Source organism: Cryobacterium sp. Hz9, assembly GCF_004402825.1.
GTDB lineage: Bacteria > Actinomycetota > Actinomycetes > Actinomycetales > Microbacteriaceae > Cryobacterium > Cryobacterium gelidum.
Genome location: NZ_SOFC01000022.1, coordinates 115,344 through 169,394, shown reverse-complemented (window position 1 = coordinate 169,394; position 54,051 = coordinate 115,344). Strand labels below are relative to the sequence as shown.

Sequence of the window (54,051 nt, the reverse complement as noted above, 5' to 3'; positions counted from 1 at the left end):
TACAGGCCGTTGTCGGCGTACGTGGTGAACGCGTCCGAGGTGTTGGCCGGGGAGAACTGCACGACGCCGGCACCGGTGATCTGGTCGATCACGGTTTTGGAGACACCCGATGAGGCCGCACCGACGATCGCGGTGACGTCCTGCGACAGCAGGTCGGTCACGGAGACAGTGGCGGTGTCGGTCGTGGTATCGCCCGAGTCGCGGAAGATTGCTTCCACGTTGATGCCGAGGCCGGCCTTGTTGATGTCGTTGACCGCGAGCTGAACGCCGGCTTCTTCGGGCGGGCCGAGGAAGGCCAGTCCACCACTCTGCGGGAGGATGGTGCCGATCTTCAGGGACAGATCACGATCACCAGCCTCGACCGTCTTGAAGTCTGCAGCAGTACCCGCAGCGGGGGCTGCCGATTCTGAAGGCGCCGTAGCAGCGCCGTTGCTGCAGCCGGTGAGCAAAAGGGCGCTTACGCCGATGAGGGCGACGCCGGTAACGAGGGTACGAACTGAGCGGGAGGCCGAGGCCTTCGCGAAAACGCTCATGTTGCTCCTTGATAGTAAAAAGGGGGTAAGCCTGGTCAGCCGGTTGACTGCCGTGGTGTCAGAGTAGGCAATCAACGGCCCAGAAACCTCCCTCTTCGTCTGAGAACACCGCAAAGCGACCAAATCGTTACGAACGACGGCCAGTAATGCCTTGATAATCGATGTTTCCCCTCTCCGCCAGGGCAAGCACACACTCCCCCCACGAGGTGCAGACGGCGCTTCCAGCAGTGACCTGGGGCCAGCCCGCTTCGATCGAGGCGCCACCGTCGTCCCCGGTGATGGCCGCTGCGAGGGCAGCCGTCACCACCCCGTCGTAGGCTTCAGCACCGCCGGCTGTTGCGGCGATTCCCGGGTCAGCGGTCGTCAGGCGGGCTGTGAACGCTTCGTCGGCGGCGAGCGGTGTACCGCCGTTGGCGAAATCACTCAGGGCCACGATGGCGGCGTTGCCAACGGAACCTTCAGCATCCGTTGGCAGCGCTGTCGTTGCGTCCCACAGCACCAGGTCGACGCCGCGCGCCACGAGATCGGCGTAGGCAGCGGCAAGATCGGCGACCGAGTTGCGGTGAATGAGCTGCACGGGCTGGAATGGCGCGGCCTGGCCGGCCAGGATGTCGCGTAGCGCGACTTCCGCGCCCGCCACTTGGGCGGCACCGCTTGCGGCGTTGACCCCCGTCATCGGAAACAGCGTGCCGATGCTCAGGGTTCCGTCGCCGGTCGGAGCCGGACCAGCGACCGGGACAGCGACCGGGGCAGCGAGCGGCGCGGCGACCGGCGCAGCCGTACATCCGGCGAGGGTCACTGCGCCGAGCAGTACGACGGCGAGGAGCGTGCGACGGAGCATCTGAGTCCTTTGGAGCTGTATCGCCGCGAGTGCGAGCTGTCGAACCAGCGTATCGGCTGGTCAGGCCGGTTCGAGGGACCCTCGACGCGGAGCACTACCCGAAACGACCATGTCGACCGTCAAGAGGATCAGCGCAACCCAGACCAGACCAAACCCCGCAAAGCGTTCCACCGGCATCGCCTCATTCAGAATAAACACACCCACGAGAAACTGCATGACGGGGGCAACGAACTGAATGAGTCCGAGCACCGTGAGCGGTAACCGTCGTGCGGCGGCCGCAAAGAGCAGCAACGGAACCGCTGTGATGACACCGGCCGCGAGCAGGCCCGCGGTGTGCCAAGGCGAAACGGTGCCGAAGGTGAGGCCGGACATTCCCGACACGACGACGAGTTGCACGACGGCGACGGGGGCCAGCCAGGCTGTTTCGAGGGTGAGGCCGGTGACTGCGTCGACGCTGTGCCCGACCCGTTTTTTGATCAGTCCGTAGAATCCGAAGGAGAACGCGAGGATGAGGGAGATCCACGGGAGCGACCCGTAACCCACGGCGAGTACCACCACGGCCAGAAAGCTGATGCCGATGGCCACCCATTGCAGCCGGCGCAGACGTTCATGCAGCACGAAGACGCCCAGCAACACCGTGACGATCGGGTTGATGAAGTAGCCGAGGGACGCTTCGACAACGTGACCCGTGGTCGCGGCGATCACGTAGGTCTGCCAGTTGATGAAGATGAAGACCCCGGCCAGTCCCATGATCCAGACCAGGCGCGGCTGGCGAAGCGCCCGCCCCAGTACGGCCCAGGTGCGGGTGAGGGTGATGATCAGGGCGCAGAAGACGAGGGAGAACAGCACCCGCCAGGCCACGATCTCAAAAGCGCCCGACGGGGCAAGAAGCAGAAAGTACAGGGGCAGCACACCCCAGAGGCCGTAGGCGAAGCCGCCGAAGATGAGGCCGGTACGGTGGGTGGACCGGGCCGCCATTTCGGCTGGTACGGCGGCATCAGTCATAGTGTTTTCTCCTGCGGAACAGAACATGCGCAAACAAAAACTCCCGGATGGCGGTGCCATCCGGGAGTTTCAGTCTAAAGACTAGGTAGTGAAGAACCTACTTAGCGAACGACCACGGCGAGCACGTCGCGCGCGGAGAGAACCAGCAGGTCATCGCCACCGAACTTGACCTCGGTTCCGCCGTACTTGGAGTAGATGACCTTGTCGCCGACGGCGATGTCGAGAGGGACGCGGTTGCCGTTGTCGTCAATACGGCCGGGGCCGACAGCAACAACTTCGCCCTCCTGGGGCTTTTCCTTCGCGGTGTCAGGAATGACCAGACCTGATGCGGTGGTCTGCTCGGCATCGACCTGCTTGATGACGATGCGATCCTCGAGCGGCTTGATGGAGACCGACACGGTTGACCTCTTTCTAAGATTTGGGTTAGCAGACTCACAGCGAGAGTGCCAAGTGAAGTTTAGGGGGCTTCTGGCACTCACGCAACGTGAGTGCCAGAAGGGGGGCCATTTTGGTAGCGTTGCAGCATGGATCGAACCGAACTCGTAGAGCTGCTTTCTCCCGCGAGTTTGCGGCTGCTGGACTCCCTGCCGCCCTACGACAGCAGCGGAGATGTGCTCAAGCTCGTGAGCGAGCTGCGCAAGGCCGGGCACGCTCCTGGCCTGGTGTCGGCCGTACTGAGCCAGTCACGGTTGCGGGCGAAGGCCTCGGCCAAGTTCGGCGAATTTGCAGAGCGGATGCTGTTCACCGACGCCGGCCTGGAACAGGCAACCCGGTTGCGCGTCGCCGCGCTGCACGCCGGCCGGTTCGCGGGTCTTGGGGCCGCCCTCGGCCGACCACCGCGGGTCGCCGACCTCGGCTGCGGGATCGGCGGCGATGCCATGGCCTTCGCTGCGATGGACCTGCCGGTTGTCGCCGTCGACGCCGACGAGGTGACGGCGACCGTGGCGAGCTTCAATCTGGCTCCGTTTTCCAACGCGTCGGCGTTGCAGGCCGACGCCGAAACGGTCGACCTGAGCGATTTTGACGCGGTCTGGCTCGACCCGGCCCGCCGCACAAGCGGGCACAGCAATACGACCCGACTGACTCGCTCCGAGGACTACTCCCCCTCGCTCGACTTCGCCTACCTGCTTGCGACGACGCTGCCGCTCGGCATGAAGCTCGGCCCCGGACACGATCGCGACCAGATTCCCGTCGATGCCGAGGCCCAGTGGGTGTCGGTCGATGGGCAGCTGGTGGAGATGGGGCTGTGGTTTGGCGCTCTCGCGCGGTCCGGCATCCGTCGTTCGGCACTGCTGCTGACAGCGGGGGGCGTTCAGGAAATGACAGCACCCGCCGACAGCGAAGACGCCCCGGGGGGCGAACTCGGCAATTACGTGTACGAACCAGACGGCGCGGTGATTCGAGCGCGCCTGATCGGCGATCTGGCCCGCTCGCTAGATGCTCGCATGCTGAGCGAGGGCATCGCCTATCTGACCAACGACACGCTCACGCCGACGCCGTTCGCGAGCGCGTTCCGCGTACTCGAGACGCTCCCGTTTGACGAGAAGAAGCTGCGACTCGCGCTGCTGGAGCGCCGCATCGGCACGCTCGAAATCAAGAAGCGCGGCGTTGATGTCGACCCGGCGACGCTGCGCACCCGGTTGAAGCTCAAGGGGCCGGAGTCGGCGACGCTGATTTTGACGCGGGTGGCCGGACACCGCGTGGCGCTGCTGGTGGAGCGCGTGCGCTCGCTGGAGGGCTAGAGCAGTGGCAGCACGGTCTGGCTGATGTAGACCACCCAGCCGGCCGCGAGGAGAACGCCAGCGATTCCGCTCACGAGTCCGCTGCGCCAGAGGGTGCGTGCCCGGTTCTCGGTGGTGCGCGCGATCAGCGCGAGGGTGATCGCAACGAGCGCGAGCGGCAGGCCGAACACACCGATCACGCCGAGGATGAGGCCGATCAGACCGCAGATCACGGAGGCGACCGCGAGGTGGCGACGGCCGGTGATGCGCTGCACCTCCGCCTCGGTGTAGGCGTATGGCACGAACTCGGTGGGAGCGGTGATCGTCGACGCCCAGTCCAGCTGGCTGCCGGGAGGCGCGGGCGCGCGGGTATAGTCCAGATGCGCCGTGGTGTCAGCGTCCTGGTGTGGTGTAGTCATGGCTATCCTCTGGCCGCGAGCTGGACGGTCCGGCATCGGTCACAATCCGTCGGCCGGTCCCATTCGGGCGGCCGCGCACGGGCCGCCCGGTGCGTGGCTAGTTGTAGTAGTTCGATCCGGTGGTGGCGGCGCCGATGAACACGGCGATGAAAATGATGGCGGCGATGAGACCGAGGGCCAGGCCGAGGTAGCCGACGACCAGCCCCCCAAGAGCGAGGCCGCGGCCCTTTTCGCCGGTCTTCTTGATCTGGCTCATGCCGATGTGTCCGGTAATCACGCCGACGAGCGAAATGCCGAGAATCGAGGTCACGAGCGAGATGATCGACAGGACGTTGAACTTGTCCTGTGGGTTCTGCTGCCCATAGGGGTTCTGACCGTACGCGGGCGGCTGGCCGTAAGCCGGAGCCTGGCCATAGGCCTGGTCATAGGCGGGAGCGGCCGGGGTGGCCGACGCCGGGTAGTCCGGGTAGGCGGGGCCGGCCGGGGTGGCCGGCGGCGCGCCGGAGTCGGCAGGCTTCGAGTTTGTCGGGTCGACGGGGGGCTGGGTGGGGTCAGACATCTGCGATCTCCTTAATATTTTCGTTCCGTGGTCGCAGGCCAGAATATCGCCTGAGCCTGCGCTACGCAGACTTTAACGGCAGATCAGACCTGAATCTGACCGACCGGCAGGGTGGAATCGGCGCCGAATTCTAGCGTCGAGGGCTCGTGCCCGGCCATGATGAGCTGCGCGCCGAGCGCGGCGATCATGGCACCGTTGTCGGTGCAGAGCGAGAGGGGCGGAATGCGCAGGACGACGCCGGCAGCATCCGTTCGGGCGGTGGCCACTGCGCGCAGCCGGGCGTTGGCGATGACGCCGCCGCCGAGCAGCAGGCGCGGCACGCCGTAATCGGCGCACGCCGCGAGGGCTTTGCGGAGCAGAATGTCGACGACCGCCTCCCGAAAACTCGCCGCGACATCGCTGATCGGCACCGGTTCACCGGCATCCTGCCGCTGTTCGACGAAGCGCGCGACCGACGTCTTCAGGCCTGAGAACGAGAAGTCGTAGCGGTGCGCGGCCATGTCCTTGGGTTGGCTGAGTCCGCGCGGAAAGCGGATGGCCCTCGGGTTGCCGTCGGCGGCCACCCGGTCGATCTGCGGCCCGCCCGGGTAGGGCAGCGACAGCAGGCGGGCGACCTTGTCGAAGGCCTCGCCGGCGGCGTCGTCGATCGTCTCGCCCAGCAGCTCGACGTCGCTGACCAGGTCGCGCACGAGCAGCAGCGAGGTGTGGCCGCCGGAGACGAGCAGGGCGATCGTCGGGTACTCCAGCGGTTCGGTGTCACTCGTGTCGGTGTCGCTGCGCAGCAGGTCGGCACCGACGTGGCCGACGAGGTGGTTGACCGCGTAGATCGGCTTGTCGAGGGCGACGGCGAGCGCCTTGGCGGCGCCGACACCGACCATGAGGGCGCCGGAGAGGCCCGGCCCGCAGGTGACGGCGATGGCGTCCAGGTCGGCCAAGCGGATGCCCGCCTCTGCAACGGCCGCGTTGATGGCCGGCACGAGCTCGTCGAGGTGTGCCCGCGCCGCGATCTCCGGCACGACGCCGCCGTAGCGGGCGTGCTCGTCCATCGAACTCGCGATGGTATTGGAGAGCAGAACGGTTCCGCGCACGATGCCGATGCCGGTTTCGTCGCACGAGGTCTCGATGCCGAGCACGAGTGGATCGGTACGGTTCATGAGTGCACGGTTACTGCCGGTGTGGTGAGCATAGATTCCAGTTCGGGAATATTGAGGCGCATGACGATGGCATCGACGTTGTCGGGCTGGTAGTAACCGCGCCGCACCCCGACCTCGATGAATCCGAGGCGTTCGTACAGGCGTTGGGCGCCAGGGTTGTCAGCCCGCACCTCGAGAAAGATCAGCCGGGCGCCGCGCTTGCGGGCCTCGCTGATGAGCGCCTGCATGAGCGTTCGGCCGAGGCCGCGTGCGCGCGCCGCGTCGACGACGGCGATGGTCTGGATGTCGCCCTCGGTGGCTCCCCGCGGCGCGAGCAGCCCGGCGTAGCCCTCGACCCGGGTGGGATCGTCGGGTGGGAACGCCACGAGGTAATAGCAGGCCGGGTCGCCGAGGTCGCGTGCCATCATGGTCGCCGACCAGGCATCGTTCTCGAAGATGTTGGTTTCGAGCTGCATGATTGCCGCCAGGTCGACCTCGTGCGCGCGGCGCAGCTGCCAGGTCATCGGCTGACCCGCTTGGGACCGGCGGAGAGTGTGACGTCGGGCGAACGCAGGTAGAGCGGCTCATTGGCCGCGAACGGGCGTTGGTGGGCATGGGTCAGTTCGGCGACCATGCCGAGTTCTCCCGCCGACACCGTGGCGGCGTCCAGGCGCAGCCAGCCCGCGTGCAGCCAGTTCGGGTCGTCGAGGTCGGCCGGTTTGGCCAGGCCGGGCGAGCCGACGCGCACGGGCAGACCCGCGGCATCCGCGTGCGAGTAGGCACTCCAGTAGATTTCGCGGCGCCGGGCGTCGGTGACGACGACGAGCGGGCCGGTGTGGCCACGGCGGTAGTGCCCGTAGGCGATGGCGTCGTGGCTGATCACCGGTACGAGCGGCTTGCCGGCGCCGAGGGCGAAGACGCGGGCCGACGCGATGCCGACGCGCAGGCCGGTAAACGGGCCGGGGCCCATGCCGCCGACCACGCCGGACAGTGCCGCGGGCGCGATGTTCGCCTCCCGGAGGCACTCCAGAATGAAGGGGCCGACGATTTCGGCGTGACGCATGGTGTCGGCTTCGCCGCGTTCGGCGAGCACCCCGCGGTTCAGGTCGACGACGGCCACGCTCGTGCCGGCGGAGGTATCGATGGCAAGTAGCACCCGTTCAGCCTAGGCGCTGTGGCACGCGGCGGGCGCGGGCGACATCAGGTCACAAAGAGTACGACGGCGGCCGTCAGCGCGACGATCACGAGGATCGCTCGCAACACGGGGGCCGAGAGGCGGCGTCCGATCCGAACGCCGAACCACCCTCCAGAAGCAGACCCGACACCGATCAGTAAGACAATCATCCAGTCGACGGTGCCGCTCGAGATGAAGATGATCGATGACACGAGGTTGGCCATACCGGCCAACACGTTCTTGGCACCGTTGGCCCGGTGCATGTCGGTGGACCAGAGAATGCCCAGCAGCGCCAGCAACACCACACCCTGAGCCGCTCCGAAATATCCGCCGTAGACCCCCGTGCCGAGGATACCGAGCACGAGACCGAATGTGATCGGCCGGGTGTCGGTGGAGACGCCTTCCGGAGCCTTCCGCCGAACGTACCGCGCAACTCGAGGCTGAACTGCCGAGAGCAGGGCGGCGAGCACCAAGAGAAACGGCACGACCTGGGAGAAGGCTTCCTCGGGCAGCACGAGCAGAAGCAACCCGCCGGCGACCCCACCGACGGCCGAGAACACGGCCATCCAGGCCACCGGCCGCCATTCGGACTTGAGCTCGCGGCGGTAACCGTAGACCCCCGCGATCGATCCGGGAACCAGACCGACGGTGTTCGACACGTTCGCCGTGATCGGGGGGATCCCCAAGGCCAGCAGCGTGGGAAAGGTGATGAGCGTTCCGGCGCCGGCCACCACGTTGATGATGCCCGCGGCAATGCCGGCGACCAGGATGATGGCACCTTCAAGAAGAGTCATTTAGTCAGAGTTCCCTGCGTTCGAGTGTTCAACGGCTACGTCGCCGACAACGGGCACTAGTGAACACGCTAGACCAACGCCAGGCGGGCCCAGCGGGGGCCGTGACCGGCCAGGGTCACGGTGCGCGGCTCGTCCAGGTCGTGATCCAGATCGAGAACGGATGCTGCGGCATCCGTTTCCGACGTCACGAGCGCCCGGCCATGCGGCCGCTCGATCTCGATTTCGAGCCAGGACTCGGTGATGCCGTCGAGCAGCCCGCGGCCCCACTCGACCACGACGATGGAGTGGGCGAAATCGATGTCGAGGTCGTCGAGTTCCATGGCACTGTTCAGGCGGTAGGCGTCGACGTGCACGAACGGTGGCCCGCCGACGAGGCTTGGATGTGTGCGTGCAAGCACGAAGGTCGGACTGGTCACCGCCCCACGCACCTGCAGTCCCTCGCCGAGGCCCCGCGTGAGGGTGGTCTTGCCAGCACCGAGCGGCCCGGTGAGTACGATCAGGTCACCGGGTTGGAGGGTGCCAGCGAGGTCGATGCCGAATTGGTGCATCGCCGCGGCATCGGGAACGGTGCGGTGAAGCTCAGCCATTGAGGTGCCGCCGAGTCACCCGGTGCCCGATGCGGGTCACGATCTCGTAGTTGATCGTGCCGGCGGCGTCGGCCCAGTCGGTCGCGCTCGGCGCTCCGGTGACCGGGTCGCCGAACACCACGACCTCATCGCCGACGGCCACGCCGGGGTTGTCGGCACCGAGGTTGACCACGAACTGGTCCATCGCCACCCGCCCGACAACCGGGTAGTTCGCGCCGTGAATGTGCACGAGTGCCGTGCCCGATGCCTGCCGCGGAATACCGTCGGCATAGCCGAGCGGCACGAGCACGAGCGTGGAATCGTGCGGTGCCCGCCATAGATAGTCGTAGGAGACACCGGCGCCGGCGCTCACCCGGCGCACGTGGGCCACCCGGCCGCGCAGGGTCATGGCCGGAACCAACCCGAGGTCGGCCGAGGTCGCATCAGCGAACGGCGACAGTCCGTAGAGGGTGATGCCGAACCGCACCATGGAGAAGCGGGCAGCCGGCAGGCGCAGCGCCGCCGCCGACGAGGCCACATGCACCAGCGTCGGCGTCAGGCCGGCCGCGCGGGCGGCCTCAACCCCGCGTTCGAAACACTCCAGCGCCTGCTGGTCGTCGAACGCGGAAGCGTTGGCGAGGTGGCTCATCACACCCTCGACGCGCAGCAGTCCGACCCGCTCGAGTGCGGCAGCGAGCGCGAACACCGCGGCCCAGTCGTTTTCGTGCACACCGTTGCGGCTGAGGCCGGTTTCCAGTTTCAGATGAACGGATGCGGCCCGGCCGAGTTCTGTCGCGGCATCCGCGACCTGTTGCACCTGTCGCAAAGACGACAGCCCGAGGGTGACGTCATCGCCGATAGCGGCACTGAAATCGGCGTCGGGGTCATGCAGCCACGCCAATATCGGTGCGTCGATGCCAGCGTCACGCAGGGCCAGGGCCTCGTCGATATCGGCGACGCCGAGCCAGTCGGCGCCACCGGCGAGGGCGGCGCGCGCTACCGGAACGGCACCGTGGCCGTAGGCATCGGCCTTGACCACCGCCATCGCGTGCGGGGTGCCGACGAGTTGGCGCAGGTACGCCATGTTGCTGCGGATCGCGGCGAGGTCGATCACGGCCTCGCGAAACCCGGTCACTTCTCCCCCTCGGCGACGACGAAGGCGCAGGCCACGCCGGCGTCGTGGGTCATGGTGACGTGCACGCGGCTGATGCCACGATCGGTCAGAGCGGCCAGGGCCGCCCCGCTGAGCCTGAATTCAGGGTTGCCGTGCGGGTCGTTCACGATTTCCATCTCTTGCCAGGTAGCCCCTGCGCTGTCGCCGAGGGCCTTGATCAGGGCCTCCTTGGCGGCGAAGCGCGCCGCGAGGGAGTGCGTCGGCAGACCGCGTTCGCTCGGGGCGAACAGCCGGGGTACGAGGCGCGGGGTGCGCTCGACCTGGCGGGTGAACCGCGCCAGGTCGACCACGTCGACGCCAATACCCATGATCACCGTGCCGCCTCGACCAGCATTACTCGACCGTGACGGACTTCGCCAGGTTGCGCGGCTGGTCGACATCGAGCCCCTTGGCGATGGCGAGCTCCATGGCGAACATCTGCAACGGCAGCACGGCCAGCAGTGGCTCGAACAGGGGCGCGGCCAACGGAATGTGAATCACGGTGTCGGCAAACGGCAGCACGGCGGCGTCGCCGACCTCGGCGATGGCGATGATGCGGGCACCGCGGGCACGGATCTCCTGAATGTTGGAGACGACCTTCGGGTGCAGGTGGGCGGAACCGCGCGGGCTCGGTACGACGACGAACACCGGCTGGCCGGGCTCGATCAGTGCGATCGGACCGTGCTTGAGTTCACCGGCGGCGAAGCCTTCGGCGTGAATGTAGGCGAGTTCTTTGAGCTTGAGCGCCCCCTCGAGCGCGATCGGAAACCCGACGTGGCGGCCGAGGAACAGCACCGCGCGGGTGTCGCTCATCCAGCGGGCGAGCTGGCGCACCTCATCTTCGACGCCGAGGACGGCCTGGATCTTCTCCGGCATGGCCTGCAGTTCGGCGACCTGCACGGCCTGGTCGGCCTCGGTGAGGCTGCCGCGCACGCGGGCGAGGTGCAGCGCGAACAGGTAGAGCGCGGTGATCTGGGCCACGAAGGCCTTGGTCGACGCCACGGCCACTTCGGGGCCGGCGTGCGTGTAGATCACGGCGTCGGATTCGCGCGGGATGGTCGCGCCCTGCGTGTTGCAGATCGAGATCGCCTTGGCGCCGAGCGACATGGCGTACTTGACGGCCATGAGCGTGTCCATGGTTTCGCCGGACTGGCTGATCGAGATCACCAGGGTGTGGTCGTCGAGCACCGGGTCACGGTATCGGAACTCGTGGCTGAGTTCCACGTCCACCGGCACCCGCGTCCACTTTTCGATGGCGTACTTAGCGGTCTGCGCGGCGTAGGCGGCCGTTCCACACGCGACGATGACGATGCGACGGATGCCCGCGAGCACATCATCGCCGAATTCGGTCAGTTCCGGCACGACCACGTGGCCGTCGATGATGCGCCCGCGCAGGGTGTTGGCGACGGCATCCGGCTGCTCGGAGACTTCCTTGGCCATGAAGCTGGACCAGCCGCCCTTTTCACTGGCGGAGGCGTCCCAGGCGATGTCGAACTCTTCGGTCTCGACGGGGTGACCGTCGAAGTCGGTGACGGTGACGGCATCCGCCGTGATGGTGACGATCTGGTCCTGGCCGATGGCGACGGCGCGGCGGGTGTACTCGACGAACGCGGCAACGTCGGAGCCGAGAAAATTCTCGCCGTCGCCGAGGCCGATGACCAGCGGCGAGTTGCGGCGGGCGCCCACGACGACGCCGGGCTGGTCCTGGTGCACGGCGAGCAGCGTGAACGCGCCGTCGAGGCGGGCCACGATGGCGCGGAAAGCCTCGCCCAGGTCGCCGACACGCTGGTACTCGCGGCCGAGCAGCACCGCGGCGACCTCGGTGTCGGTTTCGCTTAGAAAGGTGAAGCCCTCGGCGAGCAGCTCGTCGCGCAGCACGGCGAAGTTCTCGATGATGCCGTTGTGGATGAGGGCGAGCTTGTTGTTGTCACCGAGGTGCGGGTGGGCATTGCCATCGGTGGGGCCGCCGTGGGTGGCCCAGCGGGTGTGACCGATGCCGGTCGTGCCGTTATTGATGGGGTGGGCCTTCAGCTCATTGGTCAAGGCCGCGAGCTTGCCGGCCTTCTTGGCGGTGTTGAGCACACCGAAATCGTCGATAACGGCGATCCCGGCGGAGTCATACCCCCGATATTCGAGCCGTCCGAGCCCGCCCATGAGAACATCAATGGTCTTGTTGCTTCCGACATAACCCACGATTCCGCACATGGAAGTCAATTTTAGTCGGACTAAGCTTGGGACAATGTCCGATCCGGTGCTGACCCCTGTAGTGAACGGTCACGGTACCCCCTTCGTGGAGCTCGACCGAGCGGACTGGGCGGCCCTCGCGCCGACCACCCTGCTCCCGCTCAAAGAAACCGAGATCGTGCAGTTGCGTGGCATCGGTGAGCCGCTCGATATCAACGAGGTGAAGGATGTCTACCTTCCGTTGAGCCGCTTGCTCAACCTCTACGCGGCGAATGCGCGCACGCTGCACCGTGCGACAAGTGGGTTTCTGGGAGAACGTGCCCGCCCCACGCCGTTCGTGATCGGTGTGGCCGGTTCGGTCGCCGTCGGCAAATCGACCGCTGCACGGCTGCTGCGCAAGATGCTCTCCCGCTGGGAGGACACCCCCCGGGTTGAGCTCGTCACGACCGATGGCTTCCTGTTTCCCAATGCGGAGCTGAACCGCCGGGGTCTGATGGAGCGCAAGGGATTTCCGGAGTCCTACGATCGACGCGCCCTGCTGCGCTTCGTGAGCGCGGTCAAGAGCGGTGCCCCCGAGGTGCGCTCACCGTTCTACTCGCACCTGAGTTACGACATCGTGCCGGACGCCCAGATCGTCGTGCGCCAGCCCGACATCCTCATCGTCGAGGGACTCAACGTGCTCCAGCCTCCCGGGCCCGGCCACGGCCTCTCGGTGAGTGACCTGTTCGACTTCACCATCTATGTGGATGCCCGCACCCAGGACATCGCCCGCTGGTACGAGGAACGTTTTCTCAAGCTGCAGCGCGGGGCGTTCGCCAATCCCAACTCGTTCTTTCACCGCTACGCCGAACTCACCGAAGAGGAGGCCCGCGCTAGGGCGCGCAGCATCTGGACCAGCATCAACGAGCCCAACCTGCTGCAGAACATCCGTCCCACCCGCTCCCGTGCGACTTTGGTGCTGCGCAAGGACCCGACGCATGCCGTCGCGAAGGTGCTCCTGCGCAAGGTCTGACCCGCTCCGGGCGCGGTGCACGCGTGGCCTGGGCGCCAGCCGATGACGGGGCGCACCGACGAACAGGCGCCCAGCCATCCGGCCTGCGCCCGGAAGTGCTAAAGGGCCAGGCGCTCGCGCACGACGTCGGCCAGGGCGTGCGCCAGGCGGTCGGCGGTGGGCTGGTCGGCGGCTTCCACCATGACGCGCACCATGGGCTCGGTGCCGGAGGGGCGCAGCAGCACCCGGCCGGTGTCGCCCAGTTCGGTTTCCGCGGCGAGCACGGCCTGGGCGATGACCTCGTCAGCGCCGAGCGCCTTGTGGTCCACTCCGCGCACGTTCACCAGAATCTGCGGGTACACCGTCATGACGGATGCCAGTTCGGCGAGCGTCTTACCGGTGCGCGCCATTTCGGCTACGAGGTGCAGCCCGGTGAGGATACCGTCGCCGGTCGTGGCGAATTTGGTCATGATGACGTGACCGGATTGTTCGCCGCCGAGCGAGTACCCGTGGGCGTTCAGTTCTTCGAGCACGTACCGGTCGCCGACCTTGGTCTGCACCACGGTGATGTCGTTGGCCGCCATGGCCTTGCGCAGGCCGAGGTTGCTCATGACGGTCGCCACGAGCGTGCGATCCTTCAGCACCCCCCGCTCAGCCATCGACACGGCCAGGATCGCCATGATCTGGTCACCGTCGACGACGTTGCCGTCGCGGTCCACGGCGAGGCACCGGTCGGCGTCGCCGTCGTGCGCGATACCGATGTCGGCACCGTGTTCGAGCACGGCCCGGGCGAGGTTGTCGAGGTGGGTCGAGCCCACGCCGTCGTTGATGTTGAGGCCGTCGGGGTCGGCACCGATCACGGTGAGGCGAGCACCGGCATCCGTGAACACCTGCGGCGAGACGCCGGCGGCGGCGCCGTGGGCGCAGTCGAGCACAACGTGGATGCCGTCGAGGCGGTGCGGCAGCGTGGTGAGCAGGTGCACGACGTAGCGGTCTTCGGCGTCGGCGAAGCGACGGATGCGTCCCACGTCGCCGGCGATCGGCATGAGCGTGTCACGTCCGATGTAGGCCTCGATGCGGTCCTCGACGTCGTCGGGAAGTTTGGTTCCGCCAAAGGCGAAGATCTTGATGCCGTTATCGGGCGCCGCGTTGTGTGAGGCAGAAATCATCACACCGAAGTCGGCACCGATGTCGTTGACCAAGAAGGCCGCGGCGGGAGTGGGAATGACCCCGGCGTCGAGCACGTCGACACCGCTCGAGGCCAGGCCGGCCGACACGGCAGCGGTGAGAAACTCACCGGAAATACGCGGATCACGGGCGACCACGGCAACGGGCCGCTGATCGGCGGCGAGCCGCGCCTGAGCGCGACGCCCCGTGGTGAGCACGGCGGCGCTGGCTTGGGCAAGGCTCAGGGCCAGGCCAGCCGTGAGATCACGGTTGGCCAGGCCCCGAACGCCGTCCGTGCCGAACAGACGAGTCATATCGTCGTCGGCTATCCGGTTAGCGCTTGCTGAACTGAGGTGCCTTACGGGCCTTCTTGAGTCCGGCCTTCTTACGCTCCTTGACGCGAGCGTCGCGGCTGAGGAAGCCGTTCTTCTTGAGGATGGCGCGGTTGTTCTCTTCGTCGATCAGGTTGAGCGAGCGTGCAATGCCGAGGCGAAGCGCGCCGGCCTGGCCGGACGGGCCACCGCCGGTGATGCGAGCGATGACGTCGTACGAGCCGAGCAGGTCGAGAACCTTGAACGGGTCGTTGATCAGCTGCTGGTGCAGCTTGTTCGGGAAGTAGTCGGCGAACTCGCGGCCGTTGACAACGATCGTGCCGGAGCCGGGGACGATGCGCACGCGGGCGATGGCCTGCTTGCGACGGCCGACGGCTGCGCCGGGAACGTTGAGGACGGCGCGGGGCGCCTTGGTTACGGTTTCGGCCGGAGTCTCGGTGGAGTAGCTCTCCGGAGCTTGGTCAATCTGGTCTGCGATCTTCGCCACGATGATGGGAATCCTTTTTATCTAAGAGTCGAGAAGTCTGGTTGCCGGCGCTACTGCGCGACCTGGCTGAGGGTGTACGGCGTGGGCTGCTGAGCGGAGTGCGGGTGCTCAGGGCCGGCGTAAACCTTCAGCTTGGTGAGCTGGGCGCGACCGAGCGAGTTCTTCGGCAGCATGCCGCGAATCGCTTTTTCGACCGCACGGGTCGGGTGCTTCTCGAGCATCTCGGAGTAGTTGGTCGCCGTGAGGCCGCCCGGGTAACCCGAGTGGCGGTAAGCGATCTTCAGGTCGAGCTTCTTGCCTGTGAGGGCAACCTTCTCGGCATTGACGATGATGACGAAGTCGCCACCGTCCATGTGCGGGGAGAAGGTGGCCTTGTGCTTGCCGCGCAGCAGGATTGCCGCGTGGCTGGCCAGACGTCCGAGAACGATATCGGTGGCATCGATGACAACCCAGTCGTGCTGGAGTTCGCTTGCCTTGGGGGTGTAAGTGCGCGTCACTGTTGTGCTGCTTTCTTCTTTTTCGAACGGAGGTGTTCGTGAATCCCGCTCCGGGCGTGTTCTCGTGAGGAGAACACTGTCGATGGAGGGCTCACGTTCGGGTGCCGCGCTGCAACGCACAGACACCAAGGGCCAACGATAGTCGGCCCCGACCGCGGACGCAACCTGGGTCAGAGTTCACTCCGCGACAACGACCGGCAGTGAGCGCCGGTTGCGGGTATCAATGGCGCGCTGCGCCAGTGCGGCGTCGTCGGGGTAGCCCACGTCGATCAGCGTGAGGCCGTGCGCCTGCATCACCTTGAACTCGCTGATGCGGTGATTGTCAAAGTGCAGGGTAGCGAGGGTGCTGCCGTCGAGGCGCCCCTCCCCCACAGCCACGCAGGCGCCGACCATGGCGCGCACCATGCTGTGGCAGAAGGCATCCGCCTGGATGGTGGCGATAATGAGGCCGTCGTCGTCGCGGTGCCAGCGAAAGTCCTGCACGGTGCGAATGGTCGTCGCGCCCGGGCGTGGCTTGCAGTAGGCCGCAAAGTCGTGCAGGCCGACCAGGGTCGCCGCAGCCGCCTGCATCGCGGGAAGATCGAGTTTGAACGGATGCCATGTGGTGCGCAGGCGCTGCTGCGGGTCGCGCAGAGCGAGCGGATCGGCGATGCGGTACTCATAGCGGCGCCACATGGCCGAGAACCGGGCGTCGAAACCGCCGGGTACGACCGTGGCCCGGCGCAGCACGATGTCGGGCTTGGTCACGAGGATCCCGCCGAGGCGACGCAGGATGGCGGTGCCGAGATCGACCGGGGGGCGATTTCCGGTGCCGCGCTGGATGCGCACCAGGGAGTGGGCCTGTTCGGCGGTGAGGTCGAAATGGGCGACCTGCCCGCGGGCGTGCACCCCGGCATCCGTTCGGCCGGCGACGATCAGGGTGGGGTGCGGGGGAAAGCTTTGCAGGATGCCGGCGAGCCCGTTTTCGATGTCGGCCTGCACGGAGCGAAAGCCCGGCTGGCGGGCCCAGCCGGTGAAATCGGTGCCGTCGTAGGCGAGGTCGAGCCGGATGCGCGTGGAGCCGAGCGCTGCATGAGCGGCGCGGGGCACAAAAAGAGTCACGAGGGTAAGCCTAGGTGGCACGCGCGGGTTATCGTTGATGGCGGCCTTTGGTCCACCCCCAAGATGAGTGCCAAAGAAATCTCGTTCCCCATGCCTCGTTTCCCCCTGTCGTTCCCGTTCACCGGGAGGACACGGTCGACGACCGCCGCGATCGGGCCCGAAAATGCCCCCGTGCTCGGGCCCCGCGACGCCCCCGCTATTGCGCCCAGTGGCGGTCGTCTGGCCGGTCTCGATGGCTTGCGTGCTCTCGCCGTCATTGCCGTTGTGCTCTACCATTTCTTCCCGGCGATACTGCCCGGTGGTTTCATCGGCGTCGATGTTTTCTTTGTGATCAGTGGTTTTCTGATCACCGGGCTGCTTGTCTCCGAGCACACGCGCACCGGGCGCATCTCGCTCGGCCGGTTCTGGCAGCGGCGGGCCCGACGCCTCGTTCCCCCGCTGATCCCGGTGATTCTGATCAGCTGCACCCTCGCATTTCTGATTGACGGCGATGTTCTGGTCGGTCTCGGCGCGCAACTGCTCGGGGCCACCACCTTCGGCTACAACTGGGTGTCGATCGCCAACGATGCGAGCTATTTCAGCGTCAACGAGCCCGAGCTGCTGCGCAACCTGTGGTCGCTCGCGGTGGAGGAGCAGTTCTACCTGGTCTGGCCGCTGCTCCTGCTGGCCGTGTTGTTGATTCGCCGCCCGCGGGTGCGGCTTGCCCTGGTCATCGCGCTGTTTCTCGCCTCGGCCCTGTGGATGGGCGTGCTGTACCAGCCCGGCGCCGACCCGACCCGGGTCTACTACGGCTCCGACACGCATAGTTTCGGTCTGTTCGCCGGTGCCGCCCTGGCCCTGCTGCTGCGTCGCCCGAGCGACAAGCGCGACGAGCTGCCCCGGGTGCGCCCGTGGCTGGGCGCAGCGGCAGTGCTCGCGATCATCGCCTTCGCGCTGTGGCTACCCGAAGACGGTGCCGCGACCTACCGCGGCGGCCTCGTCGCGGTGAGCCTGGCCACCGCCGTGGCCATCTGGGCCGGCGTGCGCGGTGGCCGGTTCGGACGTTTACTCGACGCGACGCCGCTGCGCTACCTCGGTGAGCGCTCCTACGGCATCTACCTGTGGCACTGGCCGGTGCTCGTGCTGGTGCAACTGGTCTGGCCCACGTCCGCCCCCTTCGGCAGCCTGCTGCCGATCGGGCTGCTGGCCGCGGTCATCACCCTGACCCTGGCCGGCGCTTCGTACCGCTGGCTGGAAATGCCGATCCGTCGGGTGGGCGTGCGCGGCACCATCCGTCGGGTCGGGGCGCTCTGGACCGGCCCGACCCGTCGCCGCCGCCTGGTCGCCGCGACGGCCGTGCTGTCGGTGTTGCTGGTCGGGGGCACCACGGCCGCCGTCGTCGCTGCACCGGCACAGACCTCGGCGCAGTCACGCATCGAACGCGGCCAGCGGGCAATGGATGCTGCGGCGCGAGCTACGCGGGTCGCGGCCGCCGAGGCGGCCCGCCAGGCCACGGCAGCCCCCGCCCTGACCGACGGCCCGATCACGGCCATCGGCGACTCGGTCATGCTCGCCTCGGCTCCGGAATTGCAGGCCACCTTTGCGGGAATGACCATTGACGCCTTGGTCTCCCGCGGGATGTATTCCGCCGATGAGATCGTGCTGGCGCTGAAGGCGGCGGGTCAATTGCAACCGGTCGTCGTGATCGGGCTCGGCACCAACGGTCCCATCACCGTCAACGAACTCACGAAGATTCTGAGCGTTCTCGGGCCTCACCGGCAGCTCGTGCTGGTCAACGCCTATGCCGAGCGGGACTGGACCGACGGCGTCAACACCACGCTGGCCGAGTTCGCGGCGGGTAATCGCCGGGTCGAACTCGCCAACTGGCACGACACGATCGCGGGGCGCCTCGACCTGCTGGCCGGCGATCATGTGCACCCGGGTCCGACCGGGGGCCAGCTCTACGCCGACGAAGTGCGGGCGGCGCTGGTCCGTCTCGCGGCGGTCCCACCGCTGCCGGACACCAGCTGGCTATTGCGTAACCCCGACGCACCGCGCCCGCCGCCCTACCGCTGAGGATCAGAACTCGAGCACGTAGGCGAGCTCCCGGTTGGTGGCGAAGAATCCCATGCCCGTGTAGAGGTCGAGCGCACCGGTCGGGCTCGCCGCGTCCACATCGAGGGTGGCGCGCTCGTGCCCGGCGGCGCGGCTGGCGGCCAGCTGCGCTGCCAGCAGGGCCTGCGCGATGTGCCGGCCGCGCCATCCGCTCAGCACGCCGACCAGGCCGATGTAGCTGCTGCGGTACCCGGCCGCGGCCCAGTCCTCTTCGTTGACGCTGGACATGATGAAGCCGACGACGTGCTCACTGCCGTCAGGTGCGGTGCCGAAAGCGACGAAGGAGAGTTCGTCGACGAACGAGCGGCCCGTGACGTAGGCGTTCCAGCTTTCGTCGGGCAACGGCTGGCTCGACCAGTGGTCCATGAAGGCGGCATCACGCGCAGCGTGCACGGCATTCGACAGCTCTGCCGTATAGCCAGCCAGACGGATGTCGTCGCCCACCACAACCTCGCGAATGGGGTCGGCGAGCATGCGGTCGAGCGACAGAAAGTATCGCGCGCAGACCAAGCCGACGGCTTCGTAGAGACGGCCGTTCTGCGGGGCACGCTCGTCACACGAGGTGCAGATCCAGCCGGGCAGCGCTTTGTGCGAGGTCGCCAGTTGCTGACGGCCGCGGGCAACCTGCCAGTTCAGCAGCGCGCGACCGATTCCTCGCCCGCGCATCGTGGGAAGTACCCCGCCGGTCAGGTTGGATTTCACGAGCGTCTCCTGCCCCACCTGGAGCAATACCAAGCCGTGGGCCACCATGCCACCACCAGCGTCGAGGGCGACGAGCGTATCGGTGGCGACATCGACGAACGAGAAGGCGAACACCTCGCCGACTTCCTCCCGCTCGAGCACGTAGTTGGGGTGATCGGCGCGGCCGATCGCTTTCTCGAGCTCCCAGATGGCGTCGATATCGGCGGGCGTCGCCGGGCGCCACAGTGCGATGTCGGCGTGCGTGGGAAGGGGCAGCTGCGCGGGCACGGTCACGCGCGCAGAGAGGGGACTCGTGTGATCGGTCATGCTTCACCCTAGCCACGCGGCCCCGAATATTGCCGCCGCATCCGCAACGGGCGCCCGGATCGTCGTGATGGGCAACCTCTACCCGTAAAAATCACCGACCGAACACTCACCCGAGATGACCACCGAAGCCAAAGGACTGATTCGCTAGGCCGGATGGGTGAAGATGCGCGCCGCACAGGACGCCGGCCACATCCACGCCGTCGACGTGCGCGCCAGCGACTACTTCGGGCCGGAAGTCCCTGGCCCTGCACACCTTGGCAAGTCATTCTTCACAGCAGTCCTGCGCTCAAAAACTGCACACGTGGTGGGTAAACCGCAGCTCGCGCACAGCTGGAGTTACTTGCCCGACATCGTGACCACGCTCATCGCCACCACTCCCGTGGACGTTTGGGACTTCTGCCCTGGAGGCGTACTCGTCTTTGCGCGCACACGTTCGATCAGCGCCAAACTCTCAACAACGTCGATTTACCAATGGATCAAGAGATTTGCAGCCCGCCGTTGATGTCGTAGGTGGCCGCCGTGATGTACCCCGCGTCCTCCCCCACGAGAAACGCCATCAGAGCAGCAATATCGTGCACAGTGCCTACGCGTCCCACCAGGATGTCGGCAGACATCTCGTCCTTACGCTTGTCCGTCAAAGTGCCACCCATGATGTCCGTGTCCACGGGCCCCGGAGCGACGCAGTTCACGGTGATGCCGTGCTGTCCCATTTCTCGGGCCAAACCGCGCGTAAAACCGATTATGCCGGCCTTTGACGCGCTATAGGCAACCTTGGAGAAGGTTCCACCGCCACGTTGGGCCGAGACCGACGACACGCTTACGATGCGACCGAGTTTGCGCTCAATCATTCCCCGGAGTACGCGCTGCGTGACGACAAAGGTGCCGGTCATGTTGACGGAGAAGACGCGCTCCCAGCCTTCGATCGTTTCGTCCATGAACTCCGTGGGCGAACTGATCCCGGCCAAGTTCGCCAAGGCCACGATGGGTGGCAGCGACGCTTCAACTTCATCGATCGCAGCGTCGACCGACGCTTGATTGGAGACATCCGCCCCCAATCCGATCGCCCGTACCGAGCGCTGCGAGGAGATTTCGGCGGCCGCCGCCTGCGCTGCTGCACCGTCGATATCGAGTATGGCGATCGACCAGCCGAGGCTGGCGAGTTTGTCGGCGGTGGCCCGGCCGATGCCACGCGCTGAGCCAGCGCCGGTGACGACGACGGTTCGTTCGATCGGAAAAGATGTGGTGATCGTCATGATGTATCTACTTACTGTTGATTTTGGACGTACTGGAGGATTCCTCTGCCTAAACATGAGCCTTGGGCAGTGAAGCGGACCTGTTCGAGGAGGCTCCCTCCGGGCGTTTGCGCGCATAGAGGTAGGTCGCCACGCTGGTTATCGCCAGGCAGGCGGAGAGAAAAATGAGGCCGCTTTGGTCGCTGCCGGTAGCGTCCTTGAGGATGCCAACGGCGTACGGCGCAACGAAGCCGCCAAGATTTCCCAGCGAGTTGACCATGGCAAGCCCCGCGGCTGCAGCTGCACCGGTGAGGGCTGCCGAGGGCATGGCCAGGAACGGGGCGATTGCCGAGTAGATACCCATGGCGGCAAGGGTGAGAAAAATCATCGACAACACGGGATTGACCGGCAGCAGGAAGCCCGCACCGAGAAGACCGATGGCAGCCAGGACCATGCTCGTGCTTGCGTGCCATACCCGGTTGCCGGTGCGGTCCGATCGACGTGACCAGTAGAACACGAAGACGGCGGCAAAGGAGTACGGAATCGCAACGATGAAGCCAACCTGAGTCGTGTTGAAATCGCCCAGGGCCGCGACAATTGACGGCAACCAGAGCCCGAGGCCATAAATGCCACAGACGAGACCGAAGTACAGCGCCGAGTAGGCCAGCGTTCGGCGGTCCTTCAGACCGTCGAGAAACTTGTGCTTGCCGGAAGCCTGCTTGGCGGCAAGTTCCAAATCCATTGTGGTCGTGAGCCACTCGCGTTCCTCGGCCTTGAGCCAGGTCGCGTCGCGAGGCCGGTCGGTGAGCATGCGTGGGGCCAGAATTCCGAGCACAATGGCTGGGATGCCCTCAATGATGTAGAGCCACTGCCACCCGTGCAGGCCCATGATTCCATCCATGTTGAGCAGCAATGCGGAGACGGGGGCGCCCAGGGCATTGGATACAGGCTGGGCCAGGATGAAGATACCGATCACGGCAACTCGCTGGGCTGCGGGGAACCAGAGCGTCAGGTAGAAAAGGATGGCCGGAAAGAAACCGGCTTCGGCGGCACCGAGCAGAAACCGCACGATGTAGAAGGTGGTCTCTCCCGTGACCAAGGACATGGCCGAAGCGAGAATTCCCCAAGAGATCAAGATGCGGGCAATCCATTTGCGGGCGCCGTACCGGTACATGCCTCCGTTGCTGGGAATTTCCAACAGGGCATAACCCAGAAAGAAGATTCCCGCGCCAAGCCCGTATGCCGTCGCGCTGAGCCCGATGTCGGCGCTCATTGTGAGTTTGGCGAAACCGACGTTGTTGCGGTCGAGGTAGGCGATGAAGTAGAGCACCACAACAAGTGGCATAACGCGGCGACGTACCTTGCGCAGGGTGCGTTCGCCGAGTTCGCCGAGAGCGCTGTTAGCGTCCGGGACGGTACTCATCGTCGACCACCGACAAGGAATGAGATGCCCCGTGGGCATACGTGTGTAAGCATGAAGACTCCTTCGGCTCAAAGCTTGCGGAATGACGTCCGCACCGTTTTTATTACATCTCAGACATCTGACATCTGATTATTCGAACGAAGCCAAGAATGCCACAGTCGATGCGGCGCGTCAAGCGGTAGCGGAAATGGACTGAACGGCTAGTGCCCGACGGCCTTGATATACCGCTCGTAGTCCTCGAAGGTCTGATTGATATGCGCGTCCATGGCTTTCCGTGCCACTTCGGGGTCTGCCGTCGCAATTGCGTCTCGCACGTTCTGGTGGTGAACGATGGCGTGCTGCTGCACTTCCCGGCGCGAGGAAGTCTTTTGTCGCATGACGTAGAGGAGCCTGCCCAGCTGGCTCATCAAGACCAGTACAAACGGGTTGGCAGCGGCACGCAATACGGCATCGTGAAAGGCCAGGTCAGCCCCCACCAGTGCGTCCAGGTCCTCGTTGCGATACGCCCGCGACATCTCCGCAATGGCGATGTCCATGCGGGCCAGGTCCTCCGGCGTGTGACGTACAGCGGCCAATTCCGAGGCCCCCGTCTCAACCATCCGGCGCACCTCGAGTAGGCGCATCGCGGCCTCGTCGGGACTCGTGTCGAGCGACGCTGCGCGCAGGATGGCGTCCATTCCCGTCCACGCGTCGGAGGGGTTAACGAAGGTGCCCAGACCACGTCGAACATAGATGATGTTCTGGGCCTGGAGGCTCTTGAGTGCCTCACGCACAGTGAGGCGGCTTACCCCAGACGCTTTGGCGATTTCCGCTTCCGGGGGAAGCGCTTCGTGCGCTGGAAGGTCGCCACTCAAAACGCGATCGAGCAGATCGTCGCACACGACTTCGACGAGAGACTTGCGGCTCATGACAGTCCTTCCCCTCTTCGTGCCCGGTTTTTTCTGTCATTACATTACTACAGCGAGTTTTTCCCAAGCCGGTGCACAGGCCCGCCGCGATTGACGGGTGTCCTCTAGTCTGGCAGACTCTGCTGTAACATCAGACATCAGACATCATGCGTGCCGGCGCAGGGCCGCGTCAGCCACTCAATAGAGACAAGGAAGTTTCTCGTGATTCGTGAAGCCGACCTACTAGCCCGCTACCCCGCCGAGGTGGTCGTGAGTACGGCGGCCGTCGCGGCATCCGTTACCGCCTCACAGCGCGTGTTGGTCGTGCTCGACGACGACCCCACCGGTACCCAATCGGTGTCCAATTTGCCAGTTCTCACGCACTGGCAGGAAGACGACTTTCGTTGGGCGTTCACGTACCAGCTGGGAGCACGGCCCGCCTCCGCCGTCTATGTGCTGACTAATTCCCGCAGCCTCGACCCCGCCGATGCCGCCGCCCGCAATCGCGAAGTGGTCACCAACGCCCTCGCGGCGGCGGCTGCCACCGGGACTCACCTTGGCTTCGTGAGCCGCAGCGATTCGACCCTGCGAGGCCACTACCCGCTCGAGCCGGATGTCATCGCGGACACCCTGATGCAGGTGCTCGGCCGCCGAACGGATGGCGTCGTCATCGTGCCGGCCTTCCCTGATGCTGGTCGAGTCACGGTAGGCGGCGTGCACTACATGCTCGGCGATGGTCTGCTGACCCCGGTATCCGACACAGAATTCGCCAACGACGCCACCTTCGCTTTCAAGAACTCGAACCTCGCCCGGTATGTCGAAGAAAAATCTGATGGCCGTTTTAGGGCGGAGGACGTCATCGTTCTCGATCTGACAATTGTTCGAGGCGGCACCTCGGCCATTGCCGACGCCGTGATGGGAGCCGAACACTCGACACCGATCGTGGTCGATGCGGTCACCGAGAACGACTTGCGCGCGCTCGCTCTGGGCCTGGCCGAAGCGGAGTCTCGCGGCAAGGAGCTGCTCTATCGCGTCGGCCCGCCCTTCGTTCGGGCCCGTATCGGCCAGGACGAGCATCAGCCACTGTCCGGTGCGGACGTCTTCGCTGGTGCAACCCCGCCTTCCGGTGGCGGTCTCATCGTCGTTGGCTCCCACGTCGGTGTCACGACGCGTCAGCTGAAAATTCTGACCAAACGCCACCCGTCGGCCACGATTGTGGAACTCGATGTGGAATCGCTGGCCGATGAATCCGCCGCGCCAGCCCACGTCACGGCCACGGTCGACGCGGTCGTAGCCGCTCTGGCCGACAACGATGTCGTGCTGCAGACGAGTCGCCTCCTGGTGAAAGCGGATGACGCAACGGAGAGCCTGCGTATCGCCCGCTCCGTCTCTGCCGCCGTCGTCGCGGTCGTCAAGCGCACCCTCGCCGGGCGTGCGCCGCGCTTCGTGATTGCCAAGGGAGGCATCACCTCCTCGGATGTTGCCGCTCACGGCCTGCAGATTCGGCACGGTCTCGTGCGCGGACCGATGCTCCCCGGCATCGTGTCGCTCTGGCAGCCGATGGACGGCCCAGCCACGGGAATTCCCTACGTCGTGTTCGCCGGAAATGTCGGTGACGATGAATCCCTGTACGACGTCGTCACCAAGCTCAGCAACACCCTGTCCTGACGCTCAATCAACCCCACAGGAGAATCACCATGCCATCAAGCACTACCGCCAGCCTCGATACCCCTCCCTACGCCGTTGCCGTTGTGGGCCTGGGCGCCATGGGCCTACCCATGGCCACTCGACTGACAAGCAAGCTCAGTGTGCATGGCTTCGATATCTCAGAGGACCGCATGCAGCTGGCTTCCGATGCGGGGATTCTCCGCCACGGCTCTGCTCGCGCAGCGGCCGAGCACGTTGATGCTGTGCTGCTCGCGGTGCGCAACGGTGCCCAACTCGACGATGTTCTATTTGGAGTCGACGGCATCGCCGAGGTTCTCTCCCCCGGTTCCGTCGTCATTCTCACGAGCACGGTCGGCACCGAGGCTATCCCAGCCACCGTGGAGAAACTCGCCGCTTACGGCGTGGCCCTCGTCGACGCGCCACTTTCCGGCGGGCCCATTCGCGCCGCTGCGGGCGACCTGCTCATCGTCGTCGGCGCTGCGCCCGAGTCGCTCGAGAAAGCGCGCCCCGTGCTCGAGCTCCTGGCCTCGACGTTGACCATCGTTGGCGACCGGCCCGGCGATGGGCAGGCGCTGAAAACGGTGAACCAACTGCTCTGCGGTATTCACATCGCCGCGGCTGCTGAAGCCCTGGCTCTTGCCGATGCGCTCGGTCTCGATCCGGCCAAAACCCTCTCCGCGCTGGAAGCTGGCGCCGCAGGGTCCTTCATGCTGTCCAACCGTGGCCCACGCATCCTCTCGGCCTATGAAGAGGAGGGGGCGCCGGTGCTCAGCAGACTGGACATCTTCGTGAAAGACATGGGAATTGTGGGCCAGGCCACCCGTGCGGCGGGCCTCGCGTCGCCGGTGGCGGCCGCTGCCGAGCAGCTCTACCTGCTCGGTCAGGCCCAGGGCCTGGGCGCCGCCGACGACTCGGCCGTGATCAGGGTGCTCGCGCCCGTGCAACGCACCGTTTGACCGGTGCTGATTGATCGGTGCTACCGGGCAGTTCAGCGCAGTGCGGCCTCGTCGAGCACACGACCGAGATTGACGGGGTCATGGGCAAAGCGACCGAGAAAGAGCCCGTCTACCGCGTGCAGCAGGGGTAGCAGGCCGGGTTGGGCGCTTCCGCCGTAGATGATCCTCACCGAATCCTGTAGCCGATCGCGCAGACGGCCGACGACCTCGTTCACATATGCGGGCTCAGCCGGCTGCGTGGTGCCGATCGCCCAAACCGGCTCGTAGGCGAGCATCACGGAGGCGAGGGTCACAGCGGAGTGGGGCACCGCGGCACCCAGCGCCGACAACACCTGACGGTGGCAGAACTCGGCCGCTTCGGCGGGGCTAACGCGCACCACTTCTCCGATACAGAGCAGCGGCGTCAGCCCGGCTGCGACCGCCGCCGCTGTTTTACGCGCGACGACCGCATCCGTTTCACCGAACAGTCGTCGGCGTTCAGCATGTCCGATTTCGACGAGTTCGACGCCCATCTCGGCCAGGAGCTCGGGCGAGACCTCGCCGGTTACTGGGCCGCCAGACTCGCTGCAATTCTGGGCGCCGATGATAACGCCCGTGCCTGCCAGGATGCTCCGCGCACTGTGCAGCAGGGGAAACGACGGAGCTACGAACACTCTCACCTCCCGAGGAAGGCCGGGGCGATCCGCGATAATATCGCGTACACCGGCGAGCCAGTCGAGGGAGGCCTGGTAGCCGAGGTACATCTTGGTGCTCACACCGACGTAGATCGCAGGCGTGCGCAGGGAATCGGGGGTACCCACGGTACTTAGTGAAGCGGCGCCGGGCCGAGGTCGTCTACGAGTTTCTGCATGGCCACATAAGCCTTGTTGCGGTACGCGATCAGGTCTGGAGTGCGTTCGGACGGGACGTCGAGGAAGCCCGCGCCGGTTTTGGTGCCCAGTTTGCCCGCATCGACGAGGTCAGACAAAATCTTGGGCGTGGCAAATCGTTCCGGAAAATCGGTCTGCAGAGACTTGTAGCAGAAGTTGTAGACGTCCAGGCCGGCCATGTCGGCGATTGCGAACGGGCCGAAGATGGGTAGTCGAAAACCGAAGGTAGTGCGCACGAGAGTGTCTACGTCTTCGGGGGTAGCCACGCCCTCTTCGACCAACTGGGTCGCTTCGTGGAATAAGGCATACTGCAGCCGGTTGAGCACGAATCCGGTGACGTCCTTGACAACCGCAGTCTGCTTGCCGGTGGAGTGCACGATCTCGCGGGCTGCGGCAACGACCGCGTCTGTGGTGCCCGCGTGCGGGATGACTTCCACGCCGGGAATGAAAGGCGACGGGTTCGAGAAGTGCACGCCGAGAAAGCGTTCCGGGTTGGTCACGGCCGTCGCCATGTCGCCGATGGAGATCGTCGACGTGTTCGAGCCGATGATGGCGTCAGGCCGCGCGGCCTTGCTGATTCGCGCCAGGATGTCGTGCTTGATGGCGAGCACCTCTGGCACGGCTTCTTCGATGAAGTCGGCATTGGCAACGGCTTCTTCAACGGATGCCGCGACATGAAGGTTGGTTTCGAGGGTTGACGTGGCACCCTCCGGGAACAGGCCAGCCGCCACGAAATCCCTGGATTCGGCGATCAATCGCTGATAATTCAGCGTGGCAACTTCGAGGGAGACATCCGCCAGCAATACGTGGTTGCCGGCCAGCGCCAGAACCTGCGCAATTCCGCCGCCCATATAACCCGAGCCGACGATTGCAATTGTGTGTGCCATGGCCTAGTCCTCTTTCACTTCGTAAGATCCGATCGCAGCGACCTTCGCGGCCGAGGCGGAGTTGTCATCAAAACGGTGGCCCAGCCACTCCTTAACCAGTTTCTTGGCCAGTTCCAGGCCGATGACGCGCTGTCCCAGGGTGAGCACCTGGGCGTTGTTGCTCAGCACGGAGCGTTCCACGGAATAGCTGTCGTGAGCCGTCACTGCACGGATGCCGGGCACCTTGTTGGCTGAAATCGCCACGCCTAGTCCGGTGCCACAGATCAACAACGCGCGGTCGGCGTCTCCCGACGCGACCCGTCGCGCAGCGGTCACGGCGATGTGCGGGTAGGCCGTGCTGTCGTTCTCCGCCACGCCCACGTCCAGAACCGACTCGACTCGATCATCCGCTTCCAGGAGTTGCTTCAGTGCGGTCTTAAATTCCACGCCGGCCTCATCGTTGCCGATGACAATGCGCCACTTCTTCGTCATGCTGTCACGTCCTCTCGTTCTGTGGATAAGTCTGCGTAAGCGCGAGCGATGCCAGCCGCGATCAGGCCGAAGGAGACCGCCCCCGGGTCGGGATGGCCAAGGCTGCGTTCGGCGAGGGGTCGCGCACGGCCGCGGCGCGGGCTGAGCTCCGCAGTCTGGCTGGCTGCAGTTGTCGCCGCCGCAGCAGCTGCAAAAAGTGCCCCCTGCAGCGACGCGGCGGAACGGTACGTCGCGATGAACGTGCCCACGAACGGCAGAAGTGCATCGACCATGGTCTTGTCGCCGGCTTCAGCTTTTCCGAGATCGGTAATCGCGCGGCTGAACGCCGACACCACGCCCACGGCGTCGTCGGGGCTGTACCGTTCTCGGTTACCCAGCGCCCGGCCGGATGCGCACAATGCGGAACCCCAGAGCGCCCCCGAGGCACCCCCGGCCTTTTCGGCCCAGGCTTCCCCGGCGATGATCAAGACTTGATCGACACCAGCCGCGGCCTCCGCGGCAGATACCGCTGCCGCCACAGCGGCGTCGACGCCCCTGCGCATACCGATTCCGTGGTCGCCATCTCCGGCGATCGCGTCGAGTCTTCCGAGCTCGCTCTCGTGCTCCACTACGACAGCCTGAACGGCTCTCAGCAGAGCCGTTGCCCCGGCGCTGAACTTCGCCGAGGCAGGAGTGGCCGGCTCCCACACGGACGGCGCATCTGCTAGGACCGAGTCAATCACCCGACGTGCTCGTTGGGCCAGATTGCTCTTACGAAAAGCTGCGGTGTCGGCCGGAGCGGCCCAGTACATCTCCAGCTCATCATCCAGCCACAGCAGAGTCAGCGAGAGGCCCGACATGTTGAGACTCGTCACGAGCTCACCGCACTCGGGTTCAATCAGGTCAAGACCGGCCGCGACCAGCAGCTTTTCGATTTTTCCGTAGAGCAAGAAAAGCTCGTCGTACTTGACGGCTCCGAGGCCGTTGACGATGGGCACGACACGGGTACCGGCACCGTCAGGCTTCTCGGCCAGAAGTCGGGTCACCAACAGCTCTGCTAACGCAGACGCGGTCGGTAAGTCGTGGTCGGAGATGCCGGGCTCACCGTGGATTCCAAGACCCAATGACATCTGACCGTCCGGCACTCGAAACAGGGGTTCGGTAGCTCCCGGTAACATACAACCGTCGAATCCCACACCGAGTGACCGGGTGCGAAAATTTGCCTTCATCGCCAGGCGTTCGACCTCGGTGAGGGTCAAGCCGGCGTCGGCCGCCGCACCGGCAATCTTGAAGACGGTCAGGTCCCCGGCGATACCGCGACGTTTGTCGATCTCACCAATTTGAGCGCTGGCGACGTCGTCGGTTACGACGACTGTACGGGTGGCGATGCCCTCAGCGTTGAGCCGCTCCTGGGCTTGTCCGAAGTGGAGCACGTCGCCGGCGTAGTTGCCATAGCTCAGCAACACGCCACCCCCGACTTGGGCCGCCTTGGCGACCCGGTACACCTGGGCGGCTGCGGGCGACGCAAACACGTTGCCGCATGCGGATCCGGCTGCCAGGCCCTGACCGACGAGGCCGGCGAAGGCCGGATAGTGCCCTGATCCTCCCCCGACAATCAGTGCGACCTGGCCGGGATTCATCTCCGTCGCACGCACGACGCCCCCGTCTACGCGGGCGACGTATCGACGGTTGGCAGCGACGAACCCGTTCAGGGCCTCGTCAGCGAACTTAGCGGGGTCGTCAAATATCCGTGTCATGTTTCCTCATCGAATCCGTAGTGATCAGCGGCTGAACTTAGACGGTGACGCGCCTTGGCTGCTGCCGCCCCTGCGCCACGAGCGAGGTGCCGAGCGCATAGTTCTGGGTTTTGGGAAGAATCTTGCTGCGCAGGTAGTCCTGGTTGGTGGCCGAAACGCTGAGGCCATCGCCGCCGTAGTGCTCGGTGCAGATGATGCCCTGAAATCCGAACGATAAGGCCGTACGGAACGCCTCGCGATAGTTGATCAGACCGCTTTCCAGCGGGGCGGGAACCGCGACGAACTGGCCCCGGGCCAGGTTCTCGTCTCGGCTGTAGTTCTTCACGTGCCAGTAATTGGCGTATGGAACCGTCTTCGCGATCATTTCGTGCACGGCCTCAATGGGTCGATGAAGGCGCACGAGGTTTCCCAGGTCGGGGTTGAGGCCCACGTTGGTCAGGCCGATGTCCTGAACGAGTTGAACCGCGGAATCACCGGTGCCGAGATACGTGTCTTCATAGAGTTCCAAGGACATCAGCAACCCGAGCTCCTCTGCATGCCGGCCCAGTTCCCGCAGCCGGGAAACGGCCTTGCCCCAGGTCTCCGCGTCGCCGACGGGGTCGTGGTGGCCCTCAACGGTCCAGAACCACAACTGATTCTGCTGTTCGGTAGTGAGAGCCTGGTGCAGACCGAAAGACACGACCTCACAGCCGAGCTGGGCCGCTGCGTCGAGGGTTCGATGGCTATAGGCGAGGTTGTCTTCCCAGTGTGCCTCGTCTATGACGCTTCGACGGATGGCCGAGATCGACGGCGCACCGACCCCCACGTCGGTGGCAGTGAGCTTGAGCTCATCGAGCCGCTCGCTCGTGAGATCACCCGGACGCACCCAGGAATCGAAGAGGTCGACGTTGGCGAAACCGGCCTCCTTGACTTCCTGGAACACCCCCGCCCACACGCTCGCATCCGCGGTCTGGGCTGTGCGACCGTTCGCGTCGGTTCCCGGGAACTGCAGCAGCGCTGCGGTGATGGGCCAGGTTTCTGCGGTATAGCGCATTGCATCACTCCATTGTGTAAATCCTATTTCCTATAGCATCCGTGATAATGGCATGTCTGTCAAGGCGGCGGATGCCCGAGCGCTCCCGTCACTGTCTCGCGAGCATGACCCGTTGCACCATGCCGCACACGTCTCCTGCGGGTCAGCGACGCACACCGCATCCGCCACGTTTCAGGACGGGCAGGACCGTGGTTCGGCGACCAGCACCTCGACGGCGTCTCTCAAATCCTGGCGAGGGTCTTCGACTTCATTCCCCGAGTGCCGCGACGCGCCGAGCCAGATAGTCCACGCCAATGCGGGGGCTCGACAACACCGGAAGCTTCGTCTGCTCGCTCAGGCTACCCGCAAGACGATTCATAGATGCCTGCGAGAGCACAATGATGTCGACACCCTTCGCCAGATCCATGGCCTGCGCGGTCACCATTTCGTCGTGCTTCTCGCGGTCTCCCGACATCAGCACATCGAAGGCACCGTCGCACAGCCTCTGCTCGATGATGACCGTCCGCCCGATCTCCGACGCCTTTGCGGAAATGAGGTCGGAAGTCGGTTCGAGCGTGGTGGGGACCGTGGCCAAGACACCGATTTTGGTTCCCTCGCGAGCGGCCTGCATGGCCATGGCCTCGTCGATCTTCACGATGGGCGTGTGAACGCTGCGGGCAGCGATGTCCAGCGCCGGGCCCAGCGACGAGCACGCCGAGAATATAATATCGGCGCCGGCCGCTTCTGCCGCCTGCGCAAGATACGTCATCCGCAAAGCGCTGTTTGTCGAGATTCCCCGTTCACGAACGACCGTGGCGAGAACGTCAGAGTCAACGAAGTGCATGACCTCGGCGTTTGGAATGAGTTCTGCGATGAGGTTGTTGATCACCGGCTCGATGGAAACAAACACGAAGCTGGTATGCAGGATCGCAATCTTCTTGGTCACGACAGATCTCCTTTGAGGTGCGACGTAGGACGTCTGATGACTCATAATTATTGAACGGTGCGACCTTGTCAATTCGCAAACCTGACTCGTCACACCAGACGCCCGACAGCGGCGCCTGATAGGGTCACAATTTCGGAGGTATGAATGTCTCAGACCGCGTATATGCTGGGCGGGTCCTCCGGTCTTGAGCGTAAAGGCCTCCGTGACCGTGTCTACGATCTCGTGCTCGACATGCTGATGAGCTCGAGTATCGAACCAGGAACACGATTGTCGATCGACGCAATCGCGCGCGACCTGCGGGTGTCGCCGACGCCTGTCCGCGAAGCACTCGTGCAGCTCGAGCGCACCGGTCTCGTGACGCGGGAACCCCTGAAGGGGTATCGCGTCGCGCCGCCCATCTCCGACGGTCAGCTCGAAGCGCTATTCGACACACGAATCGTCCTTGAGGGTGGGGCCACCGAGCTGGCCATTCGTGATGCTGCCGCGCTCGTGCCGCTATTGGAGCAGGCACTCGACGACCACCGTGCCGTCACTCGCAAGGTACGGGAGGCTCCAGAAGACGACAGGTCGTCCGTCGCACTCCTGCACGAGTACTTTGCTATTGACTGGAACTTTCACCATCTCATTTTCGCGGGGACGCACAATCCGTTCCTGATCGACATGTCCGAGGCGATTTCCACCCGTGTGCACCGGATGCGTCAGTCGGTTCGTAGCGGCGTGAGAGACGCAGACGATGCCGTGCGCGAGCACGCCGTCATCCTCGATGGCTTCCGGAGCGGCGACCCCGCGATCGCAGCGGCTGCGATGCGCAACCACATCGAGAAGGTACGCACCCGCTCTCGCGCTGACGCACTGACCGGCTCGGCGCGCTGACCGGCTCGACGCACCGACTGAGCGATGCGCCGCGGGAACCGCGTCTGTAGGCAACCGAAAGCCGGGCCGGTTCACCAGCGATCCGGACCGGCTTTCGGTCAGTAGCCCGGGCTAATGACTCACTGTTGCTTCTTCAACCAGAAGCGCGTCGGCCTTCGCCTTGAAGAACTTGGTGGCGAAGAACATTGCTGCCGCAACGAATGCAAACACGCCGAGAGACACGACGCCCCAGACGCCGCTCTCAGTGGGCACCGCGTCGTTGATGCCGGTGCGCATGATCGGTGCCACGAAGCCACCGAGGTTACCGAGCGAGTTGATCAGGCCGATGCCCGCTGCTGCAGCGGTCCCCGTGAGGAACGCCGTCGGGTAGGACCAGGTGATCGGTCCGACTGACAGAAAGCACGACACGGCAAGCGTGATGCATAGGATGCCGACGATGGGCAGTCCGGCAGCGCCGGCAAAGCCGGAGCCGAGAATGAATACGCCGGTGCCGAGAAAGAACCAGGTGCCCAGGCTTCGGCGACGAAGAACGGTGTTCGCGTACTTGCCGAAGAAGTAACAGGCGAAGAGTCCGCCGAGCCACGGAATGGCCGATACCAGGCCAACCTGCCAGCCGATGTCCTGGCCGATGAGGTTCGACACCTGCTGCGGAAGGTAGAACGTCGTGCCGTAGACCGCGATCTGCAGGCAGAAGTAGATGACGGTGAAGTACCACACCTTCCAACTCGACATGGCGCGCCAGATGCCGGACGGACCGTCTTCGGTTCGGACCGCATCCTCCTTCGCCATCACGGCGAGCAAAGCCGACTTCTCCTCATCGTTCAGGAACTTCGCCTGTTGTGGACTGTTGATCAAGAAGAACACGGCGGCGATTCCGGCGATGACGGCGAGAAGACCCTCCGCAAAAAACATCACCTGCCAGCCGTGCCACGGGGTCAACGCGTCACCGAAACTGATCAGGCCGCCGCTCAGCGGGGCGCCCAGCATCTGTGAGAACGGTTGTGCCAGGTAGAAGATCGCGAACATCTGCACGCGCACCTTGTTCGGGAACCATTCAGCCAGGAACATAATCACGCCGGGGAACAGTCCCGCCTCGGTGACGCCAAGGAGGAAGCGAAGAGCGATGAACATCGTGTCGTTCGTTGTGAAGGCGAACGCCGCCGCGACGATACCCCAGGTGACGGCGATGCGTGCCAGCCAGAAGCGGGCTCCGAATTTCTTCAGCAGCAGGTTGCTCGGAATCTCGAACAGTGCATAGCCGATGAAGAAGATGCCGGCGCCCAACGCGAATGCACCGTCCGAGACGCCGCGGTCGACCTTCAGCGCTTCCTCGGCGAATCCGACATTGGTGCGGTCGAGGAAGGCGACGAAATACAGGATGACGAGCATCGGCATCAGGTGCCGAGCCGCCTTCGAGATCGCCGATTTGAGCGCGGGACTGTGAGATGTCTCCGGTATGTCAATCAGCTTCGATGAGTTAGACAAGTCTGCTCTCCTTTGAGTCAGTGAATGGCAAATTCGCGGTGCTGCGGTGAACGGTGAATCGACTAGGTGAACAGGTGGGGGGCGATCATCACAATTCCGACGCCGACAAGAATGACGCCAACGATCAGGCTGATAATGCGCCCCTTCGACCAGGGACCGGATATTCCAGACATGGTTGAGGCCCTCAGTGCGTATAGGTGCCGGCGTCGACGTTCAGGGTCTGGCCCATCACGAATCCCGGTACCTCGCTGATGAGATGGGCATTGCCAGCAGCGATGCCGTCATATCCCCGATCGGGTGCGACGCCGCGCGAGAAGCCGATGACTCCGGCCTTCGCAGCACACTTGGCAGGGTCATCAAATATCCGTGTCATGGTTCCTCATCGAATCCGTAGTGAGGTTTCTGCGGTCCAGCGCATTGCAGCGCTTCGCCGAGTGAATCCTATTTCCTATAGCATCGGCGATAATCATTTGCGTGTCAAGGCCCCGCTGCCCCGAGCACTACCGGTCGCTGCCGGGCACGGAACGAACCTTGCCGCCATTGATATGTTGCGGGATAACCGCTAGAACTCGAGGGTGTACGCCATCTTGCGGTGGGTGGGCACGAAACCCATGCCGGTGTAGAGGCCGAGGGCGCCGGTGGGGCTGTCGGAGTCGACAGCGAGGGTCACCCGCTCGTGACCGAGGGCCCGCCCGGCCGCGAGTTGGGCAGCCAGGAGCGACTGCGCAATGTGGCGGCCGCGCCATTCGCTGCGCACACCGACCAGGTCGATGTAGCTGCCGGTGAAGCCCTGGGTGGCCCAGACGTTCTCGTTCGCCGTCGACAGCACGAAACCGACGACCCGTTCGGTTCCGGTCGAATCGGTGCCGTAGGCGACGAACGAGAGGTCGGGGCGAAACCACTGTCCGCCGACGAAGGCGTTCCAGTTCTCGTCACTCATCGGCTGGCTGCCCCAGTGGTCCATGAAGGCGTCGTCGCGGGTGCGGTGCACCTCGGCCGAGGCCGCGGCGGTGTACGGGGCTACGCGGATGCCGTCGGCAGTTTCGACGGCACGCACCGCCGCATCCAGGGATCGTTCCAGGGTGAGGAAGTAGCGCGCGAGGCTGAGGCCTGCGTGCTCGAACAGGCTGGCGTTCTGCGGGGACCGTTCATCGGCGTAACTGAGGACCCAGCCGGGAAGCGTCCTGGCTGAGGAGGCAAGCTGCTGCTTGGCCCTGGCCAACTGCCAGGCCAGTAGTTGGCGGCCGATACCCCGGCCGCGCAGCGACGGGTGCACCCCGCCGATCGGCATCGAGCGCACGAGGCTCACCTGTCGAGGAGGACACATGACCATGCCGACCGCAACGATGTGGCCGGCCTCGTCGAGGCCGACGAGCGAATCGAGTTCGGGGCGAAAGTGCGAGTAGCCGAAGTCCGCGGCGATGGCGCCGCGAGCCGTGAGGTAGTTGGGGTGGTCCACTTCGCCCATGGATCGACGCAGCTGCCAGATGCCGTCGATGTCGCTCCCGGTGGCGGCTCGCCACGCCGCCACATCCGGGTGCTGCGGCAGCACCGGAGCCTCGACGATCCCGATGCGCTCAGCCAGTGAAGTCACGCGTTGATCCATCCCTCAACCCTATCTTCGTCAAACGAGACGGGTCGGTACACAAAAAAAGGAGGGCCAACGTGTGTTGGCCCTCCCTTGCTGGTGGTGCTACTTCTTGTCGGCCTCGTCGGCTGCTGCGTCTTCGGCTACGACGTCTTCGACTACGACGGTCTCGTCGACGACAACGTCGTCAGCAACGACGTCTTCGACAACAACGTTTTCGGACCCGACGGGGGTCGCGGCAACGGTCGCAGTCTTGGAACGCTTGACCTTGGGAACCAGGGGCTCGAGAACGAGCTCCATCTGCACCATGGACGCGTTGTCGCCCTTGCGGAAACCGAGCTTCGTGATGCGGGTGTAACCGCCCTGACGCTCGTTGACCTGCGGGGCGATGACCGTGAACAGCTCGTGCACGACGGTCTTGTCGGTGATCGTCGCGAGAACGCGACGACGAGCGTGCAGGTCACCGCGCTTGGCGAACTGCACCATGCGCTCGGCGAGCGGACGCAGGCGCTTGGCACGGGTCTCGGTCGTCTTGATCGACTTGTGGGTGAACAGGGCCGCGGCCAGGTTCGCAAGCATGAGGCGCTCGTGCGCCGGGCCGCCACCGAGACGGGGGCCCTTTGTGGGCTTAGGCATTGGTAATCTCCAGTATCAAAAAATCGAAAGGCAGCGGGAAGCCGAGCCTTAGTTGGTCTCTTCTTCGTAGCCGCTGTAGAAGTGTGCGCCGTCGAATCCGGGAACCGAATCCTTCAGGGACAGGCCGAGCTCAACGAGCTTGTCCTTCACTTCGTCAACCGACTTCTGCCCGAAGTTGCGGATGTTCATCAGCTGGGTCTCCGAGAGGGCGACCAGTTCGCTGACATTGTTGATGCCTTCGCGCTTGAGGCAGTTGTACGAACGCACCGACAGGTCGAGGTCTTCGATCGGAACCGACAACTCGGTCGAGAGCACAGCGTCAACCGGCGCGGGGCCGATCTCGATGCCCTCGGCTGCGGTGTTGAGCTCGCGGGCCAGACCGAACAGCTCGGTCAGGGTGCGACCAGAGGATGCGATGGCGTCGCGGGGCGAGATAGCCGACTTGGTCTCCACGTCAACGACGAGGCGGTCGAAGTCGGTGCGCTCACCGGCACGAGTTGCCTCGACCCGGTAGGTCACCTTGAGAACGGGCGAGTAGATCGAGTCGACCGGAATCTGGCCGGCTTCGGAGAACTCGTTGCGGTTCTGGGTGCTGGAGACGTAACCGCGGCCACGCTCAATGGTCAGTTCGAGTTCGAACTTCGCCTTGTCGTTGAGGGTTGCGATGACCAGTTCCGGGTTGTGCACCTCGACGCCGGCCGGAGCCGAGATGTCAGCGGCGGTAACCTGGCCGGCACCCTGCTTGCGCAGGTACGCGGTGATGGGCTCGTCGTGCTCGCTCGAGACCACGAGGCCCTTGATGTTCAGGATGATTTCCGTGACATCTTCCTTCACACCGGGAACGGTGCTGAACTCGTGCAGCACGCCATCGATACGGATGCTGGTTACAGCAGCGCCCGGGATCGAGGAGAGCAGGGTACGGCGAAGCGAGTTGCCGAGGGTGTAGCCGAAGCCAGGTTCGAGCGGTTCAATGATGAACCGTGAACGGAACTCCGAGATGTTCTCTTCGGTGAGCGTTGGACGCTGTGCAATAAGCACTGTTGATTCCTTTCGGCTAAGTGTCCGCTATATGACACTTGCAATGACGAGAGAGTGAAAAGTGAAAGAAAAGAGTCCCGACGGGGCTCGGTCACAATGAAGTGCCGAGCCCGTCGAGATGACAGCGTGTGCTTTAGACGCGGCGGCGCTTCGGCGGACGGCATCCGTTGTGGGCCTGGGGCGTCACGTCGTTGATCGAACCGACCTCGAGGCCAGCGGCCTGCAGCGAACGGATCGCGGTCTCGCGGCCTGAGCCGGGTCCCTTGACGAAGACGTCAACCTTCTTCATGCCGTGTTCCTGCGCCTGGCGGGCGGCCGACTCGGCGGCCAGCTGTGCGGCGAAGGGGGTCGACTTGCGCGAACCCTTGAAACCAACCTGGCCCGACGAGGCCCAGCTGATGACGGCTCCGGTCGTGTCGGTGATCGACACGATCGTGTTGTTGAAGGTGCTCTTGATGTGGGCCTGGCCCACAGCAATGTTCTTCTTTTCTTTCTTACGCGGCTTCCGTACGGCCGACTTGGGTTGTGCCATGAATTTCTCCTGAATCCTAAAGGCGTTAGCGGGCTAGGCCGGGGCCTAGCGCGCCTTCTTCTTGCCGGCTACGGTGCGCTTCGGGCCCTTGCGGGTGCGAGCGTTGGTTTTGGTGCGCTGACCGCGCACGGGCAGGCCCTTGCGGTGGCGAATGCCCTCGTAGCTGCCAATTTCAACCTTGCGGCGGATGTCGGCGGCAACCTCACGGCGGAGGTCACCCTCAACCTTGAAGGTACCCTCGACGTAGTCGCGGAGGAGGACGAGCTGGTCGTCGCTCAAATCCTTGACGCGGATGTTTCCGTCGATACCAGTGTCGGCGAGGGTCTTGAGGGCCCTCGTACGGCCAACACCGTAAATGTAAGTCAATGCAACTTCCACGCGCTTATCGCGCGGGATGTCGACGCCGGCTAGACGTGCCATTGTGTCTCCTGTTAGTGATGGAGGTCTGTAACAGCTCCTGTACACCGGCCTCCAGCCGATGGTGTCACCCCGAAGGGCTCCCGGAACTGCTATCTATCTGTGGTACTCAGGTGAATCTCGAAGCGACGAGTCGCGACGAAATTTAACCCTGGCGCTGCTTGTGACGCGGGTTCTCGCAGATGACCATCACGTTGCCGTTACGGCGGATGACCTTGCACTTGTCACAGATCTTTTTGACGCTGGGCTTGACCTTCATGGTGATTCCTTGTTTTTCGCTGTCTTCGTACCCTCGGGATGCCGAGGGCCGTTACTTACAGCAGTCGTTACTTGTAGCGGTAGACGATCCGGCCACGGGTCAGATCGTAAGGACTCAACTCGACGATCACGCGGTCCTCCGGGAGGATGCGGATGTAGTGCTGACGCATCTTGCCCGAGATGTGGGCAAGAACTCGGTGGCCGTTTGACAGCTCAACGCGAAACATCGCGTTGGGCAGAGCTTCGACTACTGCGCCCTCGATTTCGATGACACCGTCTTTTTTGGCCATACCCTCACTGTCGCTCTGTATTGATTGCTGGTCATGCGGGATTGATGCCGGACACGCCCGAAAAGGGCGACACCAGACACCAAGGATCTATCTTATGGTATGAGATTGCCTTTTGGCAATTCAGTCCTATAATCCCTGCGCGCGTCGCACCTCGAGCACGACCGACGCGAAGAGTGGATGCGCCGCATCGAGCCCGCACACCTGCAGAACCACGCGCTCTGCGCTTTCGGCCCGGAGCATCCGTTGCAGCTCGACGCTCTGCTCGTCGGCCGCAACGTCGAAGCGCAGCACCGCACCGATTGCGCCCAACAGCGCTTCGGGCATGAAGCCCGATTCGATCAATTCCGCGGCCGGGCCGATGAACCGCTCGTTGCGGCTGAGCTTGCGCAGCGGCTGGCGGCCCACTCGTTCGACGGTGTCGAGCAGGGCTGGGTTGCTGAACCGAACGATGATCTTCTCACGGTAGGCGCGCTGGGCGGCCTCGTCGAGTCCGTGCTTGGCAACCAGTAGCGCCGACGTCTCTTCGAGCACGGCGCGGGCGGCCGCCACGACGGCTGGCACGTCGAGCGCCTCTGCGATCGTGCTGACGCCGGCCCGCCGACGAAGCACCAGCCGTCGGCGCACAGCTCACGGTCGCTTTGGCCAGTCTCATCGACACCCATTTCGGTGTCGTGCTTGATTTCACCGACCTCGCCTATCTCAAGCTCCTTCTCCAGACCCGGGTTGTGACGCCCGGACACGACGAGACCACCGACGCGATCAGCGCATCCGTCGCCCGCGCCGGGGACCTCGAGGTCGTGCGTCGCATCGTGGCCCAGGCCAGCGAGGAGTACCTTGTCGACCTGGCCGACGAGGATTTCATCACCCGACTCACGCTGCACGTGCGCAACCTCATCGATCGCGCCCAGACGCGGGATTACTCACGGAACCCGCTCACCCGGTCGATCAAGACCGCCTATCCGATGATCTACGAACTCGCCGTGTACATCGCGAGCGAACTGCAGCGCCAGGAGCAGATCCACATCAACGACGACGAGATCGCCTACATCGCGATGCACGTCGGGTCGTACCTGGAACAGCATTCGCAATCTGAGCAACTCGTCACCTGCGTGATCGTCTGCCCCAACTACTACACGATGCACGTGCAGTTGCGTCAGCGCATCGAACGGGTTCTCGGCGATGACTTGACCATCGTGGACCAGGTCACGCGCAGTGACGTGCCGTGGGCAGACCTCCGCGCCGACCTCGTACTCACCACGATCGAGCCGCCTGTCCCGACCGACGGCGTGATCGTCATCCAGCCGTTCCTCACAGAACGCGACGTGCACCGAATCCGCGAGGCGGCCATCCGTGTGCGCCGGCTTCGTCGGCGGTCGCACATCAAGAATGACCTGCTGCAGTTTTTCGACGAATCCCTCTACCTGCGTAACTTCGCCGCCCCCGATGAGCAGGCGATGATCCGCGAGCTCGGTGGGCGCATGGTCGCGCGCGGACTCATCGACCCGAGCTACGTCGATGGCGCTATCGAGCGCGAGCGGATGTCGTCGACCGCGTTCACCGACCACCTCGCCGTTCCCCACGACATGGCCATGACCGCGCAGCAGACGTCCATTGCCATCGCGGTCAACGACTCCCCCATGCCCTGGGGTGACAGCCGTGTCAACGTGGTGGCCCTGATCGCGTTCAGCGCTGCCGGGCGGGCGTCGTTCCAGTCCGTCTTCGACCAGTTCGTCGAGGTCTTCACCGAGCGCGCCGATGTGCAGCGTCTGATCAAGCGCTCGGTGGACTTCCCGTCTTTCATCGACGAGCTCGTGCACCTCATCGACAAATAGACGCTAGGCGATCGGGACGGGAACGATGCCGAACGGAGCGAGGCCGGCGGCTCCGCCGTCTTCAGCGGTGAGTACCCAGATGCCGTCCTTGTGCACGGCGATGCTGTGTTCCCAGTGCGCGGCGGCCAGGCCGTCGCTCGTGGCGACGGTCCAGTCGTCTTCGCGGGTGTAGGTATCGATCGATCCGAGCACGACCATCGGCTCGATGGCGACGACCAGGCCCGGCTTCACGTCGGGGCCCTTCTGGCGCACGCGGTAGTTGAACACCGGCGGGGCCTCGTGCATGGAGCGGCCGATGCCGTGACCGACGTAGTCGGTGAGGATTCCGTAGGTGCCCTGCGATTCCACATAGTCTTCGATGGCATCGCCCACCTCGTTCAGGTGCCGGGCCGTATGCAGTCGGGCGATACCGTGCCAGAGCGACTGCTCGGTCACGTCGGACAGCTTCTGGCGTTCGGCCACGATTTCGGGCCGTGATGGGTCTGGCAGCACGAAGCTGAAGGCAGCGTCGCCGTTCCAGCCCTCGATGATCGCGCCGCTGTCGATGGAGACGATGTCGCCTGCTTCGAGTCGGCGTGCGGAGGGGATGCCGTGCACCACGTCATCGTTCACCGACGCACACACGGTGTGGTGGTAGCCCTCTTCGAGCTTGAAGTTGGGCTTGCCGCCCAGCGCCAGGATCGCGGCCTCGGCCGCGGCGTCGATGTCGAGAGTGGTGGCGCCGACGACCATGGCCGCGCGGGCAGCCTTGAGCGATGCCGCGGTGGCCAGACCGGGCGCGATCATGAGGCGCAGCTGGGCTGGATTCTTGTAGATGGAACGACGAAAACTCACTGATTTCCTACAAACTAGCTCCGAACACGGGAGCGATATTTTACGTATTTGGCTGTTCACGTGATGATGGGCCGGGCCGTGAGGCCCGGCCCGAAACGGCTAAACCCGCTCAGAAAAACCGGTTCAGATCGTGGTGGTGCTGGCGCGCAGGCCACGTTCGGTCAGCGCGGCGAGAATGCGTTCGGTGACCTCTTCTACAGCGCCGAGGCCGTCGATCGTGACCACGAGGCCGCGGGCGCTGTACACGTCGATCAGCGGAGCGGTCTGCTCGGCGTACACGTCAAGACGGTGACGGATGACGTCGGCCGTGTCGTCTGCGCGGCCCTGCTCGGCGGCACGCTTGAGCAGCCGGGCCACGACCTCGTCGGTGTCGGCGGTGATCAGCACGACAACGTCGAGCTTGGTACCCTCAGCGTCCAGGAGACGGTCGAGTTCGGCGACCTGGTCGGTCGTGCGCGGGTAGCCGTCGAGCAGAAAGCCGCTCGCGGCATCCGTTTCTTTCAACCGATCAGCGACGATCGCGTTGGTGAGCGAATCTGGCACGTAGGCGCCCTTGTCCATAAACGACTTGACCTCGAGCCCCAGCTCGGTCTTGTTGGTCACGTTGTAGCGAAAGATGTCGCCGGTGGAGACGGCGGGAACTTCGAAGGCCAGCGCCAGGCGCTCGGCCTGCGTGCCCTTACCCGCGCCGGGCGGGCCGATCAGTAGTAGGCGGGTCATTTAAGGAGCCCCTCATAGTGTCGCTGTTGCAGTTGCGAGTCGATCTGCTTGACCGTCTCGAGCCCCACACCGACGACGATCAGGATGCTCGCGCCGCCGAACGGGAAGTTCTGGTCGGCGCCGATGACCGAGAAAGCAATGAGCGGGATCAGCGCGATCAGGCCCAGGTAGATCGAGCCGGGCAGCGTGATGCGGGTCAGCACGAAGTCGAGGTACTCGGCGGTCGGCCGGCCGGCGCGGATGCCGGGAATGAACCCGCCGTACTTCTTCATGTTGTCGGCGACTTCTTCGGGGTTGAACGTGATGGCCACGTAGAAGTAGGTGAAGCCGATGATGAGCAGGAAGTACATCGCCATGTAGAGCGGCTGGTCGCCACCGGTGAGGTTGTTGGAGATCCAGACCACCCAGGCCGGAGCTTCCTGCCCCGCGGCCGGCTGGTTGAACTGCGCGAGCAGGGCCGGCAGGTACAGCAACGAGGAGGCGAAGATCACGGGGATCACGCCGGCCATGTTGACCTTGATCGGAATGTAGGTGTTGTTGCCACCGTAGGTGCGTCGACCCACCATGCGCTTGGCGTACTGCACCGGTACTCGCCGCTGCGATTGCTCCACGAAGACCACGCCGGCGACCACCAGCACTCCAACGATCAGCACGATGATCAGAGTGTCAGCGCCCTGCTGCTGGCCGATGGCGCTCAGCGAACCCGGGAACAGGGCGGCGATCGAGGTGAAGATGAGCAGTGACATACCGTTGCCGACGCCGCGTTCGGTGACGAGCTCACCCATCCACATGATGACGCCGGTTCCGGCGGTCATGGTGATGACCATGAGCATGATCGCGTACCAGGCATCGTTGGTGATCAGCTGCGTGCACTCGGTGCTGGCGGATGTGCCGAACAGGGCGCCGCTGCGAGCCACCGTGATCAGGGTGGTCGACTGCAGGATGCCGAGGGCGATGGTGAGGTACCGGGTGTACTGGGTCAGAGTGCTCTGGCCCGAGGCACCCTCCTTATAGAGGGTGTCGAAGTGTGGGATGACCACGCGCAGCAACTGCACGATGATCGAGGCCGTGATGTACGGCATGATGCCCAGCGCGAACACGCTCAGCTGGAGCAGAGCGCCACCGCTGAAGAGGTTGACGAGCTCGTAGAGGCCGCTCGTGCCCTGGTTGGCTGCGAGACACAGCTGCACGTTGCCGAAGTCCACGAACGGGGCCGGAATGAACGAGCCCAACCGGAACAGAGCAATGATGCCCAGGGTGAAGCCGATCTTCTTACGAAGGTCGGGCGTGCGGAAGATCCGCGCAATGGCGCTAAACAAAAAGGCCTCCAGATTTTTACGCAGATCGACCCGTGTAGGTCTACTTAAAACGATCGAGCTTGTCGAATCACACCAAACGATTTACTCGATTGACGGATTCGACAAGCTCGATTGAGCGTCTACGGACTTACTTTACAGATCCACCCGCGGCGACAATTTTCTGCGCAGCTGACGCAGAGACCTTGTCGACCGTCACGTTCAGCTTAACGGTAATGTCACCGGTTCCAAGAACCTTGACTTTTTCGTTGTCACGAACCGCACCCTTGGCGATCAGGCTGGCGATGGTGACATCGCCGCCGTCCGGGTAGAGCACTTCGAGCTTTTCCAGGTTGACAACCTGGTACTCGACGCGGAACGGGTTCTTGAATCCACGCAGTTTCGGGGTGCGCATGTGCAACGGCATCTGCCCACCCTCGAAGCCGACGCGCACGGTGTAACGCGCCTTCGTTCCCTTGGTGCCTCGACCCGCGGTCTTACCCTTGGATCCTTCACCACGGCCAACGCGCTGGCGGGCCTTCTTCGCTCCGGGGGCCGGGCGAAGGTGGTGTACCTTCAGCACGTGCTCGCGGGGCTCCGACGACTCGGCTGCAACAGCGGCCTTCTTCGGTGCTGCGGCCTTCTTGGGGGCAGCAGCCTTCTTCGTGGCGGGCTTGTCGGCTACCTGGGTAGCTTCCTTCTCGTCAGCCATTAGTCAATCTCCTCGACCTTTACGAGGTGAGCGACGGTGTTGACGTAGCCACGGTTCTGCGAGTTGTCCTCGCGGATCGTGACGGCGCCAATGCGTCGCAGACCCAGGCTGCGAAGAGTGTCGCGCTGGTTCTGCTTCTCACTAATTTTGGACTTGATCTGTGTGATCTTCAGCTGGGCCATCAGGCACCTGCCTTCGCGGTTGCAGCTGCTGCGGCAGCAGCAGCGTCGGCACGAAGAAAACGGGCTGGAGCCACGTCTTCATAGGCAAGGCCGCGGCGAGCCGCAACCGCACGCGGCTCTTCGAGCTGGTGCAGGGCCTCGACCGTGGCGTGCACGATGTTGATGGTGTTCGACGAACCGAGCGACTTGCTCAGCACGTCGTGGATGCCAGCGCATTCGAGTACGGCGCGCACCGGGCCACCGGCGATAACGCCGGTACCTGCTGCTGCCGGACGAAGCAGAACGACGCCGGCTGCGGCCTCACCCTGCACGGGGTGCGGGATGGTCAGGCCGACGCGAGGAACGCGGAAGAAGTTCTTCTTCGCCTCTTCGACGCCCTTGGAGATAGCGGTCGGGACCTCGCGGGCCTTACCGTATCCAACGCCGACCAGGCCGTTACCGTCGCCGACGACGACGAGAGCGGTGAAGCTGAAGCGACGACCACCCTTGACGACCTTCGACACGCGGTTGATGGTGACGACGCGCTCCAGGAACTGGCTCTTGTCGGCATCACGGCTTCCGCGATCCTTGTTCGGGTTGCGCTCACGGCCACCACGACGAGCCTCGCGGGGCTCGTTCTGCGGCGGGGTCGTGGAGGCGGCGGTTTCAACCGGCGCCTCGGCAACGGCAGCAACAGGTGCTGTGGTTTCGATCTTTTCAGTGCTCACAGGTTCAATCCACCCTCTCGAGCTCCCTCGGCGATGGCTGCGACGCGTCCTGCGTACTTGCTGCCACCACGGTCAAATACAACGGCTTCGATGCCGGCGGCTTTCGCACGCTCAGCAACAAGCTCACCGACCTTGCGGGCCTTGGCGGTCTTGTCACCATCGAAGGTGCGCAAGTCCGTTTCGAGCGTGGATGCCGACGCAAGGGTGAAACCCTTGCTGTCGTCGACGACCTGCACGAATACGTGGCGAGCCGAGCGTGTGACGACAAGGCGCGGGCGAAGCGCCGTTCCCTCGATCTTCTTGCGAAGACGGGTGTGTCGACGTCCGCGGGCTGCGGCCTTGCTCTTGCCTCTAGTTCCGAGTCCCATGGTTACTTACCGCTCTTTCCGGCCTTGCGGCGAACAATCTCGCCGGCGTAACGCACACCCTTGCCCTTGTAGGGCTCTGGCTTGCGAATCTTACGGATGTTGGCGGCAACCTCGCCGACGGCCTGCTTGTCGATTCCGCTGACCGTGAGCTTGTTGACGCTCTCGACGGTCAAAACGATTCCGACAGGCGGCTCGACGACGACCGGGTGCGAGAAGCCGAGGGCGAACTCAACGGAGGTGCCCTTCTGCGCCGCGCGGTAACCGGTACCGACGATTTCGAGACCCTTGGAGTAACCAACGGTTACGCCGATGATCTGGTTGTTGATCAGGGTGCGGGTCAGACCGTGCAGCGAACGCGACTGGCGCTCGTCGTTCGGACGGGATACGAGAACGTGACCGTCCTCGATCGACACCGAGATGGGGTTGGAAACGACGAGCGCGAGCTCGCCCTTCGGGCCCTTGACGGAGACGGCCTGGCCGTCAGCCACAACCGTGACCCCAGCGGGGATCGGGATGGGGAGTCTTCCAATACGTGACATTTTCGGTTACCACACGTAGGCGAGAACTTCTCCGCCTACGCCCTTCTTCTCAGCCTGGCGGTCGGTGAGCAGACCGCTGGAGGTGGACAGGATGGCAACGCCGAGGCCGCCGAGAACCGTGGGGATCTCAGTCGACTTTGCGTACACGCGGAGGCCGGGCTTGGAAACCCGCTTGATGCCTACGATGGAACGCTCACGGTTCGGACCGAACTTGAGGTCCAGCGTGAGGGTCTTGCCTACTGTTGCATCCTTGACGGTCCAGGCAGAGATGTAACCCTGAGCCTTGAGGATGTCAGCGATGTGCGCTTTCAATTTGCTATGCGGCATGGAGACGGTGTCGTGGTACGCCGAGTTCGCGTTGCGCAGTCTGGTCAGCATGTCTGCGACCGGATCTGTCATTGTCATTTTGTGGTGCCTTTCTCGCCTGGTTTCGCCCATCCGTTACACGAATGACGACCTGTGGTGGTGAGGAAACCGATCGGTTGATCGACTTCCGGGGTGAAAATCTATGTGCGCCCGATGCTTACGTACTCAGCGTGCGTTGCCAACCCGAGTTGGGAGCCTGCGTGGCGCAAGCTCCCAACTCTAGTTGAAAATGTTCCTGCGTAGTTGGACTACTTCTGTGCGTCGTCCGACTTGAACGGGAAGCCGAGCGCCTTGAGCAGCGCGCGACCCTCGTCGTTGGTCTTCGCGGTCGTGACAACCGTGATGTCCATACCGCGAACGCGGTCGATGCGGTCCTGGTCGATCTCGTGGAACATGACCTGCTCGGTCAGACCGAAGGTGTAGTTGCCCGCACCGTCGAACTGCTTGTCGGACAGACCGCGGAAGTCACGGATACGAGGAAGGGCCAGGCTGAGCAGCCGGTCGAGGAATTCCCACATGCGGTCGCCACGAAGAGTGACGTGGGCGCCGATGGGCTGTCCCTCACGCAGTTTGAACTGCGCGATGGACTTGCGGGCCTTGGTGACCTGCGGCTTCTGGCCGGTGATCTTGGTGAGGTCGGAAACCGCACCGTCCATCACCTTGCCGTCGCGTGCTGCTTCTCCGACACCCATGTTGACGACGATCTTCGTCAGGGTAGGGATGCGGTGCACGTTGGTGAAGCCGAGTTCCTCGGAGAGCTTGGCACTGATCTCATCGCGGTACTTCTGCTTCAGACGCGGCAGGGCCTTGACGGGCTCGGTGCCCGTAATGGTGTCAGTCATTAGAGGTCCTTCCCTGACTTCTTGGCGTAACGAATGCGGACCGTCTTGGTGACGCCGTCCTTCGTTACCTCTTCCTGGCGGAAGCCGACGCGAGTCGGCTTCTTGGACTCCGGGTCGACGATTGCAACGTTGGACACGTGGATGGGGGCTTCGAAGGTCTCGATGCCGCCCGTCTTGGTGCCGCGCTGGGTCTGGCCGACGCGAACGTGCTTGGTCACGAAGTTGATGCCCTCAACGAGGACACGGTTCTTCTCGACGTCGACGGAGATGATCTTGCCCTGCTTGCCACGGTCTCCGCCGCGAGCCTGGCTGCGGCCGCTGATGACCTGAACGAGGTCACCCTTTTTGATTCTGGCCATGATTAAATAACCTCCGGTGCCAGCGAGATGATCTTCATGAACTTCTTGTCGCGAAGCTCGCGACCGACCGGTCCGAAGATTCGGGTGCCGCGGGGGTCACCGTCTGCCTTCAAGATCACTGCAGCGTTCTCATCGAACTTGATGTAGGAGCCGTCTGGACGACGAGTCTCCTTCTTGGTGCGAACGATGACAGCTTTGACGATGTCACCCTTCTTGACGTTGCCGCCCGGGATTGCATCCTTGACCGTGGCGACGATGACGTCGCCCAGGCCGGCGTAACGACGGCCGGAGCCACCGAGAACGCGGATGGTCAAGAGTTCCTTGGCACCGGTGTTGTCGGCAACCTTAACTCGTGATTCTTGCTGAAGCACTTTATAACTCCTTTACGTCAAGTAAGCGCGAGGCTTACTTGGCCTTCTCAAGAATCTCGACCAGGCGCCAGCGCTTGGAGGCGCTAAGCGGACGGGTCTCACTGATCAGGACCAGGTCGCCGATGCCGGCGGAATTCGCCTCGTCGTGCGCCTTCAGCTTGGATGTACGGCGGATGACCTTGCCGTACAACGGGTGCTTCACGCGGTCTTCGACCACGACAATGATGGTTTTATTCATCTTGTCGCTGGTCACGTAACCACGCAGCGTCTTGCGGTAACCGCGTACGAGCTCGGTGGCTTCGCCTGCGACGACCGTTTCGTCAGTCTTCGCCATGACTAGGCCTCCTTCGTCTCGACGGCCTCGGCTGCAGCGTCGTCGGTGGACTCCACTGCTGCCTTGGCCTTCTTGGTCTTCTTTTCAGCCTTCTCAGCCTTGGCCGGAGCCGGGGCTGCGATGGGCGTGGCACGAATGCCCAGCTCGCGCTCACGGAGAACCGTGTAGATGCGAGCGATATCGCGCTTGACCGCGCGGAGGCGGCCGTGGCTCTCAAGCTGACCGGTAGCCGACTGGAAGCGCAGGTTGAACAGCTCTTCCTTGGCCTTCTTCAGCTCTTCGAACAGCTTTTCATTGTCAAAAGTATCGAGCTCGACTGGGGCGAGCTCCTTGGTGCCGATCGCCATTATGCGTCGCCCTCCTCGCGCTTGATGATGCGTGCCTTGAGGGGCAGCTTATGAATTGCGCGGGTCAGCGCCTCTTTCGCAACGGCGTCGGTGACACCGCTGAGCTCGAACAGAACGCGACCCGGCTTGACGTTGGCAACCCACCACTCGACCGATCCCTTACCGGAACCCATGCGGGTTTCGGCCGGCTTCTTGGTCAGCGGACGGTCGGGGTAGATGTTGATCCACACCTTTCCGCCACGCTTGATGTGACGCGTCATGGCAATACGAGCGGACTCGATCTGACGGTTGGTCACATATGCGGGGGTCAACGCCTGAATGCCGTACTCACCGAAGGACACCGTGGTGCCACCGGTAGCGTGGCCGGTGCGACCCGGGTGGTGCTGCTTACGGTGCTTGACTCTACGTGGAATCAACATTATTTAGCCTCCGCGACCGCTGCGACGGGAGCCGCTGCCGGCGCATCTGCACGAGGTGCACGACGCGGTCGATCGTCACGACGCTCGGGGCGGGACGACTTAGCGTTGGCCTGCTCGCGAGCGAGTTCCTTGTTGGTGATGTCGCCCTTGTAGATCCAGACCTTCACGCCGATGCGGCCGAAGGTGGTCTTGGCTTCGTAGAAGCCGTAGTCGATGTTCGCGCGCAGGGTGTGCAGGGGCACACGACCTTCGCGGTAGAACTCGCTGCGGCTCATCTCGGCGCCACCCAGACGACCGGACACCTGGATGCGAACACCCTTGGCGCCGGCGCGCTGTGCACCCTGCAGGCCCTTACGCATCGCGCGGCGAAATGCCACACGTGCGGAAAGCTGCTCGGCGATACCCTGCGCGACGAGCTGGGCATCCTGCTCGGGGTTCTTGACCTCGAGGATGTTCAGCTGAATCTGCTTGGCGGTGAGCTTTTCCAGGTCAGAGCGGATGCGCTCGGCCTCCGCGCCGCGGCGACCAATCACAATGCCCGGACGGGCAGTGTGAATGTCAACGCGAACACGGTCACGAGTGCGCTCGATCTCGATGCGGCTGACGCCAGCACGGTCGAGGCTGGTGCTCAGCAGGCGACGGATCTTGACGTCTTCTGCAACAAAGTCAGCGTAACGCTGACCCGGCTTGGTCGAGTCGGAGAACCAACGCGATACGTGATCGGTGGTGATTCCCAGACGGAAGCCATAGGGATTTACTTTCTGACCCATTACTTCGTACCCTCCTCAGGAGTGGTGAGCACAACCGTGATGTGGCTGGTGCGCTTCTTGATTTCGAATGCGCGACCCTGGGCACGAGCCTGGAAACGCTTGAGGGTCGTACCCTCGTCAACGAATGCCCGGCTGATGAACAGGTCCTGCTCGTCCAGATACGTGTTGGCTGCATCTGCTTTGACCCGGGCGTTGGCGATGGCCGAGGCCACCAGCTTGTATACCGGATCGCTCGCGCCCTGCGGCGCGAACTTCAGAATTCCCAGCGCTTCGTGCGCCTGCTTGCCGCGGATCATGTTGACAACGCGACGAGCCTTCTGGGGGGTAACGCGGATGTGACGCACGCGTGCGATCGACTCCACCATTTCTTCTCCTCCTTCACGTCACCGCGTTAGCGGCGACGGCCCTTCTTGTCGTCCTTCACGTGTCCACGGAAGGTGCGGGTGGGCGCAAACTCGCCGAGCTTGTGGCCGACCATGCTCTCGGTGACGAACACCGGGATGTGCTTGCGTCCGTCGTGCACTGCGATGGTGTGTCCGAGCATGTCGGGGATAATCATCGAGCGGCGCGACCAGGTCTTGATTACGTTCTTGCTCTTGGCTTCGTTCGCCGTGAACACCTTGCGAAGCAGGTGGTCGTCAACGAAAGGGCCTTTCTTAAGACTTCTTGGCATCGTCTACTCCTACTTACGCTTCTTGCCGACGGTGCGGCGACGAACAATGAGCTTGTCGCTTTCCTTATTCGGGTGGCGGGTGCGCCCTTCCTTCTGGCCCCAGGGGCTGACGGGGTGGCGTCCACCGGACGTCTTACCCTCACCACCACCGTGCGGGTGATCAACCGGGTTCATGGCAACACCACGAACGGTCGGGCGAACGCCTTTCCAGCGCATACGTCCGGCCTTGCCCCAGTTGATGTTCGACTGCTCGGCGTTGCCGACCTCGCCGATCGTCGCGCGGCAGCGAGCATCCACGTTGCGGATTTCACCAGACGGCAGACGAAGCTGGGCGTAGACGCCCTCCTTCGCGACGAGACGAACCGACGAACCGGCGGAGCGGGCCATCTTGGCGCCACCACCCGGACGCAGCTCGATCGCGTGAATGATGGTACCGGTGGGGATGTTCTTCAACGGCAGGTTGTTGCCGGGCTTGATGTCAGCCCCGGCTCCCGACTCGATGATGTCGCCCTGGCTGAGCTTGTTCGGCGCGATGATGTAACGCTTCGTGCCGTCGATGAAGTGCAGGAGCGCGATGCGCGCCGTGCGGTTCGGGTCGTATTCAATTTCAGCGACGCGGGCGTTGACGCCGTCCTTGTCGTTGCGCTTGAAGTCGATCACGCGGTACTGGCGCTTGTGGCCACCACCGATGTGACGGGTCGTGATGCGGCCCTGGTTGTTACGTCCACCGGTCTTGGAGAGCGGACGCAGAAGCGACTTCTCCGGGGTGGAACGCGTGATTTCCGCGAAGTCGGCAACGGATGAACCGCGTCGACCCGGGGTCGTGGGCTTGTACTTACGAATAGCCATTAGTTATCCCTCTGCCTGTCGCTTAGCCGACGGCCGTGAAGATGTCGATGGAGCCAGACTTGAGCGTGACAATGGCACGCTTGGTGTCCTTGCGCTTGCCCATGCCGAACTTGGTGCGGCGAGTCTTGCCCACGCGGTTCAGGGTGTTGATCGAAGCGACCTGCACCTTGAAGATCTTTTCGATCGCGAGCTTGATCTCCGTCTTGTTCGAGCGGGGGTCAACGATGAAGGTGTACTTACCCTCGTCAATCAGGCCGTAGCTCTTCTCAGAGACAACCGGAGAGATGATGATGTCGCGGGGGTCCTTGTTGGTCGCGATAGTCATTATGCGGCCACCTCTTCCTTCTTGGTCTTGCTCTCCACGAACGCGTTGAACGCGCCGGTGGTGAAGACAATGTCGTCGCTGACGAGCACGTCATAAGCGTTGAGCTGATCCCACGAGAGGATGTGCACCGTCGGGAGGTTGCGAATGCTTCGCAACGTGGTCTCGTCGGTGCGCTCGAGAACAACCAGCACGTGCTTGCTCGTGGCGATCTGCGTGAGCAGCTCCAGGGCAACCTTGGTGTTGGGGGTCTCCGCCGTGAACAGTGCCTCGACGATGTGCAGGCGGCCACCGCGGGCGCGGTCGCTCAGTGCACCCTTGAGGGCTGCGGCGATCATCTTTTTCGGGGTGCGCTGGTCGTAGCTGCGCGGGGTCGGTCCGTGGACGATTCCACCACCGGTCATCTGAGGAGCGCGGATCGAGCCCTGACGAGCGCGACCGGTTCCTTTCTGCTTGAACGGCTTACGGCCGGCACCGGAAACTTCTCCACGGCGCTTGACCTTGCTCGTTCCCTGGCGTGCGGCAGCGAGCTGCGCGACAACGACCTGGTGGATGAGAGGAATGTTGGCGGGAACGTCGAAGAGCTCGTCGGGAAGCTCAGCAGAGCCTGCCTTCTTGCCCTTGGCGTCAATGATGTCGAGTGCTGTAGCCATGGTGACTAGGCTCCCTTCACTGCGTTGCGAACGAATACGAGGCGGCCACGAGCGCCGGGAACGGCACCCTTGACGAGCATGAGGCCCTTGTCGGCGTCAATAGCGTGCACCTTGAGGTTCAGCACGGTTACGCGCTCGCCACCCATACGACCGGCCATGCGCATGCCCTTGAAGACACGGCTCGGGGTCGAGGAAGCACCGATGGAACCGGGCTTGCGGTGGTTGCGGTGCGAACCGTGAGAAGAGGAGACACCCTTGAAGTTGTGACGCTTCATAACACCGGCGAAACCCTTACCCTTGCTGGTGCCCATGACATCAACCTTGGTGCCGGCAGCGAAGACACCGTCAACGGTGAGCTCCTGGCCCAGGTTGTAGTCAGCGGCATCCGCGGTGCGGAGCTCGGTGATGTGGCGACGCGGCGTGACGCCGGCCTTGTCGAAGTGACCGGCAAGGGGCTTGTTGACCTTGCGCGGGTCGATGGGACCAGCGGCGATCTGAACGCCGTTGTAGCCGTCGACGGCCTTGGTGCGAATCTGCGTGACAACGTTCGGCGCGATCTCGATGACGGTAACGGGAACAAGCTTGTTGTTCTCGTCCCACACCTGGGTCATGCCGAGCTTCTTGCCGAGGAGACCCTTGGTGGTCTTGGTATCGGAGTATGACATCGCGGGCCCTAGAGCTTGATCTCGATGTTGACGTCGGCCGGAAGGTCGAGGCGCATGAGCGAGTCAACAGCCTTCGGGGTCGGGTCAATGATGTCGATCAGACGCTTGTGGGTGCGCATTTCAAAGTGCTCCCGGCTGTCCTTGTACTTGTGAGGAGAACGGATGACACACACCACGTTCTTCTCGGTCGGAAGCGGCACCGGGCCGACGACTGTAGCGCCCGCACGGGTCACTGTGTCGACGATCTTGCGCGCCGAAATGTCGATGACCTCGTGGTCATACGACTTAAGTCGAATGCGGATCTTCTGTCCCGCCATGTCGAACTCTCTCTCTGTCGAGGCGTCTTACAGACAACGGCAGGATTTGCCGAGGTTGCATTGGACGCCGTAGTAGCACTGCTGCCATTAGCACCACTGTTCATATGTCAATTTCGAATCACGCACGAGTAAACGACGCTCATCGTCAACGTCGACTCCCAGAAGCAGAACCCGGGGGACGGCACGGTTTTACCCACGTCGACCAGATCGTTGATTTATGCTGCGCTCTGCTCCCCGCGGCCTAGCCTGCAATCTGCGCTCTACGACAATGTGTTCTTCGTAGAGCGTGACGCGACTATGCACTGCCTGGCAGTGATTCCAACGGCGCATAGCGCACGTCGAAAGTGTTGAACTAGAAGAGTCTGCCACACAGTTGCCACTTCGTGCAACCCGGGCGTGTCGCGCTCGGCGTGTCGGTGCTTAGACAGCGCCTTCAGGTCGGGCCACAGCCCGAAACGTACGCCACAGAATCAAGATGTCCGCGGTCAGCGACCAGTTCTCGACGTAGTACAAATCGAGACGGATGCTGTCTTCCCAGCTCAGGTTGGACCGCCCACTCACCTGCCACAGGCCGCTCATTCCGGGCTTCATGATGAGGCGGCGGTGGGCGGC

The 54,051-nt window shown here is 63.9% G+C and carries 70 protein-coding genes (2 of these 70 running past the window's edge); 8 read left to right on the top strand and 62 right to left on the bottom strand.

The features are described from left to right. From E3N85_RS11895 to groES, 4 genes are all read right to left on the bottom strand, one after another. On the bottom strand, positions 1-533 hold the 5' portion of the coding sequence (locus E3N85_RS11895) for an ABC transporter substrate-binding protein (protein WP_134463428.1). 772 nt of this gene lie to the left of the window's left edge; 533 of the gene's 1,305 nt are visible here — the first part of the coding sequence; the start codon lies at positions 531-533; its stop codon lies beyond the left edge, outside the window. Between the two features lie 127 nt (positions 534-660). Continuing rightward, a complete protein-coding gene (locus tag E3N85_RS11890; RefSeq protein WP_134463426.1) occupies positions 661-1,374 on the bottom strand; it encodes a hypothetical protein in 714 nt (237 codons plus the stop codon). Positions 1,375-1,434: 60 nt separating this feature from the next. Continuing rightward, complete coding sequence (gene rarD / locus E3N85_RS11885) at positions 1,435-2,379, bottom strand: EamA family transporter RarD (RefSeq protein WP_241978470.1); 945 nt, start codon at positions 2,377-2,379, stop codon at positions 1,435-1,437. Positions 2,380-2,480: 101 nt separating this feature from the next. Next, entirely contained in the window at positions 2,481-2,777 is a 297-nt protein-coding gene (gene groES / locus E3N85_RS11880; RefSeq protein ID WP_092107311.1) for a co-chaperone GroES, read from the bottom strand. A gap of 126 nt (positions 2,778-2,903) precedes the next feature. On the opposite strand from groES, the gene E3N85_RS11875 reads away from it, so the two are divergent. Next, positions 2,904-4,121 (top strand): class I SAM-dependent methyltransferase, encoded by a 1,218-nt coding sequence (locus E3N85_RS11875; RefSeq protein ID WP_134463424.1) that lies wholly within the window; start codon positions 2,904-2,906, stop codon positions 4,119-4,121. On the opposite strand, the gene E3N85_RS11870 is transcribed toward E3N85_RS11875, so the two are convergent. From E3N85_RS11870 to glmS, 10 genes are all read right to left on the bottom strand, one after another. Beyond that, complete coding sequence (locus tag E3N85_RS11870) at positions 4,118-4,519, bottom strand: DUF4190 domain-containing protein (RefSeq protein ID WP_134463422.1); 402 nt, start codon at positions 4,517-4,519, stop codon at positions 4,118-4,120. The genes E3N85_RS11875 and E3N85_RS11870 overlap by 4 nt on opposite strands. 97 nt (positions 4,520-4,616) lie before the next feature. Next, a complete protein-coding gene (locus tag E3N85_RS11865; RefSeq protein ID WP_134463420.1) occupies positions 4,617-5,078 on the bottom strand; it encodes a DUF4190 domain-containing protein in 462 nt (153 codons plus the stop codon). 83 nt (positions 5,079-5,161) lie between these two features. After that, positions 5,162-6,232, bottom strand: coding sequence for a tRNA (adenosine(37)-N6)-threonylcarbamoyltransferase complex transferase subunit TsaD (gene tsaD, locus E3N85_RS11860; protein WP_134463418.1), 1,071 nt, complete (start codon positions 6,230-6,232; stop codon positions 5,162-5,164). Next, positions 6,229-6,735, bottom strand: coding sequence for a ribosomal protein S18-alanine N-acetyltransferase (gene rimI / locus E3N85_RS11855; protein ID WP_134463416.1), 507 nt, complete (start codon positions 6,733-6,735; stop codon positions 6,229-6,231). Before rimI ends, tsaD begins: the two co-directional genes overlap by 4 nt. Beyond that, positions 6,732-7,367: a tRNA (adenosine(37)-N6)-threonylcarbamoyltransferase complex dimerization subunit type 1 TsaB gene (gene tsaB, locus E3N85_RS11850; RefSeq protein WP_134463414.1), complete on the bottom strand. Its 636-nt coding sequence runs from the start codon at positions 7,365-7,367 to the stop codon at positions 6,732-6,734. Before tsaB ends, rimI begins: the two co-directional genes overlap by 4 nt. A gap of 44 nt (positions 7,368-7,411) precedes the next feature. Next, on the bottom strand, positions 7,412-8,179 hold the full coding sequence (locus tag E3N85_RS11845) for a sulfite exporter TauE/SafE family protein (RefSeq protein ID WP_134463412.1): 768 nt from the start codon (positions 8,177-8,179) through the stop codon (positions 7,412-7,414). Between the two features lie 68 nt (positions 8,180-8,247). Next, a complete protein-coding gene (gene tsaE, locus E3N85_RS11840; protein WP_134463410.1) occupies positions 8,248-8,766 on the bottom strand; it encodes a tRNA (adenosine(37)-N6)-threonylcarbamoyltransferase complex ATPase subunit type 1 TsaE in 519 nt (172 codons plus the stop codon). After that, a complete protein-coding gene (gene alr / locus E3N85_RS11835; RefSeq protein WP_134463620.1) occupies positions 8,759-9,829 on the bottom strand; it encodes an alanine racemase in 1,071 nt (356 codons plus the stop codon). Before alr ends, tsaE begins: the two co-directional genes overlap by 8 nt. A gap of 47 nt (positions 9,830-9,876) precedes the next feature. Beyond that, the gene (locus tag E3N85_RS11830; protein ID WP_134463408.1) at positions 9,877-10,233 is read right to left on the bottom strand and encodes a holo-ACP synthase; all 357 of its coding nucleotides are present in this window, start codon (positions 10,231-10,233) and stop codon (positions 9,877-9,879) included. Between the two features lie 19 nt (positions 10,234-10,252). Next, positions 10,253-12,103 carry a glutamine--fructose-6-phosphate transaminase (isomerizing) gene (glmS, locus tag E3N85_RS11825; RefSeq protein ID WP_134463406.1) on the bottom strand — a complete coding sequence of 617 codons (1,851 nt, stop codon included), beginning with the start codon at positions 12,101-12,103 and terminating at the stop codon, positions 10,253-10,255. A 34-nt stretch (positions 12,104-12,137) separates the two neighbouring features. On the opposite strand from glmS, the gene coaA reads away from it, so the two are divergent. After that, positions 12,138-13,094: a type I pantothenate kinase gene (gene coaA, locus E3N85_RS11820; protein ID WP_134463404.1), complete on the top strand. Its 957-nt coding sequence runs from the start codon at positions 12,138-12,140 to the stop codon at positions 13,092-13,094. Positions 13,095-13,192: 98 nt separating this feature from the next. On the opposite strand, the gene glmM is transcribed toward coaA, so the two are convergent. From glmM to truA, 4 genes are all read right to left on the bottom strand, one after another. Then, positions 13,193-14,554, bottom strand: coding sequence for a phosphoglucosamine mutase (gene glmM, locus E3N85_RS11815; protein WP_134463402.1), 1,362 nt, complete (start codon positions 14,552-14,554; stop codon positions 13,193-13,195). A 19-nt stretch (positions 14,555-14,573) separates the two neighbouring features. Then, complete coding sequence (rpsI, locus tag E3N85_RS11810; protein WP_104083754.1) at positions 14,574-15,059, bottom strand: 30S ribosomal protein S9; 486 nt, start codon at positions 15,057-15,059, stop codon at positions 14,574-14,576. A gap of 50 nt (positions 15,060-15,109) precedes the next feature. Next, positions 15,110-15,556, bottom strand: coding sequence for a 50S ribosomal protein L13 (gene rplM / locus E3N85_RS11805; protein ID WP_104083755.1), 447 nt, complete (start codon positions 15,554-15,556; stop codon positions 15,110-15,112). A gap of 177 nt (positions 15,557-15,733) precedes the next feature. Beyond that, the gene (gene truA / locus E3N85_RS11800) at positions 15,734-16,657 is read right to left on the bottom strand and encodes a tRNA pseudouridine(38-40) synthase TruA (protein WP_241978469.1); all 924 of its coding nucleotides are present in this window, start codon (positions 16,655-16,657) and stop codon (positions 15,734-15,736) included. A 63-nt stretch (positions 16,658-16,720) separates the two neighbouring features. On the opposite strand from truA, the gene E3N85_RS11795 reads away from it, so the two are divergent. Continuing rightward, complete coding sequence (locus E3N85_RS11795) at positions 16,721-18,712, top strand: acyltransferase family protein (RefSeq protein ID WP_241978468.1); 1,992 nt, start codon at positions 16,721-16,723, stop codon at positions 18,710-18,712. 3 nt (positions 18,713-18,715) lie between these two features. Here the strand turns inward: E3N85_RS11795 and E3N85_RS11790 are convergent, their stop codons facing one another. Beyond that, entirely contained in the window at positions 18,716-19,759 is a 1,044-nt protein-coding gene (locus tag E3N85_RS11790) for a GNAT family N-acetyltransferase (RefSeq protein WP_134463396.1), read from the bottom strand. 157 nt (positions 19,760-19,916) lie between these two features. On the opposite strand from E3N85_RS11790, the gene E3N85_RS11785 reads away from it, so the two are divergent. Then, positions 19,917-20,261 carry a hypothetical protein gene (locus E3N85_RS11785; RefSeq protein WP_134463394.1) on the top strand — a complete coding sequence of 115 codons (345 nt, stop codon included), beginning with the start codon at positions 19,917-19,919 and terminating at the stop codon, positions 20,259-20,261. Here the strand turns inward: E3N85_RS11785 and E3N85_RS11780 are convergent. The 3 genes from E3N85_RS11780 to E3N85_RS11770 form a co-directional block, all read right to left on the bottom strand. Continuing rightward, entirely contained in the window at positions 20,236-21,012 is a 777-nt protein-coding gene (locus E3N85_RS11780; protein WP_134463392.1) for an SDR family NAD(P)-dependent oxidoreductase, read from the bottom strand. The genes E3N85_RS11785 and E3N85_RS11780 overlap by 26 nt on opposite strands. Before the next feature lie 49 nt (positions 21,013-21,061). After that, positions 21,062-22,414, bottom strand: coding sequence for an MFS transporter (locus tag E3N85_RS11775; RefSeq protein WP_134463390.1), 1,353 nt, complete (start codon positions 22,412-22,414; stop codon positions 21,062-21,064). A 200-nt stretch (positions 22,415-22,614) separates the two neighbouring features. Continuing rightward, entirely contained in the window at positions 22,615-23,322 is a 708-nt protein-coding gene (locus E3N85_RS11770; RefSeq protein WP_134463388.1) for a FadR/GntR family transcriptional regulator, read from the bottom strand. A 201-nt stretch (positions 23,323-23,523) separates the two neighbouring features. Here E3N85_RS11770 and E3N85_RS11765 point away from each other — a divergent pair, with 201 nt between their 5' ends. Then, complete coding sequence (locus E3N85_RS11765; RefSeq protein WP_134463386.1) at positions 23,524-24,969, top strand: four-carbon acid sugar kinase family protein; 1,446 nt, start codon at positions 23,524-23,526, stop codon at positions 24,967-24,969. A gap of 29 nt (positions 24,970-24,998) precedes the next feature. Then, on the top strand, positions 24,999-25,925 hold the full coding sequence (locus E3N85_RS11760; RefSeq protein ID WP_134463384.1) for an NAD(P)-dependent oxidoreductase: 927 nt from the start codon (positions 24,999-25,001) through the stop codon (positions 25,923-25,925). A gap of 32 nt (positions 25,926-25,957) precedes the next feature. Here the strand turns inward: E3N85_RS11760 and E3N85_RS11755 are convergent, their stop codons facing one another. The 6 genes from E3N85_RS11755 to E3N85_RS11730 form a co-directional block, all read right to left on the bottom strand. Then, positions 25,958-26,725 (bottom strand): triose-phosphate isomerase family protein, encoded by a 768-nt coding sequence (locus E3N85_RS11755; RefSeq protein ID WP_241978467.1) that lies wholly within the window; start codon positions 26,723-26,725, stop codon positions 25,958-25,960. Positions 26,726-26,730: 5 nt separating this feature from the next. Continuing rightward, positions 26,731-27,681: a 3-hydroxyacyl-CoA dehydrogenase family protein gene (locus E3N85_RS11750; protein WP_134463382.1), complete on the bottom strand. Its 951-nt coding sequence runs from the start codon at positions 27,679-27,681 to the stop codon at positions 26,731-26,733. Positions 27,682-27,684: 3 nt separating this feature from the next. After that, a complete protein-coding gene (locus tag E3N85_RS11745) occupies positions 27,685-28,152 on the bottom strand; it encodes a ribose-5-phosphate isomerase (RefSeq protein WP_134463380.1) in 468 nt (155 codons plus the stop codon). Continuing rightward, positions 28,149-29,888, bottom strand: coding sequence for a dihydroxyacetone kinase family protein (locus E3N85_RS11740; RefSeq protein WP_134463378.1), 1,740 nt, complete (start codon positions 29,886-29,888; stop codon positions 28,149-28,151). The genes E3N85_RS11745 and E3N85_RS11740 overlap by 4 nt, the downstream gene beginning before the upstream one ends. Before the next feature lie 37 nt (positions 29,889-29,925). Further along, the gene (locus tag E3N85_RS11735) at positions 29,926-30,921 is read right to left on the bottom strand and encodes a sugar phosphate isomerase/epimerase (RefSeq protein ID WP_134463376.1); all 996 of its coding nucleotides are present in this window, start codon (positions 30,919-30,921) and stop codon (positions 29,926-29,928) included. 247 nt (positions 30,922-31,168) lie between these two features. Then, positions 31,169-31,846, bottom strand: a complete 678-nt coding sequence (locus E3N85_RS11730) for an aspartate/glutamate racemase family protein (RefSeq protein WP_134463374.1) — start codon at positions 31,844-31,846, stop codon at positions 31,169-31,171. A gap of 144 nt (positions 31,847-31,990) precedes the next feature. Here E3N85_RS11730 and E3N85_RS11725 point away from each other — a divergent pair, with 144 nt between their 5' ends. Further along, complete coding sequence (locus E3N85_RS11725) at positions 31,991-32,719, top strand: GntR family transcriptional regulator (RefSeq protein ID WP_134463372.1); 729 nt, start codon at positions 31,991-31,993, stop codon at positions 32,717-32,719. Positions 32,720-32,830: 111 nt separating this feature from the next. Here E3N85_RS11725 and E3N85_RS11720 read toward each other — a convergent pair whose 3' ends face one another. From E3N85_RS11720 to E3N85_RS11675, 10 genes are all read right to left on the bottom strand, one after another. Next, complete coding sequence (locus E3N85_RS11720; protein WP_241978466.1) at positions 32,831-34,204, bottom strand: MFS transporter; 1,374 nt, start codon at positions 34,202-34,204, stop codon at positions 32,831-32,833. 184 nt (positions 34,205-34,388) lie between these two features. Continuing rightward, the gene (locus E3N85_RS11715; RefSeq protein ID WP_134463370.1) at positions 34,389-34,577 is read right to left on the bottom strand and encodes a hypothetical protein; all 189 of its coding nucleotides are present in this window, start codon (positions 34,575-34,577) and stop codon (positions 34,389-34,391) included. Positions 34,578-34,766: 189 nt separating this feature from the next. Next, positions 34,767-35,798: a GNAT family N-acetyltransferase gene (locus E3N85_RS11710; RefSeq protein WP_241978465.1), complete on the bottom strand. Its 1,032-nt coding sequence runs from the start codon at positions 35,796-35,798 to the stop codon at positions 34,767-34,769. A 99-nt stretch (positions 35,799-35,897) separates the two neighbouring features. Then, entirely contained in the window at positions 35,898-36,428 is a 531-nt protein-coding gene (gene rplQ / locus E3N85_RS11705) for a 50S ribosomal protein L17 (protein ID WP_134463366.1), read from the bottom strand. Between the two features lie 48 nt (positions 36,429-36,476). After that, positions 36,477-37,466, bottom strand: a complete 990-nt coding sequence (locus E3N85_RS11700) for a DNA-directed RNA polymerase subunit alpha (RefSeq protein WP_134463364.1) — start codon at positions 37,464-37,466, stop codon at positions 36,477-36,479. Positions 37,467-37,599: 133 nt separating this feature from the next. Continuing rightward, positions 37,600-37,998, bottom strand: coding sequence for a 30S ribosomal protein S11 (rpsK, locus tag E3N85_RS11695; protein WP_035834641.1), 399 nt, complete (start codon positions 37,996-37,998; stop codon positions 37,600-37,602). 45 nt (positions 37,999-38,043) lie between these two features. Further along, the gene (gene rpsM, locus E3N85_RS11690; RefSeq protein WP_092449488.1) at positions 38,044-38,418 is read right to left on the bottom strand and encodes a 30S ribosomal protein S13; all 375 of its coding nucleotides are present in this window, start codon (positions 38,416-38,418) and stop codon (positions 38,044-38,046) included. Between the two features lie 142 nt (positions 38,419-38,560). Then, on the bottom strand, positions 38,561-38,674 hold the full coding sequence (gene rpmJ, locus E3N85_RS11685) for a 50S ribosomal protein L36 (protein ID WP_035834639.1): 114 nt from the start codon (positions 38,672-38,674) through the stop codon (positions 38,561-38,563). Between the two features lie 67 nt (positions 38,675-38,741). Then, positions 38,742-38,963 carry a translation initiation factor IF-1 gene (infA, locus tag E3N85_RS11680; RefSeq protein ID WP_035834638.1) on the bottom strand — a complete coding sequence of 74 codons (222 nt, stop codon included), beginning with the start codon at positions 38,961-38,963 and terminating at the stop codon, positions 38,742-38,744. A gap of 126 nt (positions 38,964-39,089) precedes the next feature. Next, positions 39,090-39,587 (bottom strand): hypothetical protein, encoded by a 498-nt coding sequence (locus E3N85_RS11675; protein WP_134463362.1) that lies wholly within the window; start codon positions 39,585-39,587, stop codon positions 39,090-39,092. Between the two features lie 14 nt (positions 39,588-39,601). Between E3N85_RS11675 and E3N85_RS11670 the strand changes: the two genes are divergently transcribed. Continuing rightward, positions 39,602-40,795 (top strand): transcription antiterminator, encoded by a 1,194-nt coding sequence (locus E3N85_RS11670; RefSeq protein ID WP_134463360.1) that lies wholly within the window; start codon positions 39,602-39,604, stop codon positions 40,793-40,795. 3 nt (positions 40,796-40,798) lie between these two features. On the opposite strand, the gene map is transcribed toward E3N85_RS11670, so the two are convergent. The 24 genes from map to E3N85_RS11550 form a co-directional block, all read right to left on the bottom strand. Further along, complete coding sequence (gene map, locus E3N85_RS11665) at positions 40,799-41,629, bottom strand: type I methionyl aminopeptidase (RefSeq protein WP_241978464.1); 831 nt, start codon at positions 41,627-41,629, stop codon at positions 40,799-40,801. 123 nt (positions 41,630-41,752) lie between these two features. Further along, entirely contained in the window at positions 41,753-42,349 is a 597-nt protein-coding gene (locus E3N85_RS11660; protein WP_134463358.1) for an adenylate kinase, read from the bottom strand. Then, complete coding sequence (secY, locus tag E3N85_RS11655; protein ID WP_134463356.1) at positions 42,346-43,668, bottom strand: preprotein translocase subunit SecY; 1,323 nt, start codon at positions 43,666-43,668, stop codon at positions 42,346-42,348. The genes E3N85_RS11660 and secY overlap by 4 nt, the downstream gene beginning before the upstream one ends. Positions 43,669-43,795: 127 nt before the next feature. Continuing rightward, positions 43,796-44,356, bottom strand: coding sequence for a 50S ribosomal protein L15 (gene rplO, locus E3N85_RS11650; RefSeq protein WP_134463354.1), 561 nt, complete (start codon positions 44,354-44,356; stop codon positions 43,796-43,798). Next, positions 44,356-44,538, bottom strand: coding sequence for a 50S ribosomal protein L30 (gene rpmD, locus E3N85_RS11645; RefSeq protein WP_066597599.1), 183 nt, complete (start codon positions 44,536-44,538; stop codon positions 44,356-44,358). The genes rplO and rpmD overlap by 1 nt, the downstream gene beginning before the upstream one ends. Continuing rightward, positions 44,538-45,245, bottom strand: a complete 708-nt coding sequence (rpsE, locus tag E3N85_RS11640) for a 30S ribosomal protein S5 (RefSeq protein WP_369827303.1) — start codon at positions 45,243-45,245, stop codon at positions 44,538-44,540. Before rpsE ends, rpmD begins: the two co-directional genes overlap by 1 nt. Next, positions 45,242-45,613, bottom strand: coding sequence for a 50S ribosomal protein L18 (gene rplR, locus E3N85_RS11635; RefSeq protein ID WP_092107252.1), 372 nt, complete (start codon positions 45,611-45,613; stop codon positions 45,242-45,244). Before rplR ends, rpsE begins: the two co-directional genes overlap by 4 nt. 2 nt (positions 45,614-45,615) lie before the next feature. Further along, positions 45,616-46,152, bottom strand: coding sequence for a 50S ribosomal protein L6 (rplF, locus tag E3N85_RS11630; RefSeq protein ID WP_134463352.1), 537 nt, complete (start codon positions 46,150-46,152; stop codon positions 45,616-45,618). 6 nt (positions 46,153-46,158) lie between these two features. Next, positions 46,159-46,557: a 30S ribosomal protein S8 gene (gene rpsH, locus E3N85_RS11625; protein ID WP_092107248.1), complete on the bottom strand. Its 399-nt coding sequence runs from the start codon at positions 46,555-46,557 to the stop codon at positions 46,159-46,161. A 209-nt stretch (positions 46,558-46,766) separates the two neighbouring features. Beyond that, a complete protein-coding gene (gene rplE, locus E3N85_RS11620; protein WP_134463351.1) occupies positions 46,767-47,360 on the bottom strand; it encodes a 50S ribosomal protein L5 in 594 nt (197 codons plus the stop codon). Then, positions 47,360-47,719 (bottom strand): 50S ribosomal protein L24, encoded by a 360-nt coding sequence (rplX, locus tag E3N85_RS11615; protein ID WP_134463350.1) that lies wholly within the window; start codon positions 47,717-47,719, stop codon positions 47,360-47,362. Before rplX ends, rplE begins: the two co-directional genes overlap by 1 nt. Positions 47,720-47,721: 2 nt before the next feature. Further along, complete coding sequence (gene rplN / locus E3N85_RS11610; RefSeq protein WP_035834620.1) at positions 47,722-48,090, bottom strand: 50S ribosomal protein L14; 369 nt, start codon at positions 48,088-48,090, stop codon at positions 47,722-47,724. 34 nt (positions 48,091-48,124) lie between these two features. Next, positions 48,125-48,424, bottom strand: coding sequence for a 30S ribosomal protein S17 (gene rpsQ / locus E3N85_RS11605; protein ID WP_035834619.1), 300 nt, complete (start codon positions 48,422-48,424; stop codon positions 48,125-48,127). Positions 48,425-48,426: 2 nt separating this feature from the next. After that, positions 48,427-48,771, bottom strand: a complete 345-nt coding sequence (gene rpmC, locus E3N85_RS17030) for a 50S ribosomal protein L29 (protein ID WP_104200462.1) — start codon at positions 48,769-48,771, stop codon at positions 48,427-48,429. After that, complete coding sequence (gene rplP / locus E3N85_RS11595; RefSeq protein ID WP_035880247.1) at positions 48,771-49,190, bottom strand: 50S ribosomal protein L16; 420 nt, start codon at positions 49,188-49,190, stop codon at positions 48,771-48,773. The genes rpmC and rplP overlap by 1 nt, the downstream gene beginning before the upstream one ends. Next, positions 49,190-49,960, bottom strand: a complete 771-nt coding sequence (gene rpsC, locus E3N85_RS11590) for a 30S ribosomal protein S3 (protein ID WP_104127853.1) — start codon at positions 49,958-49,960, stop codon at positions 49,190-49,192. The genes rplP and rpsC overlap by 1 nt, the downstream gene beginning before the upstream one ends. Then, complete coding sequence (rplV, locus tag E3N85_RS11585; protein ID WP_035880249.1) at positions 49,960-50,325, bottom strand: 50S ribosomal protein L22; 366 nt, start codon at positions 50,323-50,325, stop codon at positions 49,960-49,962. The genes rpsC and rplV overlap by 1 nt, the downstream gene beginning before the upstream one ends. A gap of 26 nt (positions 50,326-50,351) precedes the next feature. Continuing rightward, on the bottom strand, positions 50,352-50,633 hold the full coding sequence (gene rpsS, locus E3N85_RS11580) for a 30S ribosomal protein S19 (RefSeq protein WP_104127852.1): 282 nt from the start codon (positions 50,631-50,633) through the stop codon (positions 50,352-50,354). A gap of 9 nt (positions 50,634-50,642) precedes the next feature. Further along, complete coding sequence (gene rplB, locus E3N85_RS11575; RefSeq protein ID WP_092339441.1) at positions 50,643-51,482, bottom strand: 50S ribosomal protein L2; 840 nt, start codon at positions 51,480-51,482, stop codon at positions 50,643-50,645. A gap of 22 nt (positions 51,483-51,504) precedes the next feature. Beyond that, a complete protein-coding gene (gene rplW / locus E3N85_RS11570; protein WP_092107233.1) occupies positions 51,505-51,807 on the bottom strand; it encodes a 50S ribosomal protein L23 in 303 nt (100 codons plus the stop codon). Next, positions 51,807-52,457 (bottom strand): 50S ribosomal protein L4, encoded by a 651-nt coding sequence (rplD, locus tag E3N85_RS11565; RefSeq protein ID WP_104193398.1) that lies wholly within the window; start codon positions 52,455-52,457, stop codon positions 51,807-51,809. The genes rplW and rplD overlap by 1 nt, the downstream gene beginning before the upstream one ends. A gap of 5 nt (positions 52,458-52,462) precedes the next feature. Beyond that, positions 52,463-53,122 (bottom strand): 50S ribosomal protein L3, encoded by a 660-nt coding sequence (rplC, locus tag E3N85_RS11560; RefSeq protein WP_092107229.1) that lies wholly within the window; start codon positions 53,120-53,122, stop codon positions 52,463-52,465. Between the two features lie 8 nt (positions 53,123-53,130). Then, complete coding sequence (rpsJ, locus tag E3N85_RS11555; protein ID WP_035834607.1) at positions 53,131-53,439, bottom strand: 30S ribosomal protein S10; 309 nt, start codon at positions 53,437-53,439, stop codon at positions 53,131-53,133. Positions 53,440-53,859: 420 nt separating this feature from the next. Next, on the bottom strand, positions 53,860-54,051 hold the 3' portion of the coding sequence (locus E3N85_RS11550; RefSeq protein ID WP_241978463.1) for a sugar transferase. It continues 1,275 nt past the right edge of the window; the window shows 192 of its 1,467 coding nt (coding positions 1,276-1,467); the start codon falls outside the window, past its right edge; its stop codon occupies positions 53,860-53,862.

Bases quoted from the DNA above. Each gene is read 5' to 3' on its own strand.
- E3N85_RS11740 (WP_134463378.1), bottom strand. From the start codon at position 29,888: ATGACACGGATATTTGACGACCCCGCTAAGTTCGCTGACGAGGCCCTG.
- rpsQ (WP_035834619.1), bottom strand. From the start codon at position 48,424: ATGGCGAAGACTGACGAAACGGTCGTCGCAGGCGAAGCCACCGAGCTC.
- rplP (WP_035880247.1), bottom strand. From the start codon at position 49,190: ATGTTGATTCCACGTAGAGTCAAGCACCGTAAGCAGCACCACCCGGGT.
- E3N85_RS11770 (WP_134463388.1), bottom strand. From the start codon at position 23,322: ATGAGCCGCAAGTCTCTCGTCGAAGTCGTGTGCGACGATCTGCTCGAT.
- rpmD (WP_066597599.1), bottom strand. From the start codon at position 44,538: ATGGCCCAGCTGAAGATCACACAGATCAAGTCCAAAATTAGTGAGAAG.
- rpmJ (WP_035834639.1), bottom strand. From the start codon at position 38,674: ATGAAGGTCAAGCCCAGCGTCAAAAAGATCTGTGACAAGTGCAAGGTC.
- rplV (WP_035880249.1), bottom strand. From the start codon at position 50,325: ATGGTGGAGTCGATCGCACGCGTGCGTCACATCCGCGTTACCCCCCAG.
- rpsC (WP_104127853.1), bottom strand. From the start codon at position 49,960: ATGGGTCAGAAAGTAAATCCCTATGGCTTCCGTCTGGGAATCACCACC.
- tsaD (WP_134463418.1), bottom strand. From the start codon at position 6,232: ATGAACCGTACCGATCCACTCGTGCTCGGCATCGAGACCTCGTGCGAC.
- infA (WP_035834638.1), bottom strand. From the start codon at position 38,963: ATGGCCAAAAAAGACGGTGTCATCGAAATCGAGGGCGCAGTAGTCGAA.
- rimI (WP_134463416.1), bottom strand. From the start codon at position 6,735: ATGACCTGGCAGCTGCGCCGCGCGCACGAGGTCGACCTGGCGGCAATC.
- E3N85_RS11890 (WP_134463426.1), bottom strand. From the start codon at position 1,374: ATGCTCCGTCGCACGCTCCTCGCCGTCGTACTGCTCGGCGCAGTGACC.
- coaA (WP_134463404.1), top strand. From the start codon at position 12,138: ATGTCCGATCCGGTGCTGACCCCTGTAGTGAACGGTCACGGTACCCCC.
- E3N85_RS11745 (WP_134463380.1), bottom strand. From the start codon at position 28,152: ATGACGAAGAAGTGGCGCATTGTCATCGGCAACGATGAGGCCGGCGTG.
- rplE (WP_134463351.1), bottom strand. From the start codon at position 47,360: ATGACTGACACCATTACGGGCACCGAGCCCGTCAAGGCCCTGCCGCGT.
- rarD (WP_241978470.1), bottom strand. From the start codon at position 2,379: ATGACTGATGCCGCCGTACCAGCCGAAATGGCGGCCCGGTCCACCCAC.
- rplQ (WP_134463366.1), bottom strand. From the start codon at position 36,428: ATGCCTAAGCCCACAAAGGGCCCCCGTCTCGGTGGCGGCCCGGCGCAC.
- alr (WP_134463620.1), bottom strand. From the start codon at position 9,829: ATGGCGTACCTGCGCCAACTCGTCGGCACCCCGCACGCGATGGCGGTG.
- E3N85_RS11780 (WP_134463392.1), bottom strand. From the start codon at position 21,012: ATGACGATCACCACATCTTTTCCGATCGAACGAACCGTCGTCGTCACC.
- rpsM (WP_092449488.1), bottom strand. From the start codon at position 38,418: ATGGCACGTCTAGCCGGCGTCGACATCCCGCGCGATAAGCGCGTGGAA.
- rplD (WP_104193398.1), bottom strand. From the start codon at position 52,457: ATGGCTACAGCACTCGACATCATTGACGCCAAGGGCAAGAAGGCAGGC.
- rpsJ (WP_035834607.1), bottom strand. From the start codon at position 53,439: ATGGCGGGACAGAAGATCCGCATTCGACTTAAGTCGTATGACCACGAG.
- rplC (WP_092107229.1), bottom strand. From the start codon at position 53,122: ATGTCATACTCCGATACCAAGACCACCAAGGGTCTCCTCGGCAAGAAG.
- E3N85_RS11750 (WP_134463382.1), bottom strand. From the start codon at position 27,681: ATGGCACACACAATTGCAATCGTCGGCTCGGGTTATATGGGCGGCGGA.
- E3N85_RS11795 (WP_241978468.1), top strand. From the start codon at position 16,721: ATGAGTGCCAAAGAAATCTCGTTCCCCATGCCTCGTTTCCCCCTGTCG.
- E3N85_RS11660 (WP_134463358.1), bottom strand. From the start codon at position 42,349: ATGACCCGCCTACTACTGATCGGCCCGCCCGGCGCGGGTAAGGGCACG.
- rplX (WP_134463350.1), bottom strand. From the start codon at position 47,719: ATGGCCAGAATCAAAAAGGGTGACCTCGTTCAGGTCATCAGCGGCCGC.
- E3N85_RS11870 (WP_134463422.1), bottom strand. From the start codon at position 4,519: ATGACTACACCACACCAGGACGCTGACACCACGGCGCATCTGGACTAT.
- tsaE (WP_134463410.1), bottom strand. From the start codon at position 8,766: ATGGCTGAGCTTCACCGCACCGTTCCCGATGCCGCGGCGATGCACCAA.
- E3N85_RS11875 (WP_134463424.1), top strand. From the start codon at position 2,904: ATGGATCGAACCGAACTCGTAGAGCTGCTTTCTCCCGCGAGTTTGCGG.
- rpsS (WP_104127852.1), bottom strand. From the start codon at position 50,633: ATGCCAAGAAGTCTTAAGAAAGGCCCTTTCGTTGACGACCACCTGCTT.
- rplF (WP_134463352.1), bottom strand. From the start codon at position 46,152: ATGTCACGTATTGGAAGACTCCCCATCCCGATCCCCGCTGGGGTCACG.
- E3N85_RS11760 (WP_134463384.1), top strand. From the start codon at position 24,999: ATGCCATCAAGCACTACCGCCAGCCTCGATACCCCTCCCTACGCCGTT.
- E3N85_RS11790 (WP_134463396.1), bottom strand. From the start codon at position 19,759: ATGACCGATCACACGAGTCCCCTCTCTGCGCGCGTGACCGTGCCCGCG.
- glmS (WP_134463406.1), bottom strand. From the start codon at position 12,103: ATGTGCGGAATCGTGGGTTATGTCGGAAGCAACAAGACCATTGATGTT.
- E3N85_RS11715 (WP_134463370.1), bottom strand. From the start codon at position 34,577: ATGACACGGATATTTGATGACCCTGCCAAGTGTGCTGCGAAGGCCGGA.
- rplR (WP_092107252.1), bottom strand. From the start codon at position 45,613: ATGGGACTCGGAACTAGAGGCAAGAGCAAGGCCGCAGCCCGCGGACGT.
- E3N85_RS11725 (WP_134463372.1), top strand. From the start codon at position 31,991: ATGTCTCAGACCGCGTATATGCTGGGCGGGTCCTCCGGTCTTGAGCGT.
- E3N85_RS11735 (WP_134463376.1), bottom strand. From the start codon at position 30,921: ATGCGCTATACCGCAGAAACCTGGCCCATCACCGCAGCGCTGCTGCAG.
- rpsK (WP_035834641.1), bottom strand. From the start codon at position 37,998: ATGGCACAACCCAAGTCGGCCGTACGGAAGCCGCGTAAGAAAGAAAAG.
- rpsH (WP_092107248.1), bottom strand. From the start codon at position 46,557: ATGACAATGACAGATCCGGTCGCAGACATGCTGACCAGACTGCGCAAC.
- E3N85_RS11775 (WP_134463390.1), bottom strand. From the start codon at position 22,414: ATGAGTACCGTCCCGGACGCTAACAGCGCTCTCGGCGAACTCGGCGAA.
- E3N85_RS11865 (WP_134463420.1), bottom strand. From the start codon at position 5,078: ATGTCTGACCCCACCCAGCCCCCCGTCGACCCGACAAACTCGAAGCCT.
- rpmC (WP_104200462.1), bottom strand. From the start codon at position 48,771: ATGGCGATCGGCACCAAGGAGCTCGCCCCAGTCGAGCTCGATACTTTT.
- glmM (WP_134463402.1), bottom strand. From the start codon at position 14,554: ATGACTCGTCTGTTCGGCACGGACGGCGTTCGGGGCCTGGCCAACCGT.
- E3N85_RS11845 (WP_134463412.1), bottom strand. From the start codon at position 8,179: ATGACTCTTCTTGAAGGTGCCATCATCCTGGTCGCCGGCATTGCCGCG.
- rplW (WP_092107233.1), bottom strand. From the start codon at position 51,807: ATGACTATCGCGACCAACAAGGACCCCCGCGACATCATCATCTCTCCG.
- rplB (WP_092339441.1), bottom strand. From the start codon at position 51,482: ATGGCTATTCGTAAGTACAAGCCCACGACCCCGGGTCGACGCGGTTCA.
- rplO (WP_134463354.1), bottom strand. From the start codon at position 44,356: ATGGCTGACGAGAAGGAAGCTACCCAGGTAGCCGACAAGCCCGCCACG.